This window comes from Hespellia stercorisuis DSM 15480 (genome assembly GCF_900142165.1).
GTDB lineage: Bacteria > Bacillota > Clostridia > Lachnospirales > Lachnospiraceae > Hespellia > Hespellia stercorisuis.
The window spans coordinates 1-57,671 of record NZ_FQZY01000012.1; the positions used below are offsets into that span (position 1 = coordinate 1).

50 protein-coding genes, 1 pseudogene and 1 riboswitch (1 of these 52 running past the window's edge) are annotated in these 57,671 nt (G+C 49.0%); of the genes and pseudogenes, 43 read left to right on the top strand and 8 right to left on the bottom strand.

What is annotated here, in order from left to right:
- Positions 1-317 precede the first annotated feature (317 nt).
- The 4 genes from BUB85_RS04465 to BUB85_RS04480 all read left to right on the top strand — a co-directional run bounded on the left by BUB85_RS04465 (position 318) and on the right by BUB85_RS04480 (position 6,092).
- Positions 318-575 (top strand): hypothetical protein, encoded by a 258-nt coding sequence (locus tag BUB85_RS04465; protein ID WP_073105954.1) that lies wholly within the window; start codon positions 318-320, stop codon positions 573-575.
- Between the two features lie 559 nt (positions 576-1,134).
- On the top strand, positions 1,135-2,169 hold the full coding sequence (locus tag BUB85_RS04470) for an Rpn family recombination-promoting nuclease/putative transposase (protein ID WP_073105956.1): 1,035 nt from the start codon (positions 1,135-1,137) through the stop codon (positions 2,167-2,169).
- 499 nt (positions 2,170-2,668) lie between these two features.
- Positions 2,669-4,714 carry a rubrerythrin gene (rbr, locus tag BUB85_RS04475; protein WP_073105959.1) on the top strand — a complete coding sequence of 682 codons (2,046 nt, stop codon included), beginning with the start codon at positions 2,669-2,671 and terminating at the stop codon, positions 4,712-4,714.
- Between the two features lie 235 nt (positions 4,715-4,949).
- Positions 4,950-6,092, top strand: a complete 1,143-nt coding sequence (locus BUB85_RS04480) for a helix-turn-helix domain-containing protein (protein ID WP_073105961.1) — start codon at positions 4,950-4,952, stop codon at positions 6,090-6,092.
- A 129-nt stretch (positions 6,093-6,221) separates the two neighbouring features.
- Here the strand turns inward: BUB85_RS04480 and BUB85_RS04485 are convergent, their stop codons facing one another.
- The 5 genes from BUB85_RS04485 to BUB85_RS04505 form a co-directional block, all read right to left on the bottom strand.
- The gene (locus BUB85_RS04485) at positions 6,222-7,520 is read right to left on the bottom strand and encodes an FAD-dependent oxidoreductase (RefSeq protein ID WP_073105964.1); all 1,299 of its coding nucleotides are present in this window, start codon (positions 7,518-7,520) and stop codon (positions 6,222-6,224) included.
- 201 nt (positions 7,521-7,721) lie between these two features.
- Complete coding sequence (locus BUB85_RS04490; protein ID WP_073105966.1) at positions 7,722-8,594, bottom strand: phosphatidylserine decarboxylase; 873 nt, start codon at positions 8,592-8,594, stop codon at positions 7,722-7,724.
- A gap of 16 nt (positions 8,595-8,610) precedes the next feature.
- Positions 8,611-9,246, bottom strand: a complete 636-nt coding sequence (locus BUB85_RS04495) for a CDP-alcohol phosphatidyltransferase family protein (RefSeq protein ID WP_073105968.1) — start codon at positions 9,244-9,246, stop codon at positions 8,611-8,613.
- A complete protein-coding gene (locus tag BUB85_RS04500; protein WP_073105971.1) occupies positions 9,222-10,271 on the bottom strand; it encodes a lysylphosphatidylglycerol synthase transmembrane domain-containing protein in 1,050 nt (349 codons plus the stop codon). The genes BUB85_RS04495 and BUB85_RS04500 overlap by 25 nt, the downstream gene beginning before the upstream one ends.
- Positions 10,261-10,950 (bottom strand): phosphatase PAP2 family protein, encoded by a 690-nt coding sequence (locus BUB85_RS04505; protein WP_073105973.1) that lies wholly within the window; start codon positions 10,948-10,950, stop codon positions 10,261-10,263. Before BUB85_RS04505 ends, BUB85_RS04500 begins: the two co-directional genes overlap by 11 nt.
- Before the next feature lie 161 nt (positions 10,951-11,111).
- A riboswitch (cobalamin riboswitch) is annotated at positions 11,112-11,311 on the top strand.
- Here BUB85_RS04505 and BUB85_RS21400 point away from each other — a divergent pair.
- The 23 genes and pseudogenes from BUB85_RS21400 to BUB85_RS04615 all read left to right on the top strand — a co-directional run bounded on the left by BUB85_RS21400 (position 11,301) and on the right by BUB85_RS04615 (position 33,359).
- Positions 11,301-11,462 carry a hypothetical protein gene (locus BUB85_RS21400; RefSeq protein WP_159434616.1) on the top strand — a complete coding sequence of 54 codons (162 nt, stop codon included), beginning with the start codon at positions 11,301-11,303 and terminating at the stop codon, positions 11,460-11,462. (Overlaps the previous riboswitch by 11 nt.)
- A gap of 284 nt (positions 11,463-11,746) precedes the next feature.
- Positions 11,747-12,928: pseudogene (locus BUB85_RS04510) on the top strand (sirohydrochlorin cobaltochelatase); the annotation flags it as partial.
- 412 nt (positions 12,929-13,340) lie between these two features.
- Positions 13,341-13,928, top strand: coding sequence for a hypothetical protein (locus BUB85_RS04515; RefSeq protein ID WP_073105979.1), 588 nt, complete (start codon positions 13,341-13,343; stop codon positions 13,926-13,928).
- A complete protein-coding gene (locus BUB85_RS04520; protein ID WP_073105982.1) occupies positions 13,915-15,075 on the top strand; it encodes an ABC transporter substrate-binding protein in 1,161 nt (386 codons plus the stop codon). The genes BUB85_RS04515 and BUB85_RS04520 overlap by 14 nt, the downstream gene beginning before the upstream one ends.
- On the top strand, positions 15,044-16,090 hold the full coding sequence (locus BUB85_RS04525; RefSeq protein WP_073105986.1) for a FecCD family ABC transporter permease: 1,047 nt from the start codon (positions 15,044-15,046) through the stop codon (positions 16,088-16,090). Before BUB85_RS04520 ends, BUB85_RS04525 begins: the two co-directional genes overlap by 32 nt.
- Before the next feature lie 4 nt (positions 16,091-16,094).
- Positions 16,095-17,219 (top strand): ABC transporter ATP-binding protein, encoded by a 1,125-nt coding sequence (locus BUB85_RS04530; RefSeq protein WP_073105988.1) that lies wholly within the window; start codon positions 16,095-16,097, stop codon positions 17,217-17,219.
- A 44-nt stretch (positions 17,220-17,263) separates the two neighbouring features.
- On the top strand, positions 17,264-18,802 hold the full coding sequence (locus tag BUB85_RS04535; RefSeq protein ID WP_073106202.1) for a cobyric acid synthase: 1,539 nt from the start codon (positions 17,264-17,266) through the stop codon (positions 18,800-18,802).
- 103 nt (positions 18,803-18,905) lie between these two features.
- Positions 18,906-19,985: a nicotinate-nucleotide--dimethylbenzimidazole phosphoribosyltransferase gene (cobT, locus tag BUB85_RS04540; protein ID WP_084533913.1), complete on the top strand. Its 1,080-nt coding sequence runs from the start codon at positions 18,906-18,908 to the stop codon at positions 19,983-19,985.
- On the top strand, positions 19,982-20,521 hold the full coding sequence (locus BUB85_RS04545) for a bifunctional adenosylcobinamide kinase/adenosylcobinamide-phosphate guanylyltransferase (RefSeq protein ID WP_073105991.1): 540 nt from the start codon (positions 19,982-19,984) through the stop codon (positions 20,519-20,521). The genes cobT and BUB85_RS04545 overlap by 4 nt, the downstream gene beginning before the upstream one ends.
- Positions 20,509-21,276, top strand: a complete 768-nt coding sequence (locus BUB85_RS04550; protein WP_073105995.1) for an adenosylcobinamide-GDP ribazoletransferase — start codon at positions 20,509-20,511, stop codon at positions 21,274-21,276. The genes BUB85_RS04545 and BUB85_RS04550 overlap by 13 nt, the downstream gene beginning before the upstream one ends.
- 103 nt (positions 21,277-21,379) lie before the next feature.
- A complete protein-coding gene (locus BUB85_RS04555) occupies positions 21,380-21,763 on the top strand; it encodes a bifunctional adenosylcobinamide kinase/adenosylcobinamide-phosphate guanylyltransferase (protein ID WP_073106212.1) in 384 nt (127 codons plus the stop codon).
- Positions 21,736-22,368, top strand: a complete 633-nt coding sequence (locus BUB85_RS04560; RefSeq protein ID WP_242945348.1) for a histidine phosphatase family protein — start codon at positions 21,736-21,738, stop codon at positions 22,366-22,368. Before BUB85_RS04555 ends, BUB85_RS04560 begins: the two co-directional genes overlap by 28 nt.
- Complete coding sequence (cbiB, locus tag BUB85_RS04565) at positions 22,368-23,405, top strand: adenosylcobinamide-phosphate synthase CbiB (protein WP_073105997.1); 1,038 nt, start codon at positions 22,368-22,370, stop codon at positions 23,403-23,405. The genes BUB85_RS04560 and cbiB overlap by 1 nt, the downstream gene beginning before the upstream one ends.
- Entirely contained in the window at positions 23,393-24,436 is a 1,044-nt protein-coding gene (locus tag BUB85_RS04570; RefSeq protein WP_073106001.1) for a pyridoxal phosphate-dependent aminotransferase, read from the top strand. Before cbiB ends, BUB85_RS04570 begins: the two co-directional genes overlap by 13 nt.
- Complete coding sequence (locus BUB85_RS04575) at positions 24,423-25,058, top strand: precorrin-8X methylmutase (protein ID WP_073106003.1); 636 nt, start codon at positions 24,423-24,425, stop codon at positions 25,056-25,058. Before BUB85_RS04570 ends, BUB85_RS04575 begins: the two co-directional genes overlap by 14 nt.
- Before the next feature lie 2 nt (positions 25,059-25,060).
- Positions 25,061-26,155, top strand: a complete 1,095-nt coding sequence (gene cbiD, locus BUB85_RS04580; RefSeq protein WP_073106006.1) for a cobalt-precorrin-5B (C(1))-methyltransferase CbiD — start codon at positions 25,061-25,063, stop codon at positions 26,153-26,155.
- Positions 26,156-26,258: 103 nt separating this feature from the next.
- On the top strand, positions 26,259-27,032 hold the full coding sequence (gene cobM / locus BUB85_RS04585; RefSeq protein ID WP_073106009.1) for a precorrin-4 C(11)-methyltransferase: 774 nt from the start codon (positions 26,259-26,261) through the stop codon (positions 27,030-27,032).
- A gap of 49 nt (positions 27,033-27,081) precedes the next feature.
- Positions 27,082-28,053: a cobalt-precorrin 5A hydrolase gene (locus BUB85_RS04590; protein ID WP_073106012.1), complete on the top strand. Its 972-nt coding sequence runs from the start codon at positions 27,082-27,084 to the stop codon at positions 28,051-28,053.
- Complete coding sequence (cobJ, locus tag BUB85_RS04595; protein WP_073106015.1) at positions 28,043-28,777, top strand: precorrin-3B C(17)-methyltransferase; 735 nt, start codon at positions 28,043-28,045, stop codon at positions 28,775-28,777. The genes BUB85_RS04590 and cobJ overlap by 11 nt, the downstream gene beginning before the upstream one ends.
- A complete protein-coding gene (locus BUB85_RS04600) occupies positions 28,774-30,882 on the top strand; it encodes a bifunctional cobalt-precorrin-7 (C(5))-methyltransferase/cobalt-precorrin-6B (C(15))-methyltransferase (RefSeq protein WP_073106018.1) in 2,109 nt (702 codons plus the stop codon). The genes cobJ and BUB85_RS04600 overlap by 4 nt, the downstream gene beginning before the upstream one ends.
- A complete protein-coding gene (locus BUB85_RS04605; RefSeq protein ID WP_073106021.1) occupies positions 30,883-32,316 on the top strand; it encodes a cobyrinate a,c-diamide synthase in 1,434 nt (477 codons plus the stop codon).
- An 11-nt stretch (positions 32,317-32,327) separates the two neighbouring features.
- Positions 32,328-33,032 carry a precorrin-2 C(20)-methyltransferase gene (gene cobI / locus BUB85_RS04610; protein ID WP_073106026.1) on the top strand — a complete coding sequence of 235 codons (705 nt, stop codon included), beginning with the start codon at positions 32,328-32,330 and terminating at the stop codon, positions 33,030-33,032.
- Between the two features lie 93 nt (positions 33,033-33,125).
- Entirely contained in the window at positions 33,126-33,359 is a 234-nt protein-coding gene (locus tag BUB85_RS04615; protein WP_073106029.1) for a cysteine-rich small domain-containing protein, read from the top strand.
- A gap of 208 nt (positions 33,360-33,567) precedes the next feature.
- Here BUB85_RS04615 and BUB85_RS04620 read toward each other — a convergent pair whose 3' ends face one another.
- The gene (locus BUB85_RS04620; RefSeq protein ID WP_084533914.1) at positions 33,568-33,897 is read right to left on the bottom strand and encodes a Uma2 family endonuclease; all 330 of its coding nucleotides are present in this window, start codon (positions 33,895-33,897) and stop codon (positions 33,568-33,570) included.
- Positions 33,898-34,010: 113 nt separating this feature from the next.
- Positions 34,011-34,937 carry a type II secretion system protein gene (locus BUB85_RS04625; RefSeq protein WP_073106032.1) on the bottom strand — a complete coding sequence of 309 codons (927 nt, stop codon included), beginning with the start codon at positions 34,935-34,937 and terminating at the stop codon, positions 34,011-34,013.
- 210 nt (positions 34,938-35,147) lie between these two features.
- Here BUB85_RS04625 and clpB point away from each other — a divergent pair, with 210 nt between their 5' ends.
- The gene (clpB, locus tag BUB85_RS04630; protein ID WP_073106035.1) at positions 35,148-37,748 is read left to right on the top strand and encodes an ATP-dependent chaperone ClpB; all 2,601 of its coding nucleotides are present in this window, start codon (positions 35,148-35,150) and stop codon (positions 37,746-37,748) included.
- Between the two features lie 91 nt (positions 37,749-37,839).
- Positions 37,840-39,051: a Y-family DNA polymerase gene (locus BUB85_RS04635; protein WP_073106214.1), complete on the top strand. Its 1,212-nt coding sequence runs from the start codon at positions 37,840-37,842 to the stop codon at positions 39,049-39,051.
- A gap of 149 nt (positions 39,052-39,200) precedes the next feature.
- Here the strand turns inward: BUB85_RS04635 and BUB85_RS04640 are convergent, their stop codons facing one another.
- Positions 39,201-39,812 carry a VanZ family protein gene (locus BUB85_RS04640; protein WP_073106038.1) on the bottom strand — a complete coding sequence of 204 codons (612 nt, stop codon included), beginning with the start codon at positions 39,810-39,812 and terminating at the stop codon, positions 39,201-39,203.
- Positions 39,813-40,056: 244 nt separating this feature from the next.
- Here BUB85_RS04640 and BUB85_RS04645 point away from each other — a divergent pair, with 244 nt between their 5' ends.
- From BUB85_RS04645 to nifJ, 14 genes are all read left to right on the top strand, one after another.
- Positions 40,057-41,520: a UDP-N-acetylmuramoyl-L-alanyl-D-glutamate--2,6-diaminopimelate ligase gene (locus tag BUB85_RS04645; RefSeq protein WP_073106040.1), complete on the top strand. Its 1,464-nt coding sequence runs from the start codon at positions 40,057-40,059 to the stop codon at positions 41,518-41,520.
- Between the two features lie 18 nt (positions 41,521-41,538).
- On the top strand, positions 41,539-43,767 hold the full coding sequence (gene priA / locus BUB85_RS04650; RefSeq protein WP_073106042.1) for a replication restart helicase PriA: 2,229 nt from the start codon (positions 41,539-41,541) through the stop codon (positions 43,765-43,767).
- 111 nt (positions 43,768-43,878) lie between these two features.
- On the top strand, positions 43,879-44,370 hold the full coding sequence (gene def, locus BUB85_RS04655) for a peptide deformylase (protein ID WP_073106044.1): 492 nt from the start codon (positions 43,879-43,881) through the stop codon (positions 44,368-44,370).
- Positions 44,371-45,309, top strand: coding sequence for a methionyl-tRNA formyltransferase (fmt, locus tag BUB85_RS04660; RefSeq protein ID WP_073106046.1), 939 nt, complete (start codon positions 44,371-44,373; stop codon positions 45,307-45,309).
- 256 nt (positions 45,310-45,565) lie between these two features.
- A complete protein-coding gene (locus BUB85_RS04665) occupies positions 45,566-46,255 on the top strand; it encodes a zinc metallopeptidase (RefSeq protein ID WP_073106048.1) in 690 nt (229 codons plus the stop codon).
- Positions 46,248-47,624, top strand: coding sequence for a 16S rRNA (cytosine(967)-C(5))-methyltransferase RsmB (rsmB, locus tag BUB85_RS04670; protein ID WP_073106051.1), 1,377 nt, complete (start codon positions 46,248-46,250; stop codon positions 47,622-47,624). The genes BUB85_RS04665 and rsmB overlap by 8 nt, the downstream gene beginning before the upstream one ends.
- A gap of 96 nt (positions 47,625-47,720) precedes the next feature.
- Positions 47,721-48,761 carry a 23S rRNA (adenine(2503)-C(2))-methyltransferase RlmN gene (rlmN, locus tag BUB85_RS04675; RefSeq protein ID WP_073106054.1) on the top strand — a complete coding sequence of 347 codons (1,041 nt, stop codon included), beginning with the start codon at positions 47,721-47,723 and terminating at the stop codon, positions 48,759-48,761.
- Between the two features lie 10 nt (positions 48,762-48,771).
- Complete coding sequence (locus tag BUB85_RS04680) at positions 48,772-49,515, top strand: Stp1/IreP family PP2C-type Ser/Thr phosphatase (protein ID WP_073106059.1); 744 nt, start codon at positions 48,772-48,774, stop codon at positions 49,513-49,515.
- The gene (pknB, locus tag BUB85_RS04685; protein WP_073106063.1) at positions 49,509-51,644 is read left to right on the top strand and encodes a Stk1 family PASTA domain-containing Ser/Thr kinase; all 2,136 of its coding nucleotides are present in this window, start codon (positions 49,509-49,511) and stop codon (positions 51,642-51,644) included. Before BUB85_RS04680 ends, pknB begins: the two co-directional genes overlap by 7 nt.
- A gap of 31 nt (positions 51,645-51,675) precedes the next feature.
- Positions 51,676-52,554: a ribosome small subunit-dependent GTPase A gene (gene rsgA, locus BUB85_RS04690; protein ID WP_073106218.1), complete on the top strand. Its 879-nt coding sequence runs from the start codon at positions 51,676-51,678 to the stop codon at positions 52,552-52,554.
- Positions 52,551-53,216 carry a thiamine diphosphokinase gene (locus BUB85_RS04695; RefSeq protein WP_073106067.1) on the top strand — a complete coding sequence of 222 codons (666 nt, stop codon included), beginning with the start codon at positions 52,551-52,553 and terminating at the stop codon, positions 53,214-53,216. Before rsgA ends, BUB85_RS04695 begins: the two co-directional genes overlap by 4 nt.
- Before the next feature lie 46 nt (positions 53,217-53,262).
- Positions 53,263-54,360 (top strand): redox-regulated ATPase YchF, encoded by a 1,098-nt coding sequence (gene ychF / locus BUB85_RS04700; RefSeq protein WP_073106070.1) that lies wholly within the window; start codon positions 53,263-53,265, stop codon positions 54,358-54,360.
- A 21-nt stretch (positions 54,361-54,381) separates the two neighbouring features.
- Positions 54,382-55,359, top strand: coding sequence for a prolipoprotein diacylglyceryl transferase (gene lgt / locus BUB85_RS04705; RefSeq protein ID WP_073106074.1), 978 nt, complete (start codon positions 54,382-54,384; stop codon positions 55,357-55,359).
- 209 nt (positions 55,360-55,568) lie between these two features.
- Positions 55,569-57,671 carry the 5' portion of a pyruvate:ferredoxin (flavodoxin) oxidoreductase gene (nifJ, locus tag BUB85_RS04710; RefSeq protein ID WP_073106077.1) on the top strand. It continues 1,455 nt past the right edge of the window, so 2,103 of the gene's 3,558 nt are visible here — the first part of the coding sequence; it begins with the start codon at positions 55,569-55,571; its stop codon lies off the right edge, out of view.

Sequence of the window (57,671 nt, forward strand, 5' to 3'; positions counted from 1 at the left end):
CAGACCATTTTTGAAGATGGCGCCATTGAAGCTATACTAAATGCTGCAGATGGAACTCCGCGCCTTATCAATAAGTATTGTAATGTAAGCCTACTTCTTGCCGATAGCAGCAAAGCAAATCTCATCACACCAGATATCGCTATGCAGGCAATCAATGACTGTGAATTAGGGTAATCTCTTTTTCCTCATGCAATTAATTTGCATGAGGAATTTTAAGGTTAAAACAACGTGCAGAATCAACTGCAAAGAATCCGCTTTGTATCTTCCAACCTAAGCAAGAACACCCTCATTTAATTTGACAGAAGAAGCTTCATCTAATGTGCAAAACAACAATCAGGGAAGGCTTATTGTTCGCGGCAGGAGCCTTTGCAGTGACGGCAACGGTGGGGCTCGGTATCACATATGTCTGCTATCAGGCGGTGAATTATATGGAAGTGGCATTTACAATTCCCTGGAAAATGGTACTGGCATCCGCTGCTGTGCTGGTGCTGATCTGTGTGGAAATCCCACTGATCACATATAAGAGGAGTGTGAAAAAACATTCGATTGTGGAGCGAATCCGGTGCGTGGAGTGACAGGAGGCAAGATAAGAAATGATGACGAATCGTCCACTTCATTAAGCTGATTGAGGTCATAGTCACTGATTACTTTTTTCTCTAAAGGTTTCAGAGCAGGTTGTTCAAGGGTCGGTTGTTCTATAAATTTTGCTGCAAGCCTGTAGGAAGAAAGTTTCGAGGATGGATAGAGGATACATATGAAAATAAGTCTTGAAAATATATCAGAAAATTTGACAAAAAACACAGGCTTTCTGCGCTCTCGGCTGCTATTAGGTAAAGGGCGCAGAAAAGTACTATTTGTTCAAGTTGCATTTAATAAAATATTATGTTATAGTCTAACACATATTCATTCGACATTCTGTTTGAAGAATAATCTAAGGTTTCCGGCGTATCGCCAAAGATTCCGATCAGCACTAAGTTTATACCGAATAACAATCCTATACGAAAGAAGTGATGCCTATGATTGTCCAGATTCCTCGCAGTTCTTAAAAAACTCGTGTAAATCGAGTATAAACAAAAAAATCATTGAGTTACAACGTTTCTAAAAGTCTGAATAAAATCACACAAGGAGAATACCATGTCTAAAAATCTAATCAACACATCTAAGATTGAATTGAATCAAACAAGTACAACTGCCGATAAAAAAGTAACAGCCACGACTGCCAGTCAGAAAATGTTGACCGGTCCCATACCATATCGGCTCACGAATGACTACATGTTCCGGGCGGTGCTGCAGAAAAATATCCATGCACTTCGCTCCCTGATTGCCTGCCTTCTTGATCTGCCGGAGGAGGAGCTAATTGATATCAAGATACTCAACCCTATCATATTAGGCGATTCCATCGATGAAAAAACATGTGTGCTGGACCTGCGGATTCGGCTCAACAATAATAAGTTTCTGAATCTGGAAATGCAGATCAGCAATCAGGGAGACTGGCCAGAACGGTCATTATACTATCTTTCCAGAACCTACTGCAACCTCCCCAGAGGCGGTTCCTATGCCGACATTCTTCCCTGTATACATATCGGAATCCTTAATTTTTCTCTCTTTCCAGACACTGCGGATCCATACGCCGAATATCTCCTGTCAAACACTAAAACCCACCAAGTTTATAGTGACAAGTTCTCCATCCGTGTGTTAGACTTAACACAGATAGAAACCGGTCAATTGCAGAAAGAGAAGCCAGAACTTTATTATTGGGCCAAACTCTTTGTCGCCAAAACATGGGAGGAGATGCAGATGCTGAGTGAAAAATCTGAAGGAATCCAGGAGGCTGTTCTGACACTGAAAGAATTAACAGAAGATGAAAAAATCCAGCTGCAGTGCGAAGCACGGGAAATGTATGAACACACCATGGCATCGGCAGAGCGGTTCGGACGGATTGAAGGGAAACGCGAAGGAAAGATCGAAGGGAAACGCGAAGGAAAGATCGAAGGGAAACGAGAAGGAAAGATCGAAGGGAAACGAGAAGGAAAAATTGAAGGGAAAATTGAAGGAAAACGTGAGACAGCAGAAAAAATGCTGCGGGACGGGATGGATGATGAACAGATCCAAAAATATACGGGGCTGAGTCAGACGGATATTGAGGAGATTCGTCATACTGTCGAATAAAAAATAAATTGTAAGCAGGATGGAAACAGGTCGATGAAAATCAATCTGTTTTTTTCTTGAAAAAACAAGCGCGGTGATCAAGAACCTGACACCGGGCAAAAAGTACTACTTCAAGATCAGCACCTACATTTCAGGCTCTAAGCTGACCACAGCGACAGGCAGCTTCAGTGCAGTGAAGGGCTGCGCGCCATCTCTTGCAGTGAAAATGTAGTTATATATCATTACTTTTTCTATTATAAAACTGTCAAACTTCCGAGAGGAGGCAAGATAAGAAAATGATGATGAATCGCCCACTTTACTAATGGTATTCCAGATGATAAACTATGGATAAGTACATTTGCGATAAGTTCTCGAAAAGGGAAAACAGGAATTTCTTTTGCAGAACTCTTTAAAATGAAGCTGTTTTGTCCCCCAAAGATTAAATATCTATTGACAAAGATGGAAGAAAATGGTTTAATAACAGTAACAGTTATCGTTATTGAAAAGAAAAGGAGAAAATATGAGCAAACATTTATCGATGGACATACGTGTCCCGATTGAACCGGATAATCCGGCTATTATGCGGGAAGAATCCTTGTGTATCAAATGTGGGCAGTGCAAAGAAATCTGTATAAAAGACATACACGTGCACGACACCTATACATTGGCAGACACGATGGACACGGCGGTCTGCATCCACTGCGGACAATGTGCCAACGTCTGTCCGGTCAGCAGCATCACGGAGAAGCATGAATACAAACAGGTTGAAGCTGCTGTGAAGGACCTGGATAAAATTGTTATTTTCAGCACATCTCCATCTGTCCGCGTCGCTCTGGGTGAAGAGTTTGATATGGCGGACGGCAGCTTTGTAGAAGGGAAGATGGTTGCGCTTCTTCGCAGTCTGGGTGCCGACTACGTTCTGGATACGAACTTTTCCGCAGACCTTACCATTATGGAAGAGGCCAGCGAACTGATCGAGCGGGTGACCAGGGGGACGAGACCTCTTCCACAGTTTACCAGCTGTTGTCCGGCCTGGGTGAAATATGCAGAGATGTATTATCCGGATATGCTGGATCATATTTCTTCCGCAAAGAGTCCGATTGGTATGCAGGGTCCGACGATAAAAACCTATTTTGCAAAAAAAATGCAGTTGGATCCCAAAAAGATTGTCAACGTGGCGGTGACGCCGTGCACGGCTAAAAAATATGAGATCCGCAGAGAAGAAATGCATGCAGCGGGCACATATCTCGGGGAAGAGGATATGCGGGATATGGACTATGTGATCACCACCCGGGAGCTGGCAGGATGGGCCAGGGAGCAGGAGATTGATTTTGTGAATCTGCCGGAGGATGCTTTTGATTCTCTCATGGGAAAAGCTTCGGGCGCGGGTGTGATCTTTGGGAATACCGGTGGCGTTATGGAGGCGGCTCTTCGAACAGCCTATGAATTTATGACTGGTGAGAAGGCCCCGGAAGTCCTGTACGAACTGGAACCGGTGCGAGGTATGGATGGCATGCGGGAAGCATCCTTAAAGATTGGAGATCTGGAAGTGAATGTGGCAGTTGTACATGGCACGCGTAATGCATCGGACCTGATAGAACTGATAAAAAATGGTGATAAACAGTATCATTTCATAGAGGTTATGACCTGCCCCGGTGGATGCATCGGTGGTGGCGGACAGCCCAAGGGCACCCTGGAGAAGGGGGATGAGCTTCGAAAGGCGAGAATCGAGGGCCTTTATGATAAGGATAAGAAGATGACACTGCGAAGCAGTCATGAAAATGAAGAAATCAAACAGTTATACAAAGAATTTTACGGGAAACCCCTGTCAGAATTGGCAGAGAAAATGTTACATACAATTTATGAAGACAAGAGTGAATTATTAGGAGGAAAAAAGATGAGTACAGTAAAATATCGTTGCAGCGTATGTGGTTACATTCACGAGGGAGAATTACCAGAAGGGTTTACATGTCCAATCTGTAAGCAGCCGGCTTCTGTTTTTGAGAAGGTGGAAGAAGCGGCAGGAGGAGAGAACCCGTACGCGGGTACACAGACAGAGAAGAACCTGCAGGAAGCTTTCTCAGGCGAGAGCCAGGCAAGAAACAAGTATACCTACTTTGCAAATGTTGCCATGAGAGAGGGATATGACCAGCTGGCAGAAATTTTCCTGAAGACAGCGCGCAATGAACAGGAGCACGCGCGGGTATGGTATCAGGAACTGGGCAACATCGGTGCAACACCGGAAAACCTGCTTCACGCGGCAGAGGGCGAGAACTATGAGTGGACGGACATGTATGATCGTTTTGCCAAGGATGCAGAAAAAGAAGGTTTCTCTGAATTGGCTGAAAAATTCCGTAAGGTAGCAGCCATCGAGAAAACGCATGAAGAAAGATATCGTTTCCTGCTGAATAATGTGGAGACGCAGAAGGTATTTGAGAAGACCGATGAAACAATCTGGGAATGCCGTGTCTGCGGTTATATTGGAATCGGCCGCAAGGCACCGGAAGTATGCCCGGTTTGCGGCATGAGCCAGTCGTTCTTTGAAGTGCGAAAAGAAAATTATTAAGAGATATTCGAAATTCTCCGCTGAGAGTGGTTAGCGGAAAGGGAATCAAAAGAGAAGTTCCATCGGAATAGATGTCAATTTATAGGACTGACATTATTTCGGTGGAGCTTTTTGCGTTAAATGATTATAAAGAAGTATCGCGTCGAGAAACTTATTTTCCTGAAATTGCATGCCAATCCATTGTTGACCTGAAAGAAATAGATTACAATAAGGTTATCAAAGGAGGAAGATTGGGATGAGTTTTTTAAACCTTAACAGCAACATTGTCAGGCTCAGAAAAGAGAGTGGAATCACACAGGAAGAACTGGCGGCGTTTGCCGGTGTGACAAAAGCATCGGTTTCAAAATGGGAGACAGGGACAACGACACCGGACATCACACTGCTCCCGGTGCTGGCGGCATATTTTGATGTCTCGGTGGATCAGCTCCTGGGATACGAGGCACAGCTGAACAGACAGCAGATCCGGATTTATTATCACAGACTGGCGGAGGATTTTGCTAAAAAACCGTTTGATGAGGTCTGGAAAAACAGTATAGAATTGGCGAAAAAATATTACTGCTGCTATCCATTTCTCATGCAGATCGTGATTCTGTGGCTGAACCATGCCTCACTTGCACAATCAGAAGAGCAGCGAAACAGCGTGATGCAGGAGGCGGAAAAACTGTGTGACCACATTATGAAAAGCAGCGATAACGGTGGGATACGCGAAAATGTATCGGCGTTCAGAAGAATGATCTGGCTGCAGACGGGACGGCCACAGCTGGTGATCGAGGAGCTGGAGCAGGAGACGATGGATGTCAACCGGGTCGGGGACCGAGGGGCGATGCTCCCGATGGCGTATATGTATACCGGAAATATCGCCATGGCAGAAAAGAGCAGCCAGATTGGAATATACCGGAATCTGATGGAACTGATTGGCGGGTGCTCGTATCTGCTTATGAGCTGCCCTGGAAAGCGGGAATACTGTCTGGAGATCATCCGAAGAACCGATCAGATACTGGAGACATTTCAGGTGGGAAAGCTGCATCCTAATTCTGCAGGTATATTTTATTATCAGGCGGCAGTGTCGTTATGCAGTTTGCCGGAGGGAACAGATGCGGATACCGAGGCGGCTATATACGAACACCTTGAAAAATATGTGGAGATGATCCGTCAGCTCTGCGAGGACGGAATCAAACTTCATGCAGATACCTTCTTTTTCAGTCTTGAGGATTGGCTGGGAAATCTGGAATTGGGGAAAGAGCCGGTGAGAGATGGAAAACTGGTTCTGGAGGGAGCGGTGGAAAGTCTGAAAAGTCCGGTGTTTTTGGTCTTGCCGGATCAGAAAAAGATTGCCCATTATATTAGACAGATCAAGGACATGGAACGCCTGTTATAGGAAATGGCTCACGCATACGGAAACAGGAGTAAAGTGCAGCGGCTTATAATATTGAGATGTACAACAACCCGGAAGATTATGAAAAAGGGATCTGGGACGAAAATTATTACAGTGAAATTTGGATTCCGGTTAATCTTCTAAATCACCGGTAGCGGGATTGTCAATCAGTTTGCCGTCTGCTGTAAATCGTGAGCCGTGGCAGGGGCAGTCCCATGTATGCTCATCAGGATTCCATTTTAAAGCACAACCCAAATGAGGGCAGCGCTTTGCAGCTGGGGTGAGCAGATTGACAACTGATTCCAATGCGTTAGCTGCTAATTGAGGGTGGAGCATATTTCTGGATGGAGAAAATACCTGCATATATGGATGCTCTTTGTCTTGAACCAAATCAGATAAAATCGTAGCTGCCGCCATTGACGAGGTCATTCCCCACTTGTTAAAGCCGGTGGCTACATATAAGCCATCTGTAGCGGAGGAATAGGCACCGATATATGGCACAAGATCAAGAGTCATACAGTCCTGTGTTGCCCAATTATATTTTTCGGTTGCATTTGGATAATGTATCTTTGCAAAGTCCCGCAGTTCCTGCCAGTTTCCACCTTTTTTGCCCGTGCGGTGATCGCCGCCGCCAATCAGTAACAGATTTTGATGATTTCGAAAAGACATTCCTTTTTGTGCTTCATCTACATACATTCCATTCACGTTCGGTGCATTTTCAAGAGCAATCACATAGGAACGGTGTTGATACATTTTTATAAAATAGCTGCCATGCTTATTAATAAATGGGAAATGTGTTGCTACAATGATGCTCTTTGCCTGAACGGTTCCGTGGCTGGTAATTGCTTTGGTTCCAATTAATTCACATACGTTTGTATGTTCATAGATACGCAGGCCTTTTGAAATTTCCGATATAAATTTTAGTGGATGAAATTGTGCCTGATTTTGAAACTTTACGGCACCTGCCACCGGAAAAGGCAGTGGAAGAGCTTCAGCAAACTCTGCCTGAAAGCCAAGCTTTTCAAGTGCTATGATTTCCTTTTCTATTTTAGTACGATTCTCAAGTGAGTATACATATGCATCCTTTTGTTCAAAATTGCAGTCAATAGTTCGGCACAGCTCACAGTACTTTTTCAGGGCTGCGTTATTGGCATCTAAATATTGTTTTGTCTTTTCCACACCAAATTCACCAATCAGTTTGTCATAAATAAGTCCATGTTGTGATGTGATTTTAGCAGTGGTATTTTTTGTAATGCCGCTGCCAATCGTTTCTGGTTCCACAAGCGCATAATTGATTCCAGCCTGATGCAGCATATAGGCACACAAAACCCCGCAGATACCACCACCAATAATTAAAACGTCTGTCTTGATATCTTCGTTTAAACTTTCAAAAGTCAAATGATCTGCTGTCTCTTCCCAAAGTGAGTTCATAAACAATCCTCCACAAAACCTGTTTTTACTAGTTTTCCTCAAAAGAAAGATATTAATCCGTGTTCTGTGGATAAATCTGCGGAAAATGAAAGAAATGTTGATATTGTTTTATGGATGGGAATGCAATATAAAAGGCGGCTTCGCAGCGGCGCGTGTATGGATAAGTTTTGCGGAATATGAAGTCAGGTTACGGGAAAAGTGTCAGGTATTAAGCGTAACCGCAATCTGTTCCCCGTATTTTACATAGGTCTCGTATCCTGCATTAGTATTTGCCAGAAGATCGGCATCGATGGTCACTGCATCTTTTTGAAGCAGCAGAACGATGGTGGAGCCACCAAATTCGAACCAGCCTTTTTCTGTTCCTTTTTTAACTTGGCAGGATGAAAGCTCTTTATTTGAAATTTTACCGACCATGAGGGCGCCAACCTCCATTGAGAGGATGGTGCCCATATTTTTTGTCTTGAGCAGACAAAATTCACGGGTATTCATTTTATAGATTGGCATCACATCATTTGCAATTGGATTTACAGTATGAAAGATTCCGGGAATCCGGTGTTGTTTTGATTTGAGTCCGTCTGCTGCGTAGCAGTAGCGGTGATAATCATCGACCGTCAGACGGATTACCATGGCATAGCCACCGGCATATTTGGCGGCAAGCCGGCGGCTGCCAATGAGCTGCGAAACGGTGTAGACAGTATCCTTGATGCAGAGCGAACAATTATTGTGGATGGGATATACGCTGAGTTTTCCGTCACATGGGCTGATCAGAACATCCTCCGATCCGGCGATTGGACGATACTGTGGTCTGATTTTTCTTGTGAAAAAATCATTGTAAGAGCTATAAATCTTTGGCTCGTAAAGGCGCAGATCAATCGCATTGTGGCGGACAAAGCCTGAAATCAGTCCGGCGGAAAGACGTGTGTTCATAGCACTTCCGCCGATTTTGGAAAACAGAGGAGAGACGAGAGGTTTCAACAGCATACGGCCCGGCGCATTCGTATAAAGCATACGAAGAAATCGATCCTGAGTCGAATCTTCCGTTGTAACAGTTCCATATCGGTCCATATATTTCATTAGAAGCTCCTTTCTATTAGCAGAGGTGCAGCAATTTTAACACTGCGAGTCCGACAATGATGACCATGATGGCCAAAACAGCGTTTGTAGGTTTTTTCAAGCGAAAATTCGTGACGTACAGAACGGCGATGGACAGCATTACGATCTGCAGTACAAAGATAAAATTCAGACGGAGGAGCGGATGCAGTATCATGACAAGCGGAAGTGCGATGGCGCTTGAAGTGATTGGAAGACCGTGATACACGCTGCATTCTCCCTCCGGACATTCCTCCGGGTTTTCGGTCATTACATTATAAAATGCTAAACGAATCAGACCTGTAAGTACGAAAATCATCAAAATGATGATGCCGGTAGGACGATTCATTCCCATCTGAAAGCAGATAATTGCCGGAGAAATTCCGAAACAGACCATATCGCAAAGGGAATCAATCTGAACACCAAAACGTTGTTCATCAATCGTACGGTTCTTTTTGGTACGTGCAATCTTGCCGTCGAACATATCGCAGAGACCGGAGAGTGCAAGTGCGGTTACCGATAGCTTCAGGTATCCGCAGATGGCTAAGAAAATTCCACCGACTGAAATGAGAAGACTGATATATGTAAGTATCACCGTATAATCGTAAAATCCTAAAACTTGTTTTTCTTTTTGCATATCTTATTTTTTCCTCCAATTGTAAAATTTGCCAGAACAGTCAGAGCTGCGCTCAAAATCAGTTCTGTATAATAACTAAGTCCTCTGCTTAAAATCATACCGGGCAGCAGGAGCTTTGCTCCGAATACCGGGACGAAAATAGTTAAGAATAGGGTTTCGCTGATTCCCATTCCGCCGGGCAGAGGCAGCATATCAACAGAGATGGAAATCACAGCCTGCAGCAGGACGATGACTGCGACAGAGTATTCTTTTAATCCGAAGGCACGGTAGACAAAATAAGTGGATAAAAACAATGCGAATCTCTGTGCAAATGTAATAGCAAGCACATTGATGATTACTTGTTTATGATCCTTCAGATAAACTGCAGTATCCTGATATTCCGTCATTGCGGCATCCAGCCGCTGATGACGGCTCTCTTTCTTTTTCATAAGATGCAGCTTCTCGAGCAGCCAGAGCCCGCGGGTCAAAATGTCTTTTGCAAGAGTCGTGTGAAAGACCAGTACAAACATAGCTATGACACACAGTACATTTAAGAGAATCCCCAGATGAAAGACAGGGAGAATACCTGTTAAATACTGCTTTATAAATCCATTTCCGAAAATGAGAATCGCAAGCCCGATGATCACGAGAACAGCTTTATAAGTAATCGTGACAACCATCAATACGAGCGTTGAGACCGGAATGGGAATCTCTTCCTTCTTCATATAATAAATCTGAGCAGGCTGTCCGCCGGATGCGGAAGGCGTAATGCAGCTAAAGAAAAAGCCGATGGATGAAAATAAAAAGCAGGTCCATTTCCGCAGATGAATGTTCAGCGTGTGCATCATATAAAAGATAATGATGGATTCGCCCCAGATAAAAAACACCACACACGCAACCGCCGGTAACAGATAGAGCGGGTTGACAGTGCTGATAATATGCAGGATTTTGCCGAGATCTTCGCCGTGAAAGATACCGTAGATTGTTCCGGCAAAGACAACAAGCAGGAACAATACCTGTAACAATAATTTTTTCTTATTTTCCATTTTTCTTTTGATCCATTCTGCCGCGTAGTAGACTGCGAACTTGTTTTTCAATCCATTCGGAAATGTGCAGGTAAACCCGATAGCCGTTTGTTCGCTGGCTGACAGCGTAAGTAATCTCTGCCGCAGCGATACCGGCAATCACATCAATGAGGACGTGCTGCTTGAGGCATACGGTCGAGATACAGACGGTGACGGCGAGCGCATAGGACACAGCCCGGTACCATTTGGGAATCCAACCGCATTTGCGAAGACCGACACAGCAATACCAACTGACCATACAGTGAATCGACGGAAACAGGTTGTTTGCCGCGTCCGCTGAGTATAAAAAACGAACCAACTGAGTCCAAACATCATTTCCAATCAGATCGGGCCTTGTATTTGTTGTTGGAAATAAAAGAAAGCAGACCAGACAAATGATTCGCCCGTAAAAATCAGCAGTAAAAAAACGAAAGCATACTTCCTTGTCACTGCATGCAATCAGGATGTAATTCAAAATCCAGAATAGATAACAGCCGAGATAGACTATAATAAACTGCGGAATAAAGGGGATTTGCGCATCGAGCAGGGAATCCAGATTGTGGTGGTGTGCGCCGCTCATGAGAAGTCGTGATCCAAAATAGACACAGTTATTAACAAGAAGAGCAATTAATAATGGTGGAAGTTTTAGTTTGTCTCGCATGAAAAATCCTTTCAAATAGTGTTTTATACTAGTACATCTTACACGATTTGTCGCAAAAAGGCTATAGATAGAGGCAGATTTTTACAAGTGGCGCTAAAGCTGCTTATTGGATATATTAAACCTTGCCATTTCTACGCTTATCCCGTATAATAGGTGAGATGACAAATACATACATCAAAGGTGTCAGAGGACAGTCCAGGCTGTCGGCTCTGATGAAAAGGGAAACAGGTGAAAATCCTGTACGAACTCGTCACTGTGATAAGGGAGTTCCGGGCAGCGGGCCACTGAATTTTAATTTGGGAAGGCCGCCATGGAATGAAGATCTTTCAGCCAGGAGACCTGCCTGAGATATGCGACATACAGCCACGAGTAACTGGTTTGCGATGGATACAGATGATTATGTTTCCTACTATAATAAGACGGAGCATACTTCGCCTGATTTATTTCCATGCCCACCCGCGGCATGGATTTTTTGTGCTGACAATGAGCCGAGCGGCATCATGCTTGCATGAATGCCATTCGGCGAATGTCCATCATCGAACAACGAAGTTGTGAGATGTTGGAGAAGCACAAGATCGTGCAGGGACTGCGGGATCGCTGACAATGAGCCGAGCGGCATCATGCTTGCATGAATGCCATTCGGCGAATGTCCATCAACGAACAACGAAGTTGTGAGATGTTGGAGAAGCACAAGATCGTGCAGGAACTGCAGGATCGCTGACAATGAGGCAGTATATGAACAGTACAGCGAACAGCGTACCGTATAATCATATAAATAAAATTCAAGGAGAGAAATATGAAAAAGAAAATTTTGGTAGTAATGATGGCCTGCGCGCTTTCGTTGAGCATGATGACAGGATGCGGTTCATCAAAGACAGCATCTACAGGCAGCAGCGAGGCACCAGATGATCTGGCGGCAGCGGACAAAGTGGCCGATCTGATTGACCAGATTTACGTACAGGAGAGAACAGACAAGACAGATGCACAGTGCGAGGATGCAAAGAAAGCATGGGATGCACTGACAGATGCGCAGAAGGAAATGGTAGCAGGTGAAAATGCAGATCCGGATTATTTTGGAAGAGATACTGGGGATGCCTCAAAGGATGATCCGTTGAATCAGGACAAGATTGGTGAGAATGAGCTGTTGGTAGTCAGCTTCGGAACCTCATTTAATGACAGCCGTGCCACAGACATCGGTGGAATCGAGAAAGCTCTGCAGGAGGCAAATCCGGACTGGTCTGTTCGAAGAGCTTTCACAGCACAGATCATCATCAATCACGTGCAGGCACGTGACGATGAAAAAATCGACAACATGGATCAGGCACTGGAGCGTGCAGTGGACAATAAGGTGAAAAATCTTGTAATCCAGCCGACACATTTGATGCATGGTGCAGAATATGACGAACTGACAGCAGCAGTGGAAAAATATCAGGATAAATTCGAGTCAGTAAAGATCGCTGAGCCGCTTCTCGGTGAGGTTGGGGCAGATGCAGCCACGATCAATGCAGATAAAGAAGCAACAGCAAAAGCAATCTCGGCGGAAGCAGTGAAGGTTGCAGGCTTTGACAGTATGGATGCGGCAGCACAAGATGGAACAGCATTTGTATTTATGGGACACGGAACTTCTCATACAGCAAACGTTACATATGATCAGATGCAGACACAGATGGAACAGCTTGGATATGCCAATGCATTTATCGGAACCGTTGAGGGTGAGCCAGAAGGAACCGCGAGTGAAGATGTAATTGTAAAGGTAAAGGATGCCGGCTACAAAAAAGTGATTCTCCGCCCATTGATGGTAGTTGCAGGTGACCATGCCAACAACGATATGGCTGGTGATGATGCAGAGTCATGGAAGAGCCAGTTCGTGGATTCCGAGTACTTTGACAGTGTAGATACCCAGATCGAAGGATTGGGAAGAATCCCGGAGATTCAGAATCTTTATGTAGAGCATACCGCAGCGGCAATTGCAAGTGAAGGCCTTTCAGCTGCAACGGAAAGTGACGGAGCGGCAGCGGCGCTGGCTGACGGACAATACAGCGCAACTTTCAGCACAGACAGCAGCATGTTCCATGTAAATGAAGCGAACGAAGACAAGGGCGTTCTGACAGTGAAGGACGGAAAAATGACCATCCACATCAGTCTGACTTCTAAAAATATTGTGAATTTGTTTGCGGGAACCGCGGAAGATGCCCAGAAAGACGGCGCAGACCTTCTTATGCCGACCACAGATACTGTGACATACAGCGATGGTACCACAGAAGAAGTCAATGGTTTTGATGTTCCGGTACCGGAACTTGACAAAGAATTTGATTTGGCATTGATTGGAACCAAGGGAACATGGTATGATCATAAGGTATCCGTTTCAAACCCAGAGGAAATGAAATAATATGAAAAGAATATGCATTACTTTTTGCCTGTCACTTGTTTTACTGTTTACAATGTCACAGAATTGTCTGGCGCAGGAACCTGCGTTCCAGGAAGTATCTGTGGATGAGGCAGGCAGTGCAGAAAACTTGCAGACAGAACAGGCAGAGGTAGAGCTTGCAGATGGAACCTACCTGATCGGTATCACACTGGAGGGGGGGACCGGGCGGGCAACCGTCACCTCCCCTGCTAAAATGACAGTTGCTGATCGGCGGGGGACGGTTTCCATCGAGTGGAGCAGTCCAAATTATGATTATATGAAGCTTGGAGATGTAATCTATGAACCGGTGAACACAGATGGAAATTCTGTCTTTGAACTGCCGGTGATGGCACTGGATGAACCGGTGGAAGTGATTGCTGACACCACTGCTATGAGCCAGCCACACGAGATTACATATACAATCCTGCTTGATTCTTCAACGATCAAAGAGGCAGAGAGTGGGCATTCGATCTCACCGGCTATTATCGCTGCGGGATGTGCAGTGCTGATTGTCGTTGTGGCAGTGCTGATATTATATAGAAGAAAGAGAAAAAATCATGAGACAGTTTAAAAAAGTGATTCTGTTGGTTAGTATCCTTTTTGCTGCCATAATCAGTACATCCTGCGGCAAGTCGCAGGATGCACAATGGAATTCAGGCGATCATGATATTAGTACGGCATTATCATTTGACCATAGTATGGATCTGAAATATGCGACAGAATTTTCAATCGATTATTATGATGACGGCTACATCCTGATTTCCATATCAGATGGCAGCCGTTTTTTGCTAAATACAGAAAAAAAAGAAGTTCCAGAAGATCTGGATTCGGAAATTGTTGTTCTGGATGGTACGGCGCAGAATATTTATCTGGTTGCGTCTGCGACGATGGATATGTTTCACTCCATCGATGCGCTGGATCACATCACTCTCTCCGGCACTAAGGCGGAGAACTGGTATATTGAGGATGCGAAGGCGGCCATGGAAGACGGGCGGATTCAGTACGCTGGAAAATACAATGCACCGGACTATGAGCGGATCCTCGCGGAAAACTGTGGGCTTGCTGTGGAATCGACCATGATTCTGCATTCCCCTGACGTGAAGGAAAAGCTGGAGAGCTTCGGGATACCGGTGCTGGTGGATCATTCCAGCTATGAGTCCCATCCACTAGGGCGCACGGAGTGGGTGAAGCTTTACGGAGCCCTGACCGGAAAGGAAGAGGCTGCAGATGCCGCGTTTGAGGAACAGGAAGTACGTTATCAGCAGTTGGGCGATGTGGAGCAGACCGGCAAGAGCGTGGTGTTCTTTTACATTACCTCCAATGAGACGGTTGTGGTACGAAAGCCCAATGATTATGTGGCAAAGATGATCGAGCTTGCGGGCGGGACGTATCTGTTTCAGGATCTTGGAGGGGAAGAGAATGCATCCTCCTCCGTCAATATGCAGATGGAAGAATTTTACACGAAGGCGAAGGATGCCGATTATCTGGTGTATAACAGCACCATTGAAAAAGCGGTTGTCTCGATGGATGAACTGCTGACGAAAAGCGAGCTTTTGCAGGACTTTAAGGCGGTCAGGGACGGAAATGTGTGGTGTACGACCCAGAATGTATATCAGGAGTCCATGAGTACCGGAAGAATGATTGAAGAGTTTCACACCATGCTGACATCGGAGGATACGAAAGAGAATGAATCAAAATACATGTATCAACTACAATAAAACAAAAAAATACATCTTATATTTTACCATTCTTGTTCTTTTGATGGCTCTGTTTTTTGTGCTCAGTATCTGCATCGGGAGTACCAATATCTCGTTGCAGGAACTGGTCTCCGCTATTTCTGATCCGGATGCCGGAGGTACCGTTTCAACGATTATTTATGAGATCCGGATGCCGCGCGCTCTGGCAGCAACACTGCTTGGCGGGGCACTGGCGCTGTCCGGATATCTTTTGCAGACATTTTTTCAGAATCCCATAGCAGGGCCATTTGTCCTCGGAATCTCCTCCGGCGCAAAGCTGGTGGTGGCTCTGACCATGATTATTTTTCTGAAAAATGCCCGCGTGATTCACTCGGTGGATCTGATTCTGGCAGCATTTGCGGGCTCTCTGATCTCAATGGGGGCGGTGCTGCTCGTGTCGCGCAGGGTCCACAACATGTCGGTTCTGGTGCTGGCGGGAGTGATGATCGGTTATATCTGTTCGGCAGTCACGGATTTTGTCGTGACCTTTGCAGATGATTCCGACATTGTCAACTTACACAACTGGTCGCTGGGAAGTTTTTCGGGAATTTCATGGAGCAATGTGGAGACCATATCCTGGGTGGTCCTGGTTGCATTTGTTGTGGTTTTTTTGTTATCAAAACCGATGAATGCCTATCAGCTCGGTGAGACCTACGCAGCGAATATGGGGGTGAACATCCGACTGTTTCGCGGGATGCTCGTAATCCTTTCCAGTATCCTGTCGGCTTGTGTGACAGCATTTGCGGGACCGGTCTCTTTTGTCGGGATAGCCGTGCCGCAAATGGTGAAGAAACTTTTTCACTCGTCCAAGCCCATATTGATGATTCCGGCAAGCTTTCTGGGAGGTGCGGTGTTCTGTATGTTCTGCGATTTGCTGGCGCGAACCGTTTTTGCACCTACGGAGCTCAGTATCAGCACAGTCACTGCGATTTTCGGGGCACCGGTCGTGATCATCGTCATGCTGAAGCAGCGAAGTCAGCGATTTACAATGGAGTAAGCATATGAAAAAACCATATTTAAAAACAGAAAATTTATCCGTTGGATACCAGGGGATTCCACTGATACAGGAGATTGAACTGTCTTTATCAAAGGGAGAAATCGTGACGCTGATCGGTCCGAACGGAGCAGGAAAATCTACAATATTAAAAAGTATTTCTAAACAGCTCAGGCTCATATCCGGACAGGTTCTGTTCGAGGACATATCGATCAAAAATCTGTCGGAGAAGGAACTGGCCAGAAAAACAGCCATCGTGTTTACGGAGCGTCTGTCCCCGGATCTTATTACGGCGGGGGAGGTGGTTGCGCTTGGCCGGTATCCTTACACCAACGGTCTCGGAATCCAGAAGGAGGAAGACAAAAGGAAGGTGGAGGAAGCCATGCAGCTGGTACAGATCACCGACCTTGCGGAGCGGGAGTTCTCAAGGCTCAGCGACGGACAGAAGCAGCGCGTTCTGCTGGCTCGCGCAATCTGTCAGGAGCCGGATCTGCTGCTTTTGGATGAACCTACCTCTTACCTGGATGTGAAATACAAGCTGGAATTTTTCTCGGTGCTGCAGCAGATGACAAGACAGAAAAAAATCGGCGTATTGATGTCGCTCCATGAGCTGGATCTGGCGGAGCGGATCTCAGATAAGATACTGTGTGTAAAAGGGGATCGCATTGGGCGGTTCGGAACCCCGGAAGAAATCTTTCGGGAGGGCTTTATCGGGCAGCTCTATGATATCGACCACGGTTCCTTTGAAGAACAGAACGGGTTTGTGGAGCTGGAACGGGTCACCGGGCAATCCGAGGTGTTCATCATTGCGGGAAATCACACGGGGAGCTTTGTGTTCCGGGAATTACAGAGAAGGGGAATCCCGTTTTCGACGGGAATCCTTTCCGAAAATGATCTGGATTATCCGGCAGCAAAGGCGCTGGCCAACAAGGTGATTGCCGGAGAGGCTTACGAGGATTTCAGCGAGGCGGATTATGCCAGAGCGGAGGAGGAGATGCGATCCTGCGGGAGCCTGATCTGTTGTCAGAGACAATTTGGGACACACAACCGTCTGAATCAGAAGCTTCTGGAGGCGGCGAAAGCGGCCGGGATTCCGGTCAGTTACCGGGCGGAGCAAGAAGACAATCGGTGATGGGGAAAAGCGACGGTTCGCCCTGTCAGAAAGTAGGAGATGAGATGGCAAAAGTAATCATGGTTCAGGGAACCATGTCGAATGCGGGAAAGAGCCTGCTGGCGGCTGGACTCTGCAGAATTTTCAAACAGGACGGGTACCGGGTGGCACCGTTTAAGTCGCAGAACATGGCGTTGAACTCTTTTATCACGGAGGAAGGCCTGGAGATGGGCAGGGCCCAGGTGATGCAGGCGGAGGCAGCGGGAATTGCACCGTCGGTTCTGATGAATCCGATTCTGCTGAAACCAACCAATCACATGGGATCCCAGGTGATCGTGAACGGAGAAGTGCTGGGGAATATGAGTGCGAGGGACTATTTTGCACACAAGAAAAGTCTGATTCCGGATATAAAGCATGCGTTTCAGGACTTGGAAAAGCTGGCGGATATCATTGTGATCGAAGGCGCCGGGAGCCCGGCAGAGATCAACCTCCGGGAGAACGATATCGTGAATATGGGACTGGCCGAGATGGTAGATGCGCCGGTGCTTCTGGTGGGAGACATCGATCGCGGCGGTGTGTTCGCACAGCTTCTCGGGACAGTCATGCTGCTGGAGGAGTCCGAGAAAAAGCGGGTAGGCGGACTGATCATTAACAAATTCCGGGGAGACAAGACCATTCTGGATCCGGGAGTCGTAATGCTGGAGGAGAGGGGGAACATCCCGGTAGTGGGAGTGGTTCCCTACATGGAGCTGTCCGTGGAGGATGAGGACAGTCTGAGCACACGATTTGATGAGACCGAGGAGGGGATTCTGGACATTGCAGTCATCCGGTATCCGAGAATCTCTAACTTTACAGATCTGGGCGTGTTTGAGCAGATTGAGCATGTCTCCATCCGCTACATCGATTCGGTGAAGGAACTGCATCACCCGGACATGATCCTTCTGCCCGGAAGTAAGAATACTATGAGTGATTTAACGTGGATGCGCCAAAATGGACTGGAGGCGGCCATTAAGAAAAAATCCGGGGACACCCTTATTTTCGGCATCTGTGGCGGCTACCAGATGCTTGGTCAGTCCATCACAGATCCGCACCGGGTGGAGGAGGGGGGATCCATGCGTGGAATGGAACTGCTCCCCATCCAGACGGAGCTGGAAAAAACCAAGACAAGGACTCAGATTCAAGGGACGTTTCAGAATCTCGAGGGCAGGCTCTCAGATTTGTCCGGGATGGAGCTGCACGGTTATGAGATTCATATGGGAAGTACGGTGAAGACGGAAACTGTGGATTCGCTGTGCGAATGTTCGGTGCTGGGAGAAAAACCGGAGATGCACGGCGCGGAAGGGACAGATAGAACCCCCCGGATGGACGGGTGTCACAAAAAGAATGTGTTCGGAACATACATTCATGGAATTTTCGATCACGGTGCGATCGCGCAGACCATCATCCGGGAGCTGGCCGGGCGAAAAGGGATTCAGATTGAGACCAGTGGCCTGATGAATTATGAGGAATTTAAGGAACTGCAGTATGATAAACTTGCAGAGGGACTGCGCGCCTCCCTGGATATGGATAAAATATATGTGATGCTGCGTGAAGCGGCGATATAAAGGATGGAGCAGTGCAGCTAAAATCCGGACGTTGTTCGGACGGGCACCGCGTAGGCAATCTCGCCTTTGCAGGAATCAAAAGTAATGGAAAGAAGCAGATACGATGAATAAAATGGACTTAAAAAACATGCAGGCAGAAGATATCAATCAAGCTGTCTATAAACAGATAGAAAAAAACTGGGATAACATTGCGAAGCCTCTGGACGGGCTGGGGCGGTTTGAAAAGCTAATCGCAAGGATCGGCGCAATCCACGGCACCACAGAGATTGACATTGAAAAAAAAGCGGTGATCGTCATGTGCGCGGACAATGGAATCGTGGAGGAGGGGGTCAGCCAGTCGGGACAGGAGACTACCACACTGATTGTCCGGTGTCTGGGAAAGGGACAGACCTCGGTTGGGAAAATGGCAGCATTTGTCGGAGCGGACGTGATTCCGGTGGATGTCGGAGTGAGTTCAGACGAGGCGTTCCCGGGCGTTCAGAACCGGAAGATCACACACGGGACCGGAAACTTTGCAAAGAGTCCGTCCATGACAGAGGAACAGACGCTGGAGGCTATCCAGATTGGTATCGAGATGGTGGCGCAGTGTAAAAAAGAGGGCTATCGGCTTCTGGCGACTGGGGAGGTCGGAATCGGGAACACGACCACCAGCGCGGCCATGGCTGCGGCTCTAACCGGATGTAAAGTCTCAGAGGCAGCAGGCCGCGGTGCGGGACTGGATGACCGGGGGCTGGAGAGAAAGCGGCAGGTGATTCAGGATGCACTGCATCATTATGAATTGAAAAAAGAAGAGCCGCTCCGTATTCTCTGCACCGTAGGCGGACTCGATATTGCCGGACTGACCGGGGTATTTCTGGGGGGGATGCTCTGTCATATCCCCATTGTAGCCGATGGTGTGATCAGTCTGGTGGCAGCACTGACGGCGGAGAGACTCGTACCGGGGACGAAAGCCTATATGATTGCCTCCCACCGGAGCAAGGAGCCGGCTGCGGAAATCCTCACGAAGGAGCTGGGGCTGTCCCCGGTGATCGATGCGGGACTTGCGCTGGGCGAGGGGACAGGGGCAGTCATGATGCTGTCACTTCTGGACATTGCGCGGACACTGTATCAGAGTGAGACCACATTTCAGACGATGGAGCTGGCACCCTATGAACGATTTTCAGAGACAGAGGAGAGCAGATGATCTATTTGGTGACGGGTGGAAGTGGAAGCGGGAAGTCGGCCTATGCGGAACAGCTGATGGAGCAGGCTTCCGGTGAAAAATATTACATTGCGACCATGCGGGTCCGGGATGAAGAGGGCGAACAGAAGGTGGCCCGCCACAGGAAAATCCGCAGGGACAAGGGCTTCGTTACAATTGAACAGTCGGTGGATGTGGGACGGATTGAAATCCCACGGGGAGACCGGAGCAGCGCTCTGTTAGAGTGTATGTCCAATCTGGTAGCAAATGAAATGTTTGCGGAGGGACAGATCCGGGAGCCGGGGCCGGTGACCGAGAAGGTGGTCGCGGATGTACTCCGCCTTGGCAGACAGGTGGAGCGGCTGGTGATTGTCACCAACAATGTGTTTGAGGATGGGATATCGTATGATCCGGGCACGATGGCGTATCTGCGTGCGCTTGGAGCCGTGAACTGCAGAATTGCAGACCTTGCGGATCAGGTGACCGAGGTCGTGGTGGGAATTGCCGTCCAGATAAAGGAGGCAGTATGTCCGTATTAAAATCAATCGCCATTGCATTTTCCATGTACTCACAGATCCCGGTTCCACAGTTTGCGTGGGAGGAGAAGGATATGCGGTATGTGCTGTGCTTTTTCCCATGGGTCGGAATCGTGATCGGCCTGCTGTTTTACGGATGGGGGTGGATCTGCATCCGGTATCAGATCGGATCCGTGTGCGCGTCCTTCGTCGGTGCAGCGATTCCACTCGTCATTTCCGGAGGATTTCATGTGGATGGATTTATGGACACGATGGATGCGTTCCATTCCTACCAGCCCAGGGAGAAAAAACTGGAAATATTGAAGGATTCACATATCGGCGCATTTTCGGTGATCATGCTGGTGCTATACTATCTGATTTACGTGGGGGCACTGTCGGAGGTAAGAACCCTCCGTTACACGGCAGTCCTTGCATTTGGATTCTTTATGGCAAGATGTCTCAGCGGAATCGGTGTCGTCACGTTCCGCTCCGCGAAACGGGAGGGACTGCTGTATACGTTTGCATCGGGTGCGCAGAAGTGGACGGTGAGGGTGACACTTCTCCTCCAGTTTGTGCTTGGCGCCGCATGCATGATGTGGATCGCACCGGTCCCCGGGCTCGTCTCCGTGGGAGTGGCGCTTGCATCCTTTGCTTATTTCCGCGTGCGCAGCTATCGGGAGCTGGACGGAATCACGGGAGATACCGCAGGGTATTTTGTGACCATATGTGAGGCGGCCCTTGCCATTGCGGCAGCGGTCTGCTGTGTGGCCGGTCTGTAAGAAAGAAGAGCAGACGGGTCTGTGAGGAAGAAAAAATCCGACTCGTAAGTGAGATGGAGCTGCCCGGTAAAAATAAAGGACAGCGTGGAGGACAGGAGGAAACATGGAATTATACATCGGGGGTTATGCCCAGGGAAAACAGGAATATGTCCGGAGCAAAAAAAGTGGACAGGATGTAGAGATTGTCCCGGATCTGCATCTGTGGTTTCGACAGCTGCTGGTAGAAGAAGCAGAGATCAAAGCAACTGAGATCAAAGCAGCAGCGGCAAAAGCAGCCGAGGTCAAAGCAGAGCAGGTCGTCCTGACGTACTGTGAGGAGCATCCGGACTGTGTTCTGATCTGTGACGAGATTGGAAACGGAATCGTGCCCATGGATCAGACAGAGAGGGCGTACAGGGAACGGCTGGGACGCCTTCTCATTGAACTGGCAAAAAGAGCAGACAGAGTGGAGCGGATCATATGTGGAATTGGACAGAGACTGAAATAGAGGTGACCTGGATTCGCCATGGTATGACAGCGGCAAATGAACAGCATCGGTATCTGGGCTGGACTGACGAAGCACTGTCGGAGAACGGAATCCGAAAGCTTCGGGAATGTGCCCCATCCCTGCAAAACTGCGGGAACTATCTGGTATCCTCGCCCATGAAGCGCTGCAGACAGACTGCTTTGCTGTTGTTTGGAAGAGAGCCGGATCTGCTCATACCGGAATGGAAGGAAATGAACTTCGGGAAGTTTGAAGGAAAGAACTATATGGATCTCAAGGGAGATCCGGAATACCAGAGGTGGATCGACAGCAATGGAACAATCGCATTTCCGGAGGGGGAAGCCAGAGAACAGTTCACCAACCGGTGTATGGCCGGTCTGAACCGGATGATGATCGAGCTGGAGCGTGAGAAAATCGTCGGGTCCGGGGTGCAGAAACCAAAGGTCGCGGCGGTGGTGCACGGAGGGACGATGATGGCGGTCCTGAGCAGTCTTTCCGGCGGAGAGTACTTTGATTTTCAGGTGAAAAACGGTTGTGGGTATTGTTCCACGCTGAGACGAAAGGAAGGGCAGATCATGCTCACACAGATAAAGGAGATTTCTAATTGATGAGGTACCATATTGCGGCAACATTTCTGGGCTTTCTGCTCGATCTGCTGATGGGCGATCCCTATTGGATGCCACACCCGATCCGGCTGATCGGAAACGGGATTGCTTTTCTGGAAAAGCGAATGCTTGGACCAAAGGAAGGGTCCGGGAGAAAGACTGGGAAAAATGAAGCAGAATACAATGCAGAAGAACACGCTGCAGAGGAACGCCGAAAGGGAATCTGTTTTGTGGTGCTGGTCCTCGCAGGGACAATCATCCTGAGTGCATCCTGTCTGGCGATCGCTTACGCCGTTCATCCGGTGGCAGGGATTGTGGTGGAAAGCATCATGACCTATCAGATCCTTGCCATGAAATGTCTGAAGACGGAGAGTATGAAAGTGTATCGGGAATTGGAACGCGGATCAGGAACGGGCGAACTTGCAGGTGCCAGAAAGGCGGTCGCCATGATCGTCGGAAGAGACACTGGAAATCTGGATGAAACCGGAATTGCGAAGGCTGCCATTGAGACAGTTGCGGAGAACGCGTCCGACGGAGTCATTGCCCCCATGCTCTACACGGCAGTCGGCGGACCGGTACTGGGCTTTTTTTATAAAGCAGTCAACACCATGGACTCCATGGTGGGCTACAAAAATGACCGGTATCTCCATTTCGGAAGAGCAGCGGCAAAGCTGGATGATGTGGTCAATTTTATTCCGGCCAGAATCAGTGCGGTATTGATCGTGCTGGCCTGCTTCTTGGGCGGCAGCGACTTCGACGGAAAACATGCATGGCAGATATACAAAAGAGACCGTTACAATCACGCCAGCCCCAATTCGGCCCAGACGGAATCGGCCTGTGCGGGAGCACTTGGAATCCAACTGGCAGGAGATGCCAGCTATTTTGGAAAGATTGTGAAAAAGCCGTATATCGGAGAGAAACTCCGTCCGGTGGAGGCTGACGATATTAAGCGGGTAAACAGATTGATGTACATCGCATCATTTTTGTGTCAGATCTGTTGTTTGCTGGTTCTGGGAGGGATTGATTTATGCATAAAATAATCCATGGCGGAGATATTTACCGCAACCAGGTACAGATGGATTTTTCGGTCAATACCAACCCTCTGGGAATCCCGGAGGGGGTGAAAGAGGCACTGGCCGATGCGGTGGAGAACTGCAGGTGTTACCCGGATATCCACGCGGCAGAGCTGGTTCATGCAATCAGCGGGCAGACCGGCGTGGAGCCGGATATGGTGGTCTGCGGCAACGGTGCTTCGGAATTGTTTATGGCAATTGTGCACGCGGAAAAGCCCAAAAAGATTTTGATCCCCGTCCCGTCGTTTTACGGGTACGAAAGGTCGGCACAGGCGTCCGGCGCGCAAACGGTCTATTACGAGATGAGAGAAGACGACTGTTTTTCCCTCACAGGGGCATTCCTGGAGCAGCTCACCGACGACATTGACCTACTGTTTCTTGCCACCCCCAACAATCCGGTGGGAAACCTGACGGACCGGAACCTCCTGAAACAAATCTGCCAGGTGTGCGGGGAGAAACAGATCACGGTGATCCTGGATGAATGCTTTATCGAGTTCACGCAAGAGCGGGGATTTGCGGAGGAGAACAGCCTGCGGGAGTTCCCCCATGTGATCGTGGTGAGGGCATTTACCAAAATATACGCGATTCCGGGCGTCCGTCTGGGGTATCTGTTGTGCGGCGGGAGCAGAAGGACTGAGAAAATCCGGGAGCAGCTGCCGGAGTGGAACCTGTCCTGCTTTGCACAGGAGGCGGGAATCGCGGCACTGCGGGAGAACGAATACCGCAGACAGAGCGTTCGCTATGTAGCGGAGGAACGGGCATATCTGACGCGGGGGCTGCAGAGTCTCGGCGTGCGGGTGTGGCCCGCAGCGGCAGATTTTCTGCTGATTCAGAGCAGATCCGGGTTGTATGAGAAGCTTTTGGAGCAGGGAATCCTGATCCGGGACTGCAGCAATTTCAGAGGACTTGCGAAAGGCTGCTATCGGATTGCGGTGCGGACACATGAGGAAAATCAAAGGCTGATGGAAATGGTGGGGAAAATAATTGAGACAGATTGAATACATAGGACCGAAAGATATTGAGACGAGAAGCTTCGAGATTATCACGCAGGAGCTGGAACAGATGGGAATCGTTTTGCCGCAGGACGAGGCAATGGTTACCAAGCGGGCGATTCACACCAGCGCAGACTTTGAGTATGCCACAACGATGACGTACTCGGAGGGGGCAGTGGAGACTGCAAAGCGGCTGATTCTTGCGGGCGCGGATATTGTGACAGACACCAATATGGCGCTGGCCGGGGTGAACAAGCGGACGCTGGCAAAGCACGGAGGAGAGGCCCACTGCTTTATGGCGGACGAGGAGGTCGCGCAGATCGCAAAGGAGCGGAATGTGACGCGGGCCACTGTCAGCATGGAGCGGGCGGCCAGGATCAAAAAGCCGGTTATTTTTGCCATTGGGAATGCGCCTACGGCATTGATCCGGCTGCATGAGATGATTCAAAGCGGAGCGTACCGTCCGGCGTTTATCATTGGAGTCCCGGTGGGATTTGTAAATGTGGAGGCGGCAAAGGAACTGATCCGGGAGACGGATGTGCCTTATATCATCAACCGGGGAAGAAAAGGCGGCAGTAATGTGGCGGCTGCAATCTGCAATGCGCTGCTGTACGAGCTGGGGAGGTAGGAATGCGGTACGGATTTACCACGGGGAGCTGTGCTGCGGCGGCTGCAAAGGCGGCAGCGTATATGCTTCTGACAGGAAGAGAAAAAGAGACGATTGTCATCAATACGCCAAAGGGCATTGTATTCCGGGCAGATCTGCTTGAGCGGCAGCGGGGGGAGAACTTTGCCAGCTGTGCGGTCAGGAAGGACGGCGGGGATGATCCAGACATTACCACGGGAGCACTGATCTGCGCCTGTGTGGCGTTTGCAGATGGAGCGGCCAGGATCTGTGTGGACGGCGGAGCCGGGGTGGGACGTGTGACAAAACTGGGGCTCGACCAGCCGGTGGGGAATGCAGCCATCAACCATGTTCCGCGGGAAATGATTGAAAAAGAAGTGCGGGAAATCTGCGAACTGACAGATTACAAGGGTGCATTGTCTGTCACGATTTCCGTGCCGGGCGGTGAAAAACTGGCAGAACAGACCTTCAATCCGAGACTTGGCATTGTGGGCGGCATCTCCATCATAGGAACCAGCGGGATCGTGGAGCCTATGAGCAGTCAGGCGCTCTTAGACACCATCCGGGTGGAGCTGAACCAGAAGCGGGCAGAAGGGCAGCACCTGATTGCCGTTTCCCCCGGAAACTATGGACTTGATTACATGAAAGCCACCTACGGTTACGATCTGGACCGCAGTGTGAAATGCAGCAACTTTATCGGCGCGACGATCGATATGGCGGTGGAGACAGGATTTGAGAAAATGCTTCTGACCGGACATATCGGTAAACTGGTGAAGGTCGCCGGCGGGATCATGAACACCCACTCAAAGGAGGGGGACTGCAGGATGGAACTGATGGCGGCGGCAGCGGTGAGGGCACAGACACCGATGGCAGCTGTCGAGGAAATTCTCGATTGTGTCACCTCGGAGGAGGCACTCCGGATCCTGCAGGAATGTGGAAAAAAAGAAGCGGTCATGAAGAATCTGATGAAAAAGATCCAGTGCTGTCTGAATCGGAGGGCAGGAGGAAATCTGCAGATCGAGACGATCCTGTATTCCAATGAGTTCGGAGAACTGGCCAGGAGTGCGGGGGCAGCAGATTTTTTGCGGGAACTGTTGTAAAGGAATAGTAAGGGAATAGTAAAGGAATATCTTAAATGCTGCGGGCAGACGTCGTATTCAATTATGGACATCTGCCGGGTCTTGAAAAGAAAGGGGCAGACACATGGTACATTTTGTAGGAGCAGGGCCGGGAGCGGTGGATCTGATCACGGTGCGGGGCAGTCAGTTACTGGAGCAGGCGGATGTGGTGATCTATGCAGGATCGCTGGTCAATCCTGAATTGCTGGAACTGTGCAGGGAGGACTGCAGGATTTACAACAGCGCGAAGCTGACGCTGGATGAAGTGATTGCGATCATCCGGGAGACGGAGGAACAAAGTCAGATGACGGTGCGTCTGCACACCGGAGAGCCGAGCATCTATGGTGCGGTGCGGGAACAGATGGATGCGCTGGATACACTGGGGATTGCCTATGAGAGCTGTCCGGGGGTAAGTGCCTGCTTTGGTGCGGCGGCATCCCTGAATCTGGAGTATACGCTTCCGGAGGTTTCCCAGTCATTGATCATCACCCGCATGGAGGGGAAGACGAAGGTTCCGAAGCTGGAGAGCATCGAGAGTTTTGCGGCTCATCAGGCATCCATGGCGGTGTATCTGAGCACCGGAATGCTGGGAGAACTGAGCAGACGGCTGATTCTGGGAGGATATGAGGAGCACACACCGGCGGCGCTGGTCTACAAGGCCACCTGGGAGGAAGAGGAGGCGTATGTCTGTGACCTTGTCACTCTGGAGGAGACTGCCCGAATACATGGAATCACGAAGACTGCGCTGGTGCTGGTGGGAGAGGTGATCGCACATCAGAACTATGAGAAATCAAGGCTGTATGCGCCGGATTTTGAGACGGAATTTCGGAAAAGGAAGAAACCGTTTTCAGAAGGATAAGAACGTATGAGGATTCGCGGAATCATTTTTCAGGAAGAGAAGGGAAGATATGGAAATTAGTGTAATCAGCTTTTCGGAAAAAGGAAATATGCTTGCGGAGGAGGTCTTTCGCGACTGGGAGCAGGGAACGGTCACAATCTGCTGCAAACACGGAGGCGGCGGACCGGAGAATATGAAGGTCTGGGCGAAAGAGCAGTTTGCCGCAAAGCGTGCACTGGTCTTTATCGGAGCCTGCGGAATCGCGGTGCGGACCATTGCACCCTTCATCGGGGACAAGCTGACGGACAGTCCCGTGCTCTGCATGGATGAGGCCGGACAGTTTGTGATCCCCCTTCTGTCTGGACATGTCGGCGGTGCCAACGAACTTGCCGGGCTGATCGCAGGGAAGACGGGGGCGGTCCCTGTCATCACCACGGCCACGGATGTGAACGAGACCTTTGCAGTGGATCTGTTCGCCAAAAAGAATCATCTGACCATACAGAACAAAGAGGGCATCGCAAAAATTTCGGCCAAGGTGCTGAAAAAAGAGATGGTGGATATCGTGATCTCTACGGATCTGACGCAGCTCTCCCACGGAATTCTCCGTCTCAAGCCAAAAGAATACATTATCGGAATCGGATGCAGAAGGGGCAAAGCGTATCAAAGTCTGGCAGCATTTATTGAAAAGTGGCTGGATGTACTGCAGCTGGACCGCTCGGATGTGCTCATGCTGGCATCGATCGATCTGAAGAAAGAGGAGCCGGGGCTTGTACGGTGGGCGGGCAGCAACCGGATTCCGTTCCAGACATATACCGCAGAGGAGCTGCAGGCAGTGCCCGGTGAATTTCTGGCTTCTGAATTTGTCAGGAAATGTACCGGCGCAGACAATGTGTGCGAACGGGCGGCTATGAGGGCGGCAGGACCGGATGGAGAAGTGGTGCTGCCCAAACAGGCGGAGGACGGCATGACAATTGCGGTGGTCCGGAAGAAATGGGAGCTTGATACAGAAAATCAGGAAGGAATCATAATTGATGAAGCATAAAATATTCGTAGTCGGGATGGGACCGGGGAAAGAAAACATGATGACCCCGCAGGCAATGGAAGTGTTGGAGGCAAGTGATACCATCATTGGATACCCGGTGTATCTGAATCTGCTGGGAGAGCATTTTCGGGAAAAAGAACTGCTTTCAACGCCAATGCGTCAGGAGGTGGAACGGTGCAGAATGTGTTTTGAAGAAGCCGGGAAGGGAAAGACCGTGTCCATGATCTGCAGCGGGGATGCCGGAATCTATGGGATGGCATCGCTGATGTACGAGATCGGACGGGAGTATCCGGAGGCAGAACTTCAGGTCATACCGGGAATCACGGCAGCAAACAGCGGCGCGGCCGTCCTCGGAGCACCGCTGAATCATGACTTCTGCGTGATCAGTTTAAGTGATCTGCTGACACCCTGGGAAAGAATCGAAAAGCGCCTGGCTGCCGCGGCCGACGGAGACTTTGCAATTGCAATTTACAATCCGTCCAGCCACAAGCGGGCAGATTATCTGAAACGTGCCTGTGACATTTTGCTGGATCATGGTGTGGAGGAAACGCGTGCCTGCGGCTATGTGGAAAACATCGGGCGGGAGGGCACAGCGTGTGAAGTGTGCACCATCCGGGAGCTCAGGGACCGGACCGTCAATATGTTTACCACCGTCTTTATCGGCAATTCACAGTCGGAGATCATAGACGGAAAACTGATTACAAAGAGAGGATACCAGGTATGAGCAGAATATTGATCTTTTCCGGGACGACGGAAGGCAGGAGACTCGCAGAACTGCTCTCTGCGAACCGGATAGAATGCGAGATTTCTGTGGCGACGGAGTACGGCGAATATGTGATGCCAAAGCTGGATCATGTGACCGTTCATACCGGGCGCATGGAGACCGGAGAGATGACGGAATTTATCCGAAACGGTGCATTTGATGCGGTAGTGGATGCGACCCATCCATTTGCAGCCGTGGTGTCGGAGCACATCCGGGAGAGCCTTGCGGGAACGGAGATCCCGTATCTGCGGCTGAAGCGGAGTACGACAGTCCTGCAGAAGGAAGAAAATGCGAAAGCATTGGAGCAGAAGACATTAAACTTACGAACATCGACGCAAGCCGGAAAGACAGAAAAATCAGGTGAAAACAACGGACAGGACAGGTATTATTTTGACACGGCGGCAGCGTGTGCCAAGGCCCTGGAGAGATGTGGCGGCAATATCCTGCTCACGACCGGGAGCAAGGATCTGGCAGCATATTGTGAGAATGAAGAATTGAAAAAGCGGCTGTATGTGCGCGTCCTTCCGGGGCAGGAGAGCATTGCCATCTGCGAGGCAAACAGGATTTGGGGAAAACAGATCATTGCCATGCAGGGACCCTTCGGCACAGAATTGAACCGGGCGTTGATCCGTCAATTTAAAATCCGTGCACTCGTGACCAAGGAAAGCGGTGCGGCAGGCGGATACGGCGAAAAACTTGCGGCGGCGGATGAGGAAAGGATTCCGGTGTATGTGATCGGAAACCCGGAAAAAGAAAAACCGGGCGATTCTTTTTCGGAGGTCTGTGGCCGGATATCAGAAATTACGGGAAAACGCATTCGAAACCAGCTCGCCCTTGTCGGAGTCGGAATGGGGACCCGGGATTTCCTCACCGTTGCGGCGGATCGGGAGATCCGTCGGGCCGATTATATCTTCGGCGCACCGAGACTGTTGGAAACGTTGGAGACATTGGAGACAGATGCTGTTTTAAAGCCATATTATCTCGCGCGGGATATCCTGCCTTGTCTGGACCGGCTGACCGGAAGAGGCGTGAACATCGTCGTGCTCTTCTCCGGGGACACCGGATTTTACAGCGGATGCCATAAATTATATGAAAATGTAAAAAACAGGGAAGACTGTAATACCGTGATTTTCCCGGGAATTTCCGCGATCTCCGGCATGGCGGCGGCCACCGGAGTGCCGTGGCAGGATGCCCGGATTCTGAGCATACATGGTCACGGAGAGGATGTGTTGTGGAAGGGACAGCTGCTGGATGCCGTGCGGCATACAGCCAGAACCTGGCTTTTGGTGTCCGGCGCTGGGGACGTGCGGCTCCTGGGAGAGATGCTGTCGGAGGCGGCCCTGGATTTTTGCCAGGTTATGACTGGTTTTCAGCTGTCCTACCCGGAACAGGAAATCCAGACGCTCACCCCTGCGGAATGTGCGAAGGTGGAGCGGGAAGGTCTGTACATCTGTCTGATTTTGAATCCCCAGGCAGAGAAAAGATTGGTGTGCCACGGAATGAAGGATGTATGCTTTGTCCGGGACAAAGTGCCAATGACAAAAGAGGAAATCCGTGAAATATCAATCTGCAGGCTGGGACTCCTGGAGGATTCCGTTGTGTATGACATCGGAAGCGGCACCGGCTCCATCGCCGTGGAAATTGCGGTAAAAAGCCCCGGAATCCAGGTCTATGCCATAGAAAAGAAACCACGGGCACTGGAGCTGATCCGGGAAAACAAGAGAAAATTTGCAGCCTTTAATATCGAAGTGACCGAGGGGGAGGCACCGGAAGCACTGGAACCGCTCCCTGCGGCAACCCACGCATTTATCGGCGGAAGTGGCGGGAAACTGGAAAAAATCCTGGATGCCCTGTATCTGAAAAATCCACAGATGAAGGTGGTGCTGAATGCGGTCAGTCTGGAAACTGTCCAGAAGATGGCTGAACTGAAAAAAGATCGCCGGATCTGCAATCTGGAGATCATCCAGGTGCAGGTGAATCGAGCAAAAGAAATCGGAAGTTATCAGTTGATGCAGGCGGAAAATCCGGTCTGTATCTGTTCCTTCCAGTTTCAGAAAGAAGTGTAAATGAGAACACCCAGAGTGATGATTGCCGCAGTAAAAAGCGGCAGTGGAAAAACGACAATTACATGTGCGCTGTTAAAACAGCTGCAAAAGAGAGGAAAAAATCTGCTGTCCTTCAAGTGTGGACCGGACTTTATCGACCCCATGTTCCACGAACAGATTCTTCAGATCCCTTCCAGAAATCTGGATTCCTATTTTTCATCGGAGGAGCAGGTAAGAGCGCTGTTTCTGCTGGATCAGAGTGGATCACAGATCTCGGTGGTGGAAGGCGTCATGGGCTTATACGACGGACTCGGCGGTATCCGGGAGGAGGGATCCACCTACCATCTTGCGGGGATTCTTCAGATACCCATTGTTCTGGTGGTGGATGCACATGGGATGGGAAGGTCTGTCATTGCGCTGCTTGCAGGTTTTCTGCAGTATGACAGGCGGCACCTGATCCATGGTGTGATATTGAACCGGACCAGCAAAATGTTCTGCGCTTCCATCGCCCCGGAGATTGAAAGAGAACTGGGGATTAAGGTGTATGGCTGTGTTCCCGGACAGAAGGAACTGAATCTGAAGAGCCGCCATCTGGGGCTTGTGATGCCGGAGGAGATAGAGACCGTGGAGAATACGCTGGCGCGTGCCGGAATGCTGATGGAAGAAAATGTGGATATCGATGGGATCCTGGCACTGGCAGAGTCTGCCGAAGAAATGGAAATGTCAGAGAGCCAGATCAACAAGAGCCTGTATGGAGAGCCGTGTGGAGATCAGAACTTAGAGTGCGAAACGAAGAAAATAAGGATTGCGATTGCAAGGGATGAGGCCTTTTGCTTTTATTATCGGGATAATCTGAAGATTTTAGAACATTTCGGTGCAGAACTGGTTCCATTTTCGCCATTGCATGACCGGAAACTTCCGGAGCATATCCGTGGCCTGATTCTGGGGGGCGGATATCCGGAGCTATACGGGGAGGAGCTTTCCGAAAATAAAGAGATGAGAGAGGCGGTTGCGGCTGCAATTCGCGGGGGCCTGCCATCTTTTGCGGAGTGCGGCGGATTTATGTATCTTCACGAGAATCTGACGGATGAGCATGCACAGACTTATCCGATGGTCGGTGTGATTCCGGCAGATGTCTCCTATGTGGGCAGACTGGTGCGCTTCGGCTATATGGAACTTGCAGAAAAAATTCCTATGTTTCTGCCGGAGCACACCGGGATTCGTGGACATGAGTTTCATTATTATGACAGCACTGCAAATGGAACCGATTGTCTGGCGAAAAAGCCGGTGACGGGCAGAGCGTGGGAATGCGTGCAGGAAGAACGAAATCATTTCTGGGGGTTCCCGCATCTGTACTACGCGTCGAATACCGCATTTGCAAAACATTTTATTGATGAATGTCTCCGCCGGCCTGCCCTTTGGGCGAACACGGGGAGCGCATTACATCTGAAGTAGGAGGGAAGAAAATGAGTGGAATATTGTATGGAATCGGTGTCGGCCCCGGAGATCCGGAGCTGCTCACGCTAAAGGCGGTCAGGACAATCCGCGCCTGCGATGTGGTGATTCTGCCGACCGAACCAAAAGAAGACTGTTATGCCTACCGAATCGTGAAAGATATCCTTCCTGAAATCGATGAGAAGGAAATCCTGTGCAGGCATTTCCCAATGATCCGGGATCCGGAGCAGCTTGCCCGGGCGCATGCGGCGATCTATGCGGATATCTCCGGGTGTCTCGAGAAAAATAAAAAGGCGGCGTTTCTGACAATCGGGGATCCGTCTCTTTATTCTACATTCAGCTACATTCACGAGAGAGCCGTGGAACACGGATTTCTGACGGAAGTGATTGCGGGCGTACCGTCAATCTGCGCCGCCGCGGCAAGGGCGGGGATTCCCCTGGGCGGTGCCAGGGATGAAATTCATATAATTCCGGGTGCCGGTGATGTCAGAAGGACACTGGCTTACCCGGGCACGAAAGTGTATATGAAATCTGGAAAACAGCTTCATGAAATAAAAAAGATATTGGAAGAGCAGCAGTCCATGCACGAGATCTGGGCAGTTTCAAACTGTGGGATGGCAGATGAAAAGGTGATGTGCGGGCTGCAGAGCATCGATGCAGACAGTGGGTATCTTACGATCATTATTGTGAAAGAAAATGATGTCAGGTCTTCATAGAAAACCCGATATGCAGCGTCAGCCCGTTTGCTGCAGGCAAACCTGATACGGGCTGATGTCAAGATGGGCTGGTGTCAAGAAGGAGGAAGAGAAATGAAAAATTCTTATCGTTTTTTTGAGAACAGGGACTGTCAGTATTATCCGTGCCACGAGGGGCTTGAGGATTTCAACTGTCTGTTCTGTTATTGCCCGCTGTACAGCAGGGAGCACTGTCCCGGTAGACCAGAGTATAAAGAGATCAACGGGCGGAGGGTGAAAATCTGTTCAAATTGTACGTTTCCGCATAAGCCGGAAAATTATGATGCGATTATTCAGTTTTTAAAGTAGAGGAAGTGATTCGGCGGATTCCTAAGTCCGCTGGCTCCATTGAAAAAATTAGCACGCAGTGCTTGACAGTTGCAGTCAATTTTTGTCTTACTTTAACAGATACGATAGATCCTGTAAATATTGGGTTCTATCGTATCTGTTGTTTTTGTGTGGGGATGTCTAATGGGGGCAAATGATGCGGGAATGCCAAGAAGCATAATCCTATTATTCAGCAGATGACCGATCCCAATGCCAATGTTTCTTCATGCTCTAGATCATGTACCGTGATCCTGTTTTTTGCGGGATCTACAATCCAATACTCACGCACACCAAAGCTTCTATATTTAAAAAGCTTGATCGAATAATCCATTCTGACAGATCCGGGCGACACTACCTCTATAATCAAATCTGGAGCTCCGTGACACCCATTTTCATCCAGCTTGTCTTTATCACATACTACCATCATATCCGGCTCTACATAATTATCGTTTTCATTCAGGTAAACAGCAAACGGCGTAATAATTGCTTTACATTTTCCGCTTTCCTTTTTCAAAAACATCCGAAACTCACCATATAGAAATCCCCAGCGGATATTACATACGGTATGTTAGCAGCTGGAAGCTGTCTTTTAACAGCTGTTGTTGACCAGCTCCACGAGAATTGTGAAAAATATTAATTAACAGCTATCCACCCCTCTTTTCCAAAGAACTCACTTGGTGATTCGGAATTGAAATTTGCCGGATAAAAACCATTTTTCAATTTGTCTGCACTGGCCATAGGGGCCATATACCATGTACCATTGTAATACATCATACTTGTGGTAGAATGGTTGGTACTATCATTCTTTCCAAAACGTGATGCATCTTCCGTATAATAATACACAATTGTCCCATCCCTCAGTACATATGGAGCAACCGTCAGTTCGCTGTTTGCATATTTCTGTAAGACTGACTTTATCTGCGTTTCCGTATAATCAGACTGCTTTTCATTCATGCTTTTTGCTAATTTCTCTATCTGATCTTCCGTCAATACATCCGAAACTTTCTCTTTTTTCAAATAATCCTCAGAATTATTGTTCTTAAAAAAGTTCTGCAAGAACGCCGTATTGTTCTTAGAATTATTTTTATCCTTTATATAAGACTCCCACGCATCCTTTAATGCATCCTGTAGATTTTTCAAAGCAGAACCTGTTCCTGTTAAATTTTCTTCCTCATCCCCCGGTTTTTTACCATCATCATGATAGGTACAACGAAACGAAACATTTCCAGCCTTAATACTGTTTTCTTCTGCATAGATTGTCCCGCCAGACTGACATTCAAACTCCTCAATCAAACCCATGTCCTTTAATTTCGCAATGACTTCCGCAGAATCACTATACTTTGTCCAATCAATGTCATCTGTCAATGTCGCCATTGCCGCTGCCCGGCGCATCGTATTACGCTCATTCAAACACACCGTTCTTCTGGCTTTTTCCAATCGATGTGTAAATATAGGAATGGATACCGCAACCAGTACTGCAATGATTGCCACAACAATCAGTAATTCAGCCAATGTAAATCCTCGATTACTCCTTCTCGTTTGTCTCTCTTTTCTATTCATATTCTTCTCACAATCCATTTTGACACAAAATTTTTAAGATATATACATTTTAACAGTTTTACCATATAATATCAACTTCTTAAGTTTTCCGCACACCACTTCAAAAAATTCAGACAAATTAGCACTCGGTGCTTGACAGTGCTAATAATACATGTTATATTACTTGTAGAACATATAAAAATAAATTCCACCAGAAGGAGGATTTGTACTATGAATATAAATAAATTTACACAAAAATCATTGCAGGCAGTACAGGACTGCGAGAAATACGCGATGGAATACGGCAATCAGGAGATCGAGCAGGAGCATCTGCTGTATGCACTGCTGCAGCAGGATGACAGCTTGATTCTGAAGCTGCTTGAGAAGATGAACATCCAAACGGATTATTTTGTGAACCGGGCAGAGCAGGCACTGGCGAAGCGCACGAAGGTGCAGGGCGGCCAGGCTTATGTGGGGCAGGACCTGAACAAGGTTCTGATCCATGCGGAGGACGAGGCAAAACAGATGGGGGACGAGTATGTCTCAGTAGAGCATCTGTTCCTTGCCATGATCAAGTACGCGAACCGTGAGGTGAAGGCAGTCTTCAAAGAATTTGGGGTGAAGCGGGACACATTCCTGAAGGAACTCTCCACCGTGCGTGGCAATCAGCGGGTGACCTCAGATAATCCGGAGGTGACTTATGATACATTGAATAAATACGGGCAGGATCTTGTGGAGAAGGCGAGAGATCAGAAGCTGGATCCCGTAATCGGTCGTGATGAGGAGATCCGCAACATTATCCGGATCCTTTCCAGAAAGACCAAGAACAATCCGGTGCTGATCGGTGAGCCGGGTGTCGGCAAGACGGCAGTCGTGGAAGGTCTCGCACAGCGTATTGTAAAAGGAGATGTGCCGGAGGGGCTGAAAGACAAAACCATCTTTTCTCTGGATATGGGTGCGCTGGTCGCCGGTGCAAAGTACCGCGGCGAGTTCGAGGAACGTTTGAAAGCGGTTCTGGAGGAAGTGAAAAACAGCGACGGAAGAATTCTCCTGTTTATCGATGAACTTCACCTGATCGTGGGCGCCGGAAAGACCGACGGCGCAATGGATGCGGGCAACATGCTGAAACCAATGCTTGCACGAGGCGAGCTTCACTGCATCGGTGCAACGACACTGGATGAATATAGACAATACATTGAAAAGGACGCAGCGTTGGAACGTCGTTTCCAGCCGGTTATGGTCAATGAGCCGACCGTTGAGGATGCGATTTCTATCTTACGTGGATTAAAAGAACGTTACGAGGTATTCCATGGCGTCAAAATTACAGACAGTGCCCTGGTTGCGGCAGCTGTGCTTTCCAATAGATATATCTCGGACCGTTTCCTTCCGGATAAGGCCATCGACCTGGTCGATGAAGCCTGTGCGCTGATCAAGACAGAGCTGGATTCCATGCCGACGGAGCTGGATGAACTGAACCGGAGGATCATGCAGCTGGAGATTGAGGAGACTGCGCTGAAGAAAGAGGATGACCGCCTGAGTAAGGAACGTCTGGAGAGACTGCAGTCTGAGCTGGCGGAGCTCCGGGAAGAATTTTCCGGCAAAAAGGCACAGTGGGACAATGAAAAACACAGTGTGGAGCGCGTGCAGAAGATTCGCGAGGAGATTGAGCAGACCAATCGTGAGATTGAGATGGCCAACCGCGAATATGATCTGAACAAGGCAGCAGAATTGCAATATGGGAAACTCCCGTCACTCCAGAAGCAGCTGGAGGATGAGGAGGAATTGGTGAAATCAAAGGATCTGTCCCTCGTACATGAGAGCGTTTCCGACGATGAAATCGCCAGAATTATCTCCCGCTGGACCGGCATTCCGGTTGCAAAGTTGAATGAGAGCGAGAGGAGCAAGACCCTGCATCTGGCGGAGGAGCTCCACAGACGTGTCATCGGGCAGGACGAGGGCGTCGAACTCGTGACAGAGGCTATCATCCGCTCCAAGGCGGGGATCAAAGATCCGACGAAACCGATCGGTTCGTTCCTGTTCTTAGGACCTACCGGCGTCGGCAAGACGGAACTCGCCAAGGCGCTGGCGGAAAGCCTGTTTGACGATGAGAGCAACATGGTGCGTATCGACATGAGTGAGTACATGGAGAAATACTCCGTGTCCAGACTGATCGGAGCACCTCCGGGATATGTGGGGTACGATGAAGGCGGACAGCTGACAGAAGCAGTCAGAAGAAAACCGTATTCAGTCGTACTGTTTGATGAGGTTGAAAAAGCACATCCGGATGTATTTAATGTATTGCTGCAGGTGCTGGATGACGGCCGTATCACAGATTCCCAGGGAAGAACCGTGGACTTTAAGAACACGATCCTGATCATGACCTCGAATATTGGCGCAAACTTTCTGCTGGAGGGTATCGAGGAGAACGGCACCATCGACGAGGAGAACCAGTCTATGGTGATGAATGAACTGCGGGCACATTTCAGACCGGAATTTTTGAACCGTCTGGATGAAATCATCATGTTCAAACCATTGACGAAAGACAATATTTATGCCATCATTGACTTATTGGTAAATGATATCAACAAACGACTGGTTGAGAAGGAGATTTCCGTGGAACTCACCGGAGCGGCGAAGCGTCTGATCGTGGATGGCGGTTACGACCCGATGTACGGAGCGAGACCACTCAAGCGATATCTCCAGAAGAATGTGGAGACACTGGCGGCGCGGCTGATCCTTGCGGGAGACGTGGCGAGTCAGGATGTAATCCTGATCGATGCAGTCGGAGAAAAACTAGAGGCAAGAGTCAAGGGTCAGTTGGCAAACTGTTAGTACATCGCAAACGAAATAGCTGCACAGAAATCTAGACAAGCTTAATGTGGTAGTTATTTAGGAAACGATGTACCAGGGAAAAGGGTTAGTGATGACACCGATTATCTTTCATATAGATGTAAATTCAGCGTACTTAAGCTGGACGGCAGCAGAGCAATTAAAGAACGGAGCAGAAGTTGATATTCGGACGATTCCCGCCATCATCGGCGGGGATCAGAAGTCCCGCCACGGCATTGTACTGGCGAAATCAATTCCTGCCAAAAGATTCGGCATTCGCACGGGGGAACCTGTCGCGAATGCCTTATTTAAGTGTTCGAATTTGCTGCTGGTGCCACCGGATCATCATCTGTACCATGAGCGGAGCAGAGAACTGATGGCTTATCTGCAGGAATTTACACCGGATATTGAACAGGTCAGTGTGGATGAGTGTTATATGGATTTTACCGGAATTGCACATCGCTTTCCGTCCCCAGTGGACGGGGCACTGCAGATCAAGGATGGGGTGAGGGAACGGTTTGGATTTACTGTGAATATCGGAATCTCTTCTGTAAAGCTCCTGGCGAAGATGGCGTCCGATTTTGAAAAACCGGATAAGGTGCACACGCTGTTTCCTGAGGAAATCAAGGAAAAGATGTGGCCGCTTCCCATGTCGGAGCTGTTCATGGCAGGGCGTTCCAGCGTGGAGACCTTAAAAAAGCTGGAGATCAACACCATCGGAGACCTGGCGAAGGCAGATCCCCGGATCGTGGAGCTGCATCTGAAAAGCCACGGGAGGATGCTGTGGGAGTTTGCCAACGGGATCGACCGGTCAAAGGTACAGGTGGACTCGGGTGAGGCGAAGGGAATTGGCAATTCCACCACACTGCGTGAGGACGTGACGGAGAGAGCGGGAGCCTGCGAGGTTCTGGGACGGCTTGCGGAGAGTGTGGGCAGAAGACTGCGTGCGGCAGGACAGAAGGCGAACATGGTCAGCGTGGAGGTGAAGTATCATACATTTCAGGGGGTGTCCCACCAGAGACAGCTGAAAAAAGCATCCAATGCGGATGCAGTTCTTTATCGGGAGGCCTGTGGTCTGTTCGATGAGCTGTGGGATGGGGAACCGATCCGGCTGCTGGGAATCCGCACCTCGAAGCTGGAGGAGGCAGATGCACCGGAGCAGCTGAGCCTGTTTGATCTGGTGGAGGAGAAGCCGCTGGATGAGCGGCAGAAAAAGATGAGTCTCGCCATGGACGAGCTGCGGGAGCGGTTCGGGGAGAGTGCGCTGAGGCGCGGGGTGCCTTCTTCGGAAAAGCATATCGACTGAAATAACTACCATATTAAGCTTGTCTATATTTCTGATAGCACCAGTCAAAAAGCCTCCGCGTAGCCCGCTGCGCCTGCGCTTTTTTGGCTGTCACTCTCGAAAATCTATCCTGCGCTTTCTGGGGAGTTATTTCGTTTACGATGTATGTATTAGTAAATATGGCGTTTTCCCTCTTTTTCAAGGGTAGACAGATGGCGTCTGCCGCGATGCTGTGCGGTACGCCGTTCTTCTCTGGCTCTCCGTCTTCGTACCCGTTCATTGTGGCGGGCGATCATCCGCGCCGGAGCCAGAAGCGTCCAGCAGACGATGCGCACGACATAGATACCGGTGAAGATACCGATGCTGTCGATGCAGACGTCGCGGATGCTGGGGCCGCGGCCGTCCACAAAGGACTGGTGGTACTCGTCTCCGCAGGCGAAGCCGACACAGATGAAACCGGCCAGAAGCAGGAGCCAGATTCCGCGGACTCCATATACATACAGCGGAAAAGACACAGCGATGGCGAGCAGAAAATACTCGGTCATATGTGCGGCTTTTCGCACGTAATATTCAATGTTTGTTGCAACTTCTTCTATTTCCCAGTCTTCATATCCTTTGTCCAGGACCTGATTTCCAATCTGAACGATCTGAACACTGATTTCATAACTTAAATTGCCGGAGTCTGTACCTGATTGGGCAGAAAAGCTGTAGATGGCATACATCATGATGAGTGCAGGAAGAAAGGAAAGCGGCTTGAGAAAAAACAAAATAACTCGATTCATAAATTTAATACTCCTCATATACATTGAGCAGGTTGACATACAACATTGTGCGAATATAACATTTTTATGAAAAAAAGTAAAGTTTTTTGCGGGAAGTTCATAAAGATTTCATATCCGGGATGTCCAGATTATTTTGCAAGAAGTACGCAAATGTGATATTCTAGAAAGGTGTCAGGAAGAGGCCCGCTGCAGGCGGGAGTAAGCTTAGTGTTTGATGACAGGCAGAGAATGGAGGAGAGTTACGATGAAATTAAATCAATTGTTAGAACGCATAGATTATAAGGTAGAACAGGGGAGCGACGAGATAGAGATTACAACACTGATCAACGATTCCCGCAGAGTGGAAGAGGGTTCTGTGTTCGTGTGCATCAGCGGTGCTGTCGTGGATGGACATAAATTCGTGAATGAGGTGGTAGAGAAGGGTGCGAAGGCACTGATCGTCGAGCAGGATGTGGCGGAACCTGAGGGTGTGACTGTCATTCGGGTGGAGGACACCAGATATGCACTGGCGCTGACCTCTGCGGCATACTTTGGATATCCGGCGGAAAAGCTGAAGGTGATCGGGATCACCGGAACGAAGGGAAAGACCACGACCACCTACATGATCAAATCCATTTTGGAGGATGTAGGCCACAAGGTAGGACTGATCGGGACCATCGAGGCCATTATCGGAGACGAAAAAATTCCGGCGGCCAACACCACACCGGAGTCCTACACGATCCATCAGTATTTTGCAAGGATGGTCGATGCGGGCTGTGACAGCGTGGTAATGGAGGTATCCTCCCAGGGACTGATGCTGCACAGAACGGCAGGGATTCCATTTGAGATCGGAATCTTCACCAATCTGGGACATGATCACATCGGGCCGAATGAGCACGCAGATTTTGAGGACTACAAGCGCTGCAAGGGAATGCTGTTCAAGCAGTGTAAGCTGGGGATCGCCAATGTGGACGATCCGTATTATGCAGACGTATTCCGTGATGCAGTCTGCAGAGTGGAGACCTTCGGGTTTGACGAGAAAGCCGATCTGCGCGCGACGAATACGCATCTGGTCTCAAGACCGGGATACCTGGGAGTGGCATATCACGTGTCGGGACTGATGGATTTCGATGTGGAGATTGATGTGCCGGGAACCTTCAGTGTCTACAATTCGCTGACGGCGATCGCTGTCTGCCATGAATTTGAAGTGCCGGTGGAGAATATCCAGAAAGCGCTGAAGGTGGCGAAGGTGAAGGGACGCATCGAGATGGTTAAGGTGTCCGACGAGTTCACACTGATGATTGATTACGCACACAACGCCATGAGTCTGGAGAGTCTTCTGACCACGTTGAAGGAGTACAAACCGGCGCGTCTGGTCTGCCTGTTCGGATGTGGCGGAAACCGTTCAAAGGATCGCCGTTACGAGATGGGAGAGGTTTCCGGAAGACTGGCGGATCTCACCATTATCACATCGGACAATCCGAGAAATGAAGAACCACAGGCAATCATCGACGATATCAAGACTGGAATCAGCAGAACGGATGGCAGCTATGTGGAAATCTGTGACCGCAAGGAGGCAATCCGATATGCCATCGAGCACGGGCAGACCGGAGATGTTATCGTTCTCGCAGGAAAGGGACATGAGGACTATCAGGAAATCTGCGGTGTCAAGCATCATATGGATGAGAGGGAGCTGATTGCAGAAGTTCTGAAAGAATGGAAACACTAAGAAATAAGAGGAATATGCATGTACGCAAATATCATTATCGATATTACCCATGAAAAACTTGATAAAATATTCCAATACAGCATCCCCTCGGATTTAGAGGGGATGCTTAAAGTTGGTACCGAGGTTGTGGTGCCATTTGGACGTGCAAACAGGGAGACGAAGGGGTATCTGGTCGGATTTGCGGAAACCTGCGATTATGATCCGGCGAAGGTGAAGCAGGTGCTTCGCGTGGCGGAGAAAAGTGTTGCGATCGAGGCGAAGCTGGTCGCTCTGGCGGTGTGGATGAAGGATCACTATGGCGGAACCATGATTCAGGCGCTCAAGACGGTACTTCCCATCAAAAAAGAAGAGAACGTCAGAGTCCGGCGGAGGGTGTGCCTTTTGCTGGATGAAAAACAGGGAAAAGAAAAGCTGGATTTTTATCTGGAGAAGAACCAGAGGGCGCGGGCAAGACTTCTCGCTGCGCTGCTGGACACGCCGGTCCTGGATTATGAACTGGTCACAAAAAAACTGAGCATCACACGCTCTGTGATCCGTGCATTGGAGGAACAGGGGGTGCTGGCACTGGAGTCGGAGCAGGTTTACCGCAATCCGATCAAGAACCGGACAAAGGAGGCACGGACGCTGATTCACACGGAGGAACAGCGCCGGGCCATTGATTGCTTCTGGGCAGACTACAGCCGGGGAATCCGAAGGACCTATCTGATTCATGGCGTGACGGGGAGTGGAAAGACAGAGGTTTATATTGAACTCATTGACCGTGTGATCCGGGAGGGGCGCCAGGCTATCGTGCTGATTCCGGAGATCGCGCTGACTTATCAGACTGTGATGCGGTTTTACAAGTGCTTCGGGGACCGGGTATCCATCATGAATTCCCGGTTGTCCCAGGGGGAGCGGTATGACCAGATGATGCGGGCCAAGAACGGGGACATCGATGTGATGATCGGTCCCCGCTCTGCGCTGTTTACACCATTTCCGAAGCTGGGGCTGATTGTGATCGACGAGGAGCACGAGACGACCTATAAGAGCGAGCAGGTGCCGCGCTACCATGCCAGAGAAGTCGCGGTGGCGCGGGGAGAGATGGAGGATGCCAGTGTGATACTGGGATCGGCCACGCCCTCCCTGGAGGCGACTTACCGTGTCAGCACTGGGGAATATGTCCGGCTGGAACTGCAGAACCGTGCGACCAGCCAGGAACTTCCGCAGGTCTATGTGGTGGATCTGCGGGAGGAGTTAAAGAACGGGAACCGATCGATCATCAGTAACCGTCTGCATGAGCTGATTGAGGATCGTCTGCAGAAGAAAGAGCAGACCATGCTTTTTATCAATCGCAGGGGCTGGGCAGGATTCGTGTCCTGCAGAGAGTGCGGTTATGTGGTGAAGTGTCCGCATTGTGATGTGTCGCTCTCCACCCACCGGGGGGGAAGGATGGTGTGTCACTACTGTGGATATGAACAGCCGCGTCTGACAACGTGCCCGGAATGCGGATCCGGACATATCGGCGAGTTCCGGGCAGGAACGCAGCAGATTGAGACGTTCCTGCAGAAAGAATTTCCGGATGCGCGCATTCTGCGCATGGATATGGACACAACGAAGGACAAGGACGGTCACGAGCGGATTTTATCTGCCTTTGCCAATGAGGAGGCGGATATTCTGGTGGGAACACAGATGATCGTCAAGGGGCATGATTTTCCGAATGTGACGCTGGTCGGTGCACTTGCGGCGGACATGTCGCTCTACGCGGACGACTACCGCGCAGGGGAGCGGACATTTCAGCTGCTGACCCAGGCAGTGGGGCGTGCAGGCCGGGGCAAAAAAAAGGGCGAGGCAGTCATCCAGACCTACAGCCCGGAGCACTACAGCATCGTGACGGCCGCAAGCCAGGATTACGAGGCATTTTACCGTGAGGAGATTGCCTACCGTGATCTTATGGGGTATCCGCCGGTGGAAAATCTGCTTGCAGTTCTGGTGAGCTGCGAACATGAGGAGTTGTTGGATAAGGCCAGTCATTATCTGCGGGAATACGCGCTGCGTGTCGGACGGAGTGAACGGCTTACGATCATCGGTCCGGCAAGTCCCGGCGTAGGGAAAATAAATGACGTCTACCGCAAGGTTATTTATCTAAAAGAAGAAAAATATGATACACTAATAGAGATGAAAAATAAGCTGGAGCAATATATAGAAGTAAACTCCGGGTTTAATAAGGTCAGGGTACAGTTTGACTTTAATCCGATGAACATTTTCTGACGGTTTTTACCGTCTGCGAGATGGGATTTTATGATGATTTGTACGAAGGATGGGCCCGCCGCAGGCGGGAGGAAGCAAACGCGGGATCTAAAACATAAAAGGAGAAAAATTATGGCAATCAGAGAAATACGCGAAATCGGAGATGAGATTCTTACAAAACAATGCAAAGTGGTGCCGAAGATGACACTGCGCACGAAGGTTCTGATCGAGGACATGCTGGATACGATGTACAATGAGATGGGGGTTGGGCTGGCTGCACCGCAGGTGGGCGTCCTTAAACAGATCGTGGTGATCGATGTTGGCGGAGGTCCGATTGTGCTGATCAATCCGGTCATCACGGAGGAGGACGGAGAACAGACCGGAGACGAGGGATGCCTGAGCGTTCCGGGAAAAGCGGGACTGGTCACCAGGCCGAATCATGTGAAAGTAAAAGCACTTAATGAAAATATGGAGGAAATCGAGCTGGAGGGAGAAGGACTTCTCGCCAGAGCGTTCTGTCATGAGATTGACCACCTCTCCGGAAAGCTGTATGTGGATCTGGTGGAGGGCGAACTCCATGAAGTGAAGTATGACGAAGACGAGGAAGAGGAGGAAGTGGAATAGATGAGAATCATATTTATGGGAACCCCTGATTTTTCGGTGGGGACGCTGGAAGCGCTGATTGCAGCAGGGCATGACGTGTGTCTGGCAGTTACACAGCCGGATAAACCGAAGGGACGTGGAAGGGAAATGCAGTTTCCACCGGTGAAAGAGGCGGCACTGACGCATGACATTCCGGTGTTTCAGCCAAAGCGCATCCGTGAGCCGGAGTGCGTGGAGGTTCTGAAAGAATATCAGGCAGATATCATGGTAGTCATCGCATTTGGACAGATTCTTCCAAAAGAGATTCTTGAGATGACACCTTTTGGATGCGTGAATGTTCACGCATCACTTCTGCCGAAGTACCGCGGGGCGGCACCGATCCAGTGGGCGATCATCAACGGTGAGACCGAAACCGGAGTGACCACCATGCAGATGGATGAAGGGCTGGACACCGGGGATATGATTCTGAAGACGGTGGTGGAGATCACGCCGGAGGATACCGGCGAGAGTCTGCATGACAAGCTGGCCCGGGCCGGTGCCACACTCTGTGTCAGAACGCTGGAGGAGATTGAAAATCATACAGCCGTGTTCACACCACAGGGGGAGACGACTACAGAATATGCGCGTATGCTCACAAAAGATATGGGCAGCATTGACTGGACGAGGCCTGCCGCAGAGACGGCACGCCTTGTGCGCGGTCTCAATTCCTGGCCCAGCGCGTATACTGTGTGGAATGAAAAGACAATGAAAATCTGGTGCGCCGAGGCTGTTCAGGGTGAGAGCGGAGAAGCACCGGGCACAATTGTGGAAGTGCGCAGGCAGGAGTTTGCGGTTCAGACGGGTGCCGGGCAGCTGCTCGTCCGTGAGGTGCAGATCCCGGGAAAAAAGAGAATGGATGCAGGAGCGTTCCTGCGGGGATATCATATCGAACCGGGTGCTGTACTGAAGCATACCAGCTAGTACAGCGTCCTCGAAATAACTAGACCGAATTACTTGCGGTACGCTGTACTAGAATACCAGTCGGACAGGAATTACATTTTATGCTGATTTCGAAAAAGTTTCTTAATTTTTTGTGAAAAGCGAGATGTTTGCGGGAAACTGTTATATAATCGTTACTATTCATATTGGAGTGCCGAAAAGCAGCATGGACAGATGAATGACAAAAACTTCCATGGGAAATCATGGGCAAAAGTATAGATGACAGGGAGGCGTTTTTATGTATTTTGACAGTACGTATATATTAGTCCTGATCGGTGCGGCAATCTGTATGCTCGCATCAAGCAGGGTGAATTCAACATTTAACAGATATTCACAGGTTCGCAACCACTCTGGAATGACCGGACGGGACGCAGCGGTAAGAATCCTTCAGATGAACGGACTGAACGATGTGATGGTTCAGCATGTATCCGGCAATCTGACGGATCATTATGATCCGCGGACAAAGACCGTGAATCTTTCAGATGCAACGTATGGATCTCCCTCTGTAGCGGCGGTGGGCGTTGCGGCTCACGAGTGCGGACATGCGCTGCAGCATGCACGCGGATATGTGCCGTTGTCGATCCGTGGTGCGCTGGTACCGGTTGCCAACCTGGGCTCCATGGCAGCATGGCCGCTGATCATCATCGGTCTGTTTATACACAGCTCATCGGCGGCTTTTTTGATCAACCTTGGAATTTTATGTTTTTCTGCATCGGTGCTGTTTCAGCTGGTTACACTTCCGGTGGAGTTTAATGCGTCCAGCAGGGCAATCCACATTCTCGGCGAATCCGGAATGCTCTACGAGGAGGAAGTGGACGGAACGAAGGCAGTGCTCAAAGCGGCAGCACTGACTTACGTGGCAAGTGCGGCAGCGTCCATCATGCAGCTGCTGCGTTTAATCATGATCGGAGGAAGAAGGAATGACTAAATCCATAAGTGAAAGAGAGCTCGTATTGGGGATTCTCATGGAGATCACGAGGGAGAATACCTACAGCCATATCGCACTTAGGAATGTGTTGGATAAATATCAATATCTGGACAAAAAAGAGCGGGCCTTCATCACGAGAGTGACGGAGGGCACGCTGGAGCATATGATTGAGATTGATTACATCATCAATCTGTTTTCCAAAGTGAAAGTAAATAAAATGAAACCGGTCATCCGCAATATCATTAGGAGCGCTGTCTATCAGTTGAAGTACATGGACAGTGTTCCTAATTCTGCTGTCTGCAATGAGGCGGTGAAGCTGGCGGTGAAAAAAGGATTCGGAAGTCTCAGAGGCTTTGTGAACGGAGTGCTGCGCAATATAGCCAGAAATCTTGACACCATACAGTATCCGGACAGGTCGGATCTGGTAAGCTGTCTGTCTGTGCAGTACTCCATGCCGGAATGGATCCTGAAAAAGTGGCTGGCAGTCTTCGATGAGGAGACGGTGGAGAATATGCTCGCCGATTTTCAGAAGGATAAGCCTATCACGATCCGCTGCAATCTGCACCGGATCAGCGTGGAAGAACTCCAGAGAAAGCTTCAGGAGGAAGGGGCGAAGGCGGTGGCTCACCCTTATCTGCCTTACGCACTTTCTCTGTCGGATTATGATTATCTGAGAGATCTGCAGAGTTTTCGTGATGGAGATTTTACGGTACAGGATGTCAGCTCCATGCTGGTGACAGAAATCGCGGATCCGCAGAAGGGAGCGAGGGTGATCGATGTCTGCGCGGCACCGGGCGGGAAATCCATTCACATGGCAGACCGGCTGGAAGGCAGCGGCCACGTGGAGGCGAGAGATCTGACGGATTATAAGGTGGAGCTGATCCGGGAGAATATTGCACGTACGGCCGTGACGAATGTGGAGGCACGGGTGTGGGACGCCACGGTAACAGAGGAGCAGAGCCGGGGACAGGCGGACGTCGTAGTCGCCGATCTTCCCTGCTCTGGACTGGGAGTCCTGGGAAAAAAGACAGATCTGAAGTACAAGATGTCGGAGGAGACCAGCGAAGAGCTGGTGCATCTGCAGCGAAAGATCCTGTCTGTGGTACAGGAATATGTGAAGCCGGGTGGGACACTGATTTACAGCACCTGCACCATCAATCCGATGGAAAATCAGGAAAATGTGCGGTGGTTTCTGGAACAGTATCCGAAGTTTCGGCTGGCGGATATCAGAGATCAGCTCTGTGAACCATTGAAGAACTCGGTGACGGAAAAGGGAATGCTTCAGCTTCTTCCCGGTGTGCACGAGAGCGATGGCTTTTTCATTGCAAAGCTGACGGCCCGGAAGAATGCTTCTGTTTCAAGTTCATAGAGCCTGGCGCAGAGGGAAAATTCCGGATCTGCAGATAACCGGGGAATTACGTACGGCAGAGACAGAAGGGGCAACATCAAGAATAAGGGGTACATTATGAAGAAAGATATTTGTTCTTATACATTTGAACAATTGCAAAGCGAAATAGAAGCTCTGGGGGAGAAAAAATTTCGAGGCAAACAAATCTATGAGTGGCTTCATGTGAAGCTTGCGGAAGATTTTGAGGAGATGACGAATCTCTCGAAGAGCCTGCGGGAAAAATTGGAAGAAAACTATGAGATTCGTCCCGTGATTATGGTAGACCGTCAGGAATCAAAGTTGGATGGAACCAACAAATTTCTGTTCCGGCTGTATGACGACAATGTGGTGGAGAGCGTACTGATGCGCTACAAGCATGGCAATTCTGTCTGCATTTCCTCACAGGTCGGCTGCCGTATGGGCTGTCGTTTCTGTGCGTCGACGATCGGAGGTCTGGAACGGAACCTGACGGCATCCGAGATGCTGGGACAGATATACAGAATCCAGAAGATTACAGGGGAGCGGGTCTCCAATATTGTCGTGATGGGAACGGGAGAGCCCATGGACAATTATGAGAATTTCCTGATTTTTATCCGGCTGCTCACCGATGAGTACGGACTGCATATCAGCCAGAGAAATGTGACGGTATCTACCTGCGGTATCGTGCCGCGTATGCGCGAGCTGGCGGAACAAAAGCTGCAGATTACGCTGGCGCTCTCGCTCCACGGCTCCACACAGGAAAAGCGCAGGAGGCTGATGCCGGTGGCAAACAGATACGAGCTGGCGGATGTGCTGGAGGCCTGCGATTATTATTTTGAACAGACCGGACGGAGAATCACCTTTGAGTATAGTCTGGTGGCAGGGGTAAACGACACGGCGGAGGATGCAAAAGAACTGACAGACATCTGCAGACCGAGAAACTGCCACATTAATCTGATTCCGGTAAATCCAATAAAAGAAACCGATTTTCAGAGACCAACCAGAGAAAACGCGGAAAAATTCAAAAATAAACTTGAAAAACACGGAATAAATGTTACTATTAGAAGGGAAATGGGCTCAGATATCGACGGAGCCTGTGGACAACTGAGAAGAAGGCATATAGATAAAAAGGGAGAATAAGGAGGGCATTATGAAAACATTTTCCATGACAGATATGGGCATGGTCAGAACAGTGAACCAGGACTATGTATATACAACCGATAATCCCCTTGGTAATCTTCCGAATTTGTTTGTGGTTGCCGACGGGATGGGAGGTCATCAGGCAGGTGACTTTGCATCTAAATATACGGTGGAAGTAATCACGAGAGAGTTAAAAAAGACGGATGAGGAAGATATCGAAAAGGCGATTTTGAGAGCGATTGAGACAGCAAATCATGAATTGATTGAGAAGGCAAACAGTGATGATCATTTAAAGGGGATGGGAACCACTCTTGTCGTTGCGACAATCGTGAATCAGATGATGTATTTCGCCAACGTCGGGGACAGCCGTCTCTATTTGATAAACAACGGAATCACGCAGCTGACGAAGGATCACTCCCTTGTGGAGGAGATGGTCAGGCTGGGGGGAATCAAGCCGGAGGAGGCGAAGCATCATCCGGATAAGAATATCATCACGAGGGCGATTGGTGCGAAGGAGGCAGTGGAAATCGATTTCTTTGAGCATCGCCTGAAAAAGGACGATATTATTCTGATGTGTACAGACGGGCTGAGCAATATGGTGGAAGATGAAGAATTGTTCCATCTGGTTCAGGGTGGAAGAGATATCGTTGAATCCGCACAGCTTTTGGTGAATACCGCAAAAGAAAACGGCGGTACGGATAATATAGGGATAGTATTGATAGAACCGTGTATAGGTGAGGTGGGTATATGTTAAAAGAAGGAGTATTTTTAGGCAAGCGATATGAAATTATCGAGCGTATCGGCACTGGCGGTATGGCCGATGTATATAAGGGAAAAGATCACAAGCTGAATCGGTTTGTTGCCATCAAGGTTTTAAAGAGCGATTTCAGGGCGGACGAGGAGTTTATCCGCAAGTTTCACAGCGAGGCACAGGCGGCAGCCGGACTGATGCATCCGAATGTGGTGAACGTATACGATGTGGGGCAGGACAGAAGCCTTCATTATATGGTGATGGAACTTGTGGAAGGAATCACTCTGAAGGACTACATTGAGAAAAAAGGACAGCTCTCTGCAAAAGAGACGATCAGTATCTCAATCCAGATGGCGACCGGAATTGACGCTGCTCACAAGCAGCACATCATTCACAGGGATATTAAGCCTGGCAATATTATTATTTCCAGAGATGGCAAGGTGAAGGTGACAGATTTCGGTATTGCAAGAGCGACAACAGAAGCGAATACGATCAGTTCAAATGTGATGGGGTCTGTACATTATACATCCCCGGAACAGGCGAGAGGCGGAGTTGTGGATATCAAGAGCGATATCTATTCTGCCGGTATCACGATGTATGAGATGGTAACCGGTCATGTACCGTTTGACGGGGAATCCACAGTGGCAGTCGCGATCAAGCATCTGCAGGAGGAGATTAAATCCCCGGCGGAGGAGGTTCCGGACATCCCATATAGTCTGGAGTGCATCATTTTAAAATGTACACAGAAAAATCCGGAGAAGCGATATCCGGATGCCCAGAGTCTGATTCTGGATCTCAAGCGTTCACTGGTGGATCCGGAGGGGAGTTTTGTTGCACTCGATGGAGTGGCAAGGCCATCCGAGACCGTTGCAATCACATCGGATGAACTGGAACAGATACAGAGAGAAGCCAACTACGACGATGACTATGATGATGATTATTATGATGAGCAGGATGACTACGATGATGATTATGATGACGAGGATGACGGCTATGATGACCGGGATGAAGATGTGAATCCCAAGATGGCCAGAGTTATGAAAATTCTGATGATCGTGGTTGGTGCAATCATTGCACTTGCGGTGATATTTCTGGTGGCGAGAGCGGCAGGAGCATTTAAAATCGGAAATAATACGCTGCTGTCCGCCACTGCGGATTCTAAAGTGAAAGTTCCGGATCTTGTTGGAATGACAGAGCAGGAAGCAAAGAAGGCTCTGAATGACAAAGAACTTGGATGCAAGGTTTCTGCCAGAAAGACATCTGATAAGTACGAAAAGGGTGTGGTCATGGAACAGGAGACTGCATCCGGAGAAAAAGTAAAGAAGAATACACAGGTTAAAATTGTGGTGAGTTCAGGCAAGACAGTCGAACAAGTCTCTGTCCCGAATGTGACTGGTCAGGATGAGAGCGCGGCACAGAAGACGCTGGAGAACAGCAATCTTGTTGTGGAATCGACGGCGGATTACAGTGATACCGTGGAGGCAGGAAAAGTCATATCAACAGATCCTGCGGCGGGAACGACTGTCGCTGAGGGGACAACAGTTACGATGACAGTCAGCAAGGGTGCGAAGAAACCGGATACGGTTGCAGTTCCGAGTATTGTGGGTATGTCCCAGGAATCGGCAAGTTCGACGCTGTCGGCGTCTAATCTTCTGACTGGAAGTGTAACCCAGAATTACAGCGACACGGTGGATGTGGGCCTGGTGATTTCTCAGAGTATTTCTGCGGGCACCAAGGTGAACCAGGGCTCCGGCGTTGACTTTGTAGTCAGCCTCGGACCAGAGAAAAAGATGATTGAGGTTCCGTCTCTGAGTGGTATGGCGGCAGATCAGGCAACAGAAGCGCTGTCGAGTTTGGGATTGTCTCTTGGAGCAGTCAGTGAAGAATACAGTGACAGTGTTACGAAAGGATTTATCATATCACAGACAGCTTCTGCGGGAAGTCAGGTAGAAGAGGGAACCGCAATTGGCTTTACGGTCAGTCTGGGATCGGAGATAAAAGAACCGGACGAAGGTGATGGAGGCGACAAAGAGGATCCGTCGGACAACAAGACAGATAACAAGACGGACAACAAGACGGATAACAAGCCGAGCGGCAATGGATCTTCGACATCTGATTCATCAACGAATTAAGGAAAACGATTCAGGAATGGGTATGGCTTTTATGCAGGGAAAGATTGTAAAAGGAATTGCCGGATTCTACTACGTACACGTGGTAGAATCCGGTATTTATGAATGTAAGGCAAAAGGAATATTTCGTAAAGAAAAGATCAAGCCGCTGGTGGGAGATGATGTGGTCATCGACGTGCTCGACGAAGAAGAAAAACTGGGCAATATCACAGAAGTCAGAAAAAGAACAAATGAGTTGATCAGGCCGGCTGTTGCCAATATTGACCAGGTGCTGGTCGTATTTGCGGTGACAGATCCGAAGCCGCACCATAATCTGCTGGATCGTTTTCTGATTATGATGGAGAGCAAAGATATCCCGGTTTTTTTGTGTTTTAATAAAAAAGATATTGCTACAAAACCGGAGATAAAAGAATTGCAGGCCATTTATCGGTCCTGCGACTATCCGGTCATTTTCACAAGTGCCAAAGAGGATGAGAACATCGAGGAAGTCCGCCGGATACTCAGGGGGAAGACAACTGCCGTGGCAGGACCGTCCGGTGTCGGAAAATCTTCGATCATCAATATTCTGCAGCCGGAGGCCAACATGGAGACCGGAGAGATCAGCAGAAAGATTGCCAGGGGGAAACACACGACGCGCCACTCGGAGCTGATTCTGATAGAAGAGAGTACTTATATCATGGATACACCCGGGTTCAGTTCCCTCTATGCCAATGATTTTGAGAAGGAAGAGCTGAAATTTTATTTCAGGGAATTTGCGGAGTATGAGGGCAGATGCCGGTTTCAGGGATGTGATCACATTCATGAGCCGGGCTGTGCGGTCAAGGCGGCGCTGGAGGAAGGGAAAATCCATCCGGTTCGCTACAAAAGTTATACAGAAATGTACGAAGAGCTGAAGGAGAAGAAGAGATATTGACGGGAAAGACAAAAAAGAGAACAGTGATTGTCAGCGGGGGAACGCTGGAAGAAAAGTTTACCCTGGATATTCTGAACGATCCGGCCACGGAATATATCATCGGTGTGGATAAGGGGAACGCATTTTTATATGAGCATGAGATTTCTCCGGACTATATCGTAGGGGATTTTGACAGCCTGCCGGGGGAGATACTGGAATTTTATGAACAGAAGAAAAGTATTCCAATCCGGAGATTCAATCCGGTGAAGGATGCGACGGACACAGAGATCGCGGTCAAACTGGCGATGGAGTTTCACAAGGAGAACGTCGTGATACTCGGGGCGACGGGGAGCCGGATTGATCACGTCTGGGGAAATGTGCAGATGATGAAAAGCGGACTGGATGCGGGGCTTACGATCTGTATGATGGACAGCCATAACCGGATTACCCTGATAAATAAAAAAACAGTTCTGAGAAGAACAGAAGCATTTGGTCCGTATTTTTCGGTGTTTCCACTGGGCGGTAAGGTGAAGGATTTTAATATCAAAGGGGCAAAATATCCATTGACGCAGCATACCCTTACGCCTTATGATAGTCTTTGCGTAAGCAATCAGTTTGCTGAAGATACGGTGGAGATTGATTTCCCGGAGGGGACCGTCGTGCTGATGGAAACGCGCGATTAGTGTTGGATAAAAATAAAAGAGAGAAGCATATAGGAGGAAGAATTATATGAAACTGGGAATTGTGGGACTGCCAAATGTAGGAAAAAGTACACTGTTTAACTCACTTACCAAAGCGGGGGCGGAATCGGCGAACTATCCGTTCTGTACGATCGACCCGAACGTGGGCGTGGTGACGGTGCCGGACAAGCGTCTGGACGTTCTGGGAGAGATGTATCACACTAAGAAAATTGTACCGGCGGCAATTGAATTTGTTGATATTGCCGGATTGGTGAAGGGGGCATCCAAGGGCGAGGGACTCGGCAACCAGTTTCTGGCTAACATACGTGAGGTGGATGCAATCGTTCATGTAGTCCGCTGTTTTGAGGACTCCAATATCGTGCATGTGGATGGAAATATTGACCCGCTGCGAGACATTGAGACTATCAATCTGGAATTGATCTTTTCGGACATCGAGATTCTGGAGAGAAGAATCTCAAAGGCTGCCAAGCTCTGCAGAAACGACAAGAAGGCTGCAAAAGAACTGGAATTTCTGAACAGAGTCAAGGCACATCTCGAGGAGAGCAAGCTGGCAAAGAGTTTTTCGACGGACGATGAGGAAGAACAGGAATGGCTCGACAGCTATAACCTGCTCACAATCAAACCGGTTATTTTCGCAGCCAATGTAGCGGAGGATGATCTGGCAGACGACGGAGCAGACAATGCAGGTGTCGCAAAAGTGCGTGCGTATGCAGCACAGGAGAACTGTGAAGTGTTCGTAGTGTGTGCACAGATCGAGCAGGAAATCGCAGAGCTCGATGATGATGAAAAGAAGATGTTTCTGGAGGATCTTGGTTTAGAAGAATCAGGATTGGAGAAACTGATTAAGGCAAGCTATCACATTCTCGGACTGATCAGCTATCTGACCGCGGGCGAGCCGGAGGTGCGCGCGTGGACGATCAAGAGAGGAACGAAGGCACCGCAGGCAGCCGGAAAGATTCATACGGATTTTGAGCGTGGATTTATCCGTGCGGAGATCGTAAGCTACGATGATCTGATGGCGTGCGGAACGCATGCGGCGGCGAAGGAAAAAGGACTGGTACGTCTGGAAGGAAAAGAATACGTGGTTCAGGACGGCGATATCATTCTCTTCCGCTTCAACGTATAAGCCGAAAGGAAGTAAATGACCATGCATAGAATGATTAATTTTCCAAATCTCGGTATCCATCTGTCCAATGTGGGAAAGTCGATTTCAGTCTTTGGATTTGAGATTGCCTACTACGGGATGATTATCGGATGCGGGATGCTGCTTGGATTTTATATGGCATCCAGAGAAGCAAAAAGAACAAGACAGGATCCGGAGATGTATTTTGATCTGGGAATCATTGGGATTATCTGTGGTATTATCGGTGCAAGAATCTATTATGTGATTTTTTCCTGGGATACGTACAAGGACGATCTTCTTTCCATCTTCAATACGCGCGGAGGAGGGCTCGCAATCTACGGAGGGGTGATCGCAGCGGTGATCACGGTTCTGGTGTTTGCACATGTGAAAAAGCTCTCTGCACCACAGCTGTTCGACACGGTCGCACCGTCACTGCTGGCAGGACAGATGATCGGCCGCTGGGGGAATTTCTTTAATCGGGAGGCCTTCGGGGAATATACGAACAGCCTGTTTGCAATGCAGCTCCCGGTGGACGCGGTGAACAGTTCGAGTATCACGGAAAAGATGCGGGCTCATATTGAGAGTATTGATGGAGTCGCGTTTATACAGGTGCATCCGACCTTCCTGTACGAGTCTCTCTGGTGCTTCGTGCTTCTGATGATTTTGTTCGCATACAGAAAGCACAAGAAGTATGAGGGTGAGATTTTTCTGCTGTATCTGTTTGGATACGGCCTGGGAAGAGTGTGGATTGAGGGGCTTCGAACAGATCAGCTGAAGCTTCCGGGAATCGGTTTTCCGGTATCCCAGCTGTTGGCGGGACTGATCGTTGTCGTGACAGGGGCGATGCTGCTGTATTTACGGAACAATCATAAACGGATGCCCTACATGAGAGCACAGAAGACTTATGAGCAGATGCCGGCGACACCGCAGGGAACAAAGAAACCGAAAGCATCGGAGCGGATTTTTAAAAAACGGAAAAATGATACGAAATTAAATAAGTAGTACACATTGGAAGAATAAAGAAATATAAAAAAGATATAAAAAAGCATCAATCTGCAGAGACTTATCTGTGCAGATTGATGCTTTTTTGTATGTGAAAAGGAACAATTACTCGGCAAACTTCACTAGACTTTTAGCCGCTGTCGGGATATAATAGTAATGCATGTGAATAATTAAACTTTTACAATGTAAATCTAAGGAGGAACAAGAAAATGGCAAGAAAAATGAAGACCATGGACGGTAACCAGGCAGCGGCTCACGTATCGTATGCATACACAGAGGTTGCAGCAATTTACCCGATCACACCATCATCTGTTATGCCTGAGCACGTAGATGAATGGGCTACCGCAGGTAGAAAAAATATTTTTGGAGAAACTGTTCAAGTAACAGAAATGCAGTCTGAGGCAGGTGCAGCCGGAGCAGTACACGGTTCGCTGGCAGCAGGTGCAATGACAACAACATTTACGGCATCTCAGGGTTTACTCTTAATGATTCCAAACTTATATAAAGTAGCAGGTGAGCAATTACCAGGTGTATTCCAGGTATCTGCCCGTGCATTAGCAAGCCATGCATTGTCAATCTTTGGAGACCATACGGACGTTTACGCCTGTCGTCAGACCGGTGCAGCTATGCTTTGTGAATCAAGCGTTCAGGAAGTTATGGATTTATCTCCGGTAGCGCATTGTGCAGCACTTACAGGAAAGATTCCTTTCATCAACTTCTTCGACGGATTCAGAACATCTCACGAGATCCAGAAGATCGAGACATGGGATTACGAAGATTTAGCTGATCTGATGAATCTGGACGAAGTAGAAGCATTCAGACAGAGCGCGCTGAATCCGAATCATCCATGTCAGATGGGATCTGCTCAGAACCCGGATATCTTCTTCCAGGCAAGAGAGGCTTGTAACCCATATTATGATGCAATGCCGGGAATCGTTCAGGACTACATGGACAAGGTAAACGCTAAGATCGGTACAGATTATAAATTATTCAACTACTACGGAGCTGCGGATGCTGAGAAGGTTATCATCGCTATGGGTTCTGTATGTGACACCATCGACGAGACCATCGATTACATGATGGCAGCAGGCGAGAAGGTCGGCGTTGTCAAGGTTCGTCTGTTCAGACCTTTCTGTGCAAAGGCTTTGATCGATACAATTCCGGATACAGCAAAATTAATCAACGTATTGGATCGTTCCAAAGAGCCGGGAGCTCAGGGCGAACCATTATTCTTAGACGTTGTTTCTGCATTAAAGGGAACAAAATTCAACGATGTACAGATCAACTCCGGACGTTATGGTCTTGGATCAAAGGATACAACACCGGCGCAGATCGTTGCTGCATTTAACAACACAGAGAAAGAAAGATTCACAATCGGTATCAATGATGACGTGACACATCTTTCACTGGATGCAGGTGCTCCGCTCGTTACTACACCAGAGGGAACCATCAACTGTAAGTTCTGGGGACTTGGTGCAGATGGTACTGTTGGTGCCAACAAGAACTCGATCAAGATCATTGGTGATAACACAGACATGTATGCACAGGCTTACTTTGACTATGATTCAAAGAAATCCGGTGGTGTGACAATGTCTCACTTACGTTTCGGTAAGAAACCAATCAAATCAACCTACCTGATCACAAAAGCAAACTTTGTTGCATGTCACAATCCATCCTATGTGAACAAATACAACATGGTTCAGGAACTGGTTGACGGTGGAACGTTCCTGCTGAACTGCCCATGGGATATGGAAGGAATCGAGAAACATCTTCCAGGACAGGTAAAAGCATTTATCGCGGATCACAACATCAAATTCTACGTGATCGACGGTGTGAAGATCGGTATTGAGACCGGTATGGGACCGACACGTATCAACACGATCCTCCAGTCTGCATTCTTCAAGCTTGCAAACATCATCCCTGAGGAGAAAGCAAACGAGCTTATGAAGGCGGCTGCAAAAGCAACATATGGAAGAAAAGGTGATGATGTCGTAGCAAAGAACTGGGCTGCTATCGATGCAGGTGCTCAGCAGATCGTAGAAGTAACAGTTCCGGATTCATGGAAATCGTGCGAGGACGAAGGTCTTGCTACAAAGACAGCTGAAGGCAGCAGAAAAGATGTTGTTGATTTCGTGAACAACATTCAGAGCAAGGTAAATGCACAGGAAGGTAACAAGCTTCCGGTATCTGCGTTTAACGAGTATGTTGATGGTAATACACCTTCTGGTTCTTCTGCATTTGAAAAACGTGGAATCGCTGTTAACATCCCAGTATGGAATGCTGAGAACTGTATTCAGTGTAACCGTTGTGCA

Excerpts from the sequence above, each read along its gene's own strand:
- BUB85_RS04625 (WP_073106032.1), bottom strand. The coding sequence starts at position 34,937 with ATGAATAGAAAAGAGAGACAAACGAGAAGGAGTAATCGAGGATTTACA.
- BUB85_RS04520 (WP_073105982.1), top strand. The coding sequence starts at position 13,915 with ATGAGACAGTTTAAAAAAGTGATTCTGTTGGTTAGTATCCTTTTTGCT.
- BUB85_RS04515 (WP_073105979.1), top strand. The coding sequence starts at position 13,341 with ATGAAAAGAATATGCATTACTTTTTGCCTGTCACTTGTTTTACTGTTT.
- BUB85_RS04645 (WP_073106040.1), top strand. The coding sequence starts at position 40,057 with ATGAAATTAAATCAATTGTTAGAACGCATAGATTATAAGGTAGAACAG.
- BUB85_RS04635 (WP_073106214.1), top strand. The coding sequence starts at position 37,840 with ATGACACCGATTATCTTTCATATAGATGTAAATTCAGCGTACTTAAGC.
- BUB85_RS04545 (WP_073105991.1), top strand. The coding sequence starts at position 19,982 with ATGATCTATTTGGTGACGGGTGGAAGTGGAAGCGGGAAGTCGGCCTAT.
- BUB85_RS21400 (WP_159434616.1), top strand. The coding sequence starts at position 11,301 with ATGCGACATACAGCCACGAGTAACTGGTTTGCGATGGATACAGATGAT.
- BUB85_RS04550 (WP_073105995.1), top strand. The coding sequence starts at position 20,509 with ATGTCCGTATTAAAATCAATCGCCATTGCATTTTCCATGTACTCACAG.
- cobT (WP_084533913.1), top strand. The coding sequence starts at position 18,906 with ATGAATAAAATGGACTTAAAAAACATGCAGGCAGAAGATATCAATCAA.
- BUB85_RS04600 (WP_073106018.1), top strand. The coding sequence starts at position 28,774 with ATGAGCAGAATATTGATCTTTTCCGGGACGACGGAAGGCAGGAGACTC.
- rbr (WP_073105959.1), top strand. The coding sequence starts at position 2,669 with ATGAGCAAACATTTATCGATGGACATACGTGTCCCGATTGAACCGGAT.
- rlmN (WP_073106054.1), top strand. The coding sequence starts at position 47,721 with ATGAAGAAAGATATTTGTTCTTATACATTTGAACAATTGCAAAGCGAA.
- pknB (WP_073106063.1), top strand. The coding sequence starts at position 49,509 with ATGTTAAAAGAAGGAGTATTTTTAGGCAAGCGATATGAAATTATCGAG.
- cobI (WP_073106026.1), top strand. The coding sequence starts at position 32,328 with ATGAGTGGAATATTGTATGGAATCGGTGTCGGCCCCGGAGATCCGGAG.
- BUB85_RS04485 (WP_073105964.1), bottom strand. The coding sequence starts at position 7,520 with ATGAACTCACTTTGGGAAGAGACAGCAGATCATTTGACTTTTGAAAGT.
- BUB85_RS04490 (WP_073105966.1), bottom strand. The coding sequence starts at position 8,594 with ATGAAATATATGGACCGATATGGAACTGTTACAACGGAAGATTCGACT.
- BUB85_RS04505 (WP_073105973.1), bottom strand. The coding sequence starts at position 10,950 with ATGCGAGACAAACTAAAACTTCCACCATTATTAATTGCTCTTCTTGTT.
- BUB85_RS04530 (WP_073105988.1), top strand. The coding sequence starts at position 16,095 with ATGAAAAAACCATATTTAAAAACAGAAAATTTATCCGTTGGATACCAG.
- fmt (WP_073106046.1), top strand. The coding sequence starts at position 44,371 with ATGAGAATCATATTTATGGGAACCCCTGATTTTTCGGTGGGGACGCTG.
- BUB85_RS04570 (WP_073106001.1), top strand. The coding sequence starts at position 23,393 with ATGCATAAAATAATCCATGGCGGAGATATTTACCGCAACCAGGTACAG.
- BUB85_RS04470 (WP_073105956.1), top strand. The coding sequence starts at position 1,135 with ATGTCTAAAAATCTAATCAACACATCTAAGATTGAATTGAATCAAACA.
- BUB85_RS04560 (WP_242945348.1), top strand. The coding sequence starts at position 21,736 with ATGTGGAATTGGACAGAGACTGAAATAGAGGTGACCTGGATTCGCCAT.
- rsgA (WP_073106218.1), top strand. The coding sequence starts at position 51,676 with ATGCAGGGAAAGATTGTAAAAGGAATTGCCGGATTCTACTACGTACAC.
- BUB85_RS04535 (WP_073106202.1), top strand. The coding sequence starts at position 17,264 with ATGGCAAAAGTAATCATGGTTCAGGGAACCATGTCGAATGCGGGAAAG.
- priA (WP_073106042.1), top strand. The coding sequence starts at position 41,539 with ATGTACGCAAATATCATTATCGATATTACCCATGAAAAACTTGATAAA.
- BUB85_RS04620 (WP_084533914.1), bottom strand. The coding sequence starts at position 33,897 with ATGTTTTTGAAAAAGGAAAGCGGAAAATGTAAAGCAATTATTACGCCG.
- BUB85_RS04480 (WP_073105961.1), top strand. The coding sequence starts at position 4,950 with ATGAGTTTTTTAAACCTTAACAGCAACATTGTCAGGCTCAGAAAAGAG.
- def (WP_073106044.1), top strand. The coding sequence starts at position 43,879 with ATGGCAATCAGAGAAATACGCGAAATCGGAGATGAGATTCTTACAAAA.
- BUB85_RS04665 (WP_073106048.1), top strand. The coding sequence starts at position 45,566 with ATGTATTTTGACAGTACGTATATATTAGTCCTGATCGGTGCGGCAATC.
- cbiB (WP_073105997.1), top strand. The coding sequence starts at position 22,368 with ATGAGGTACCATATTGCGGCAACATTTCTGGGCTTTCTGCTCGATCTG.
- BUB85_RS04525 (WP_073105986.1), top strand. The coding sequence starts at position 15,044 with ATGAATCAAAATACATGTATCAACTACAATAAAACAAAAAAATACATC.
- BUB85_RS04555 (WP_073106212.1), top strand. The coding sequence starts at position 21,380 with ATGGAATTATACATCGGGGGTTATGCCCAGGGAAAACAGGAATATGTC.
- BUB85_RS04465 (WP_073105954.1), top strand. The coding sequence starts at position 318 with ATGTGCAAAACAACAATCAGGGAAGGCTTATTGTTCGCGGCAGGAGCC.
- BUB85_RS04495 (WP_073105968.1), bottom strand. The coding sequence starts at position 9,246 with ATGCAAAAAGAAAAACAAGTTTTAGGATTTTACGATTATACGGTGATA.
- ychF (WP_073106070.1), top strand. The coding sequence starts at position 53,263 with ATGAAACTGGGAATTGTGGGACTGCCAAATGTAGGAAAAAGTACACTG.
- rsmB (WP_073106051.1), top strand. The coding sequence starts at position 46,248 with ATGACTAAATCCATAAGTGAAAGAGAGCTCGTATTGGGGATTCTCATG.
- cobM (WP_073106009.1), top strand. The coding sequence starts at position 26,259 with ATGGTACATTTTGTAGGAGCAGGGCCGGGAGCGGTGGATCTGATCACG.
- BUB85_RS04680 (WP_073106059.1), top strand. The coding sequence starts at position 48,772 with ATGAAAACATTTTCCATGACAGATATGGGCATGGTCAGAACAGTGAAC.
- BUB85_RS04590 (WP_073106012.1), top strand. The coding sequence starts at position 27,082 with ATGGAAATTAGTGTAATCAGCTTTTCGGAAAAAGGAAATATGCTTGCG.
- BUB85_RS04615 (WP_073106029.1), top strand. The coding sequence starts at position 33,126 with ATGAAAAATTCTTATCGTTTTTTTGAGAACAGGGACTGTCAGTATTAT.
- clpB (WP_073106035.1), top strand. The coding sequence starts at position 35,148 with ATGAATATAAATAAATTTACACAAAAATCATTGCAGGCAGTACAGGAC.
- cobJ (WP_073106015.1), top strand. The coding sequence starts at position 28,043 with ATGAAGCATAAAATATTCGTAGTCGGGATGGGACCGGGGAAAGAAAAC.
- BUB85_RS04500 (WP_073105971.1), bottom strand. The coding sequence starts at position 10,271 with ATGGAAAATAAGAAAAAATTATTGTTACAGGTATTGTTCCTGCTTGTT.
- BUB85_RS04640 (WP_073106038.1), bottom strand. The coding sequence starts at position 39,812 with ATGAATCGAGTTATTTTGTTTTTTCTCAAGCCGCTTTCCTTTCTTCCT.
- BUB85_RS04605 (WP_073106021.1), top strand. The coding sequence starts at position 30,883 with ATGAGAACACCCAGAGTGATGATTGCCGCAGTAAAAAGCGGCAGTGGA.
- lgt (WP_073106074.1), top strand. The coding sequence starts at position 54,382 with ATGCATAGAATGATTAATTTTCCAAATCTCGGTATCCATCTGTCCAAT.
- cbiD (WP_073106006.1), top strand. The coding sequence starts at position 25,061 with ATGCGGTACGGATTTACCACGGGGAGCTGTGCTGCGGCGGCTGCAAAG.